Raw genomic sequence first — 46,300 nt, 5'->3', positions numbered from 1 at the left:
GGCACGGGATCCAAAAGCTCCATGACGGAAACGAATTGGCGCTGTTTTTCCGTCAATGGGTCCAACTCTTCTTCCAGCCATGGAAAAAGAGTGTTTTGTATGCTATGCCACATCCTGGAGAGAGTATGCATGTTCACCTCGTTTCTTAGACCGTGAATCTAATTGAGGGAATAGCATATTCTCTCCACTTATTCAATTATTTCAGTGGATTATTTTCAAGAAAACTCAAGTTCAAACCCCGATTAATTCACACCCACTATGGGGTTTTGCAATTGGCTCCAGGGAAAAATATTCTCCCCCGGCCACGCTTTTTACGTTGGAAAGCCCGGCAACCTGAACAGGCGCATTCGTGTTATCGCCGTCAAAGCCCAATTGGCCATGTTCGTTGCGCCCCATGGCCCAGACCTCGCCGCTTTGCGTCGCCGCCAGGGTATGGTAGCCGCCCCCGGCAATAGCCGCAACATCAGATAGCCCCGGGGTTTTTGAAGGAGTAAGGCGGTTATCATTGTCCCCCATACCCAATTGCCCGTAATAATTGCCCCCCCAGGCCCATAAGGATCCGTCCGAAGCCAGGGCCAGGGAAAAAAGCCTGCCCGCTGCTACGGAGACGATGTTTGAAACCACGGGCGCCTGTTCCGGCGCCGTACGGTTAATATCGTCGCCCAAACCAAGCTGGTTGTTGTCGTTACGGCCCCAGACCCACACCGTGCCGTCGGCTTTCAAGGCCAGGGAGTGATCCAACCTGGACGCAACCATGGGCTCGGCGTTGCCGCAGCCCGTAATGCCAGGTTCGGACTTGAAAAAATTCTGTGGGCATCCGTCCAGGAAATCTTCCACGCCGTCGCCATCGGAATCCGCGGCAAAGGCCAAGTTCGGGACGGATAGGAAAAAGGCTCCACAAACAAAGACAGTAAATATGATAAAAAAGGAGAAAAGACTGCGATCGACGCCGGGGGAACAAACAACTGCGTTCATTTACAACAACTCCATTGGCCCGCCTGAAACACGGAGAATGCATCTTGAGGGCAACAAATTTTAAAATACTGGGCTTGGCTAAGATTTCGGAACTTCAGCAAAAAACAATGGCAAGGCCCACTTTTTTTGCATAGACGCACTAACTCTGCCGGAAGTGAGTACTATTAAACCCGCAATAATTCAACCAGAATTTGGTATGCATACCCGTTTAACTTCGAAATTTCCCTGCGTTTTAATGTTTCCAAGCGCCGCTTAACAGAACCTTGAATGACATTCAGAATCATAACATACCGACATCAAGCCAAATAACAAACATTCGGCAAGCCGCATCCAAAGCCTTCTCCCTTTCAAGCGAAAACCGACAAAAAGCCGCCTGATTCGCTTCGAAAAATCCGGCCTGCCGGGTCTCAAACGTCAAGCGGGGATTTGACCCTATTGACTCACGTCGCCGCATATCCAAAATGTCGGGTCGCTACGCACGAACGTCATGCGTCTTGAATTCGAATGCAGCAAAACAGAGTCCTTAAAATTCCACTGCACTTTCAAAGCTCCGCATGACCCGACCTACAAAATCAGCTTAGAATATAGTTTGTTATGTAGGTCGGGTCACGCGGAGCCATCTGGGTTTAGTGAAATCCAAAGACCCTCGGCCCTCTGAGGATGATATGGATTCCCTAAATCCCCTTGCGGAGCGACCCGACATGATCCTTTTTGGCTACCGCAACCCCGCAACGCTCTGGAGGATGAACAAGGTCTCTTCCATGTCAAAGACGCCGTCGTAGCCCAGGGCGCATTCCCGGTTCAGGGCAATGGAAAAAGTCCTGCCCCCGGCAAGCGAGACAACATCCGAAAGACCCGTCGCCTGCTCCGGCTCGTTGCGGCCGGTTTTATCGCCCAACCCAAGCTGGCCGTGCTCGTTGAGGCCCCAGGTCCATACCGTTCCGTCGCTTTTCAGCCCAAGGGAATGGGCGTACCCCGCCGCAACCAAGGCCCGGGCGTTTCCGCAGCCGGAGAGGCCAGGCGCGGTTTTGAAAAAATCCAGGGGGCAGCCGTCCAGGGAGTCTTCCACGCCGTCGCCATCGGAATCCGCTGCAAAGACGCCGCAAGGCGCCGTGACCCAAAAAAGGGAGAGAATAGCGATAAAAAGAATAAGGGAAAAAGCAAGCCGGGAATAATTGAGAAAATCATTCTTGGCCGGGTGGGGCCTGATCATAACGCACTCCAAACATTTTCAACCGAAGAAGGCGGAGTCCTTCGGCGGCTATATCAAAGCCGGACAATTTCAATTTTTGATTTAACCACCGGAAAAATTGAACAACCCCTGGCGGGAGCCGAAATGATTCAGACTGCAGTTCATAATCCAAGCAGCGGCAAAAAATAATACCCTGATCGAGGGTATCAACTATAATTCATTTGATCAATTATTTTCACTATTCGCCGCTCAATACCATGTATTTTTGCCATCTATTCCTATCCTTGAAATCCCTGTTTTACAAGCTCTAATCACGGATTTTGAGAGCAGAATCAAGACCTTTCAATTTCTAGACGGGTGTGGAATTCACAGCATTTGCGCTCTCTTTTGACAGGGTAAAGATATTAACCCCTTGTGCCGATATCCCCTTCGATGCTATAAGCCTTTCAAATCAAGTTTTTTAATGACGTCCGAAGAAACGGAACAGTAGGACCATGAGTCGTGATTTGACAATTTTGGTTGCGGACGACGATAGGACGACGACCGCAATCCTGAAAAATACATTAGAAAAGCAATCCCTTACCCCGGTCGTGGCAAATGACGGGATTCAGGCCCTTAAAGTCCTGGAAGAGACCCCGGTGGATTTGGTGATTGCGGATTACCAGATGCCCGGGCTGGACGGTTTTGAATTGCTGCAGGCCATGAAAGACCGGGGCCTGGACATCCCGTTCGTCATGGTGACCGCTCACGGCAGCGTAGACATGACCATGAACGCCATGCGCCTGGGGGCCATTGAATATCTCGTCAAGCCTGTGGATCCATTGGATATCGTCGTTTTGGTGGAAAAAATCCTGAACATAAACAGGATGAAATCCCGCCTGTCCCGCCTGCAAAAGGAAGTGGAGAAAAAATACCACTTCAACAATATTGTCGGCCAAAGCCCCCAGATGCAGATCCTGTTCGAGAGCATCCACAAGGCGTCCAGAAGCACTGCCAACGTCCTCATTACCGGAGAAAGCGGGACCGGCAAAGAGCTTGCCGCCAAGGCCGTCCATTATAACGGCCCTTTGAAGGAAGGCCCTTTTGTGGCGGTCAACTGCTCGGCCTTTTCCTCCGGCACCCTGGAAAGCGAGCTGTTCGGACATGTCAAGGGCGCTTTCACAGACGCCCACAGGGATCACATGGGCCGCTTTGAGCTGGCGGACAAGGGCACCCTGTTCCTGGACGAAGTGGGCGACATCCCGGCCGACATCCAGGTGAAACTGCTTCGGGTTCTCCAGGACAAGACCTTTGAACGGGTCGGCGCCCAGGAACCCATCCACTCGGACTTCCGCCTGGTGGCCGCCACAAACCGCGACCTCAAAGACCTGGTCCGCAAGGGAAAATTCCGGGAAGACCTCTTTTACAGGTTGAACGTGATCGGCATGACCACCCCGGCTTTGCGGGAGCACCCGGAAGACATCCCCCTCTTGATCTCCCACTTCCTTAAAAGGTACGGTCAAGTGGGCGGCAGAAGCATTAAGACCCTTTCCATGCACGCCATGAAAATCATGCAGGAATACCGGTGGCCCGGAAACGTCCGGCAGCTTGAAAACGCCATTGAAAGCGCCGCCGCCATGTGCGACGGCAGCATGATCCGCACTGCAGACCTTCCCCTTGAGATCACCACGCCCCAGAGCGAAGATCCCCTGAGGGAGGACGCTTATCGGGGAACCTTGCCCGAAGTGGTGGAGCGCATTGAAAAACACATGATTTTAAGGGCTTTGGAGCAAAATCAATGGGTGAAAGCCCATGCAGCCCGCACCTTGGGCGTCAGCGAACGCGTCGTTTCGTATAAAATGGCCAATTACGGCCTGACCAAAGACAAAGCCAAGCCGACAAAATCGTAGGCCGCCTACAATTTTGTCGGCCCCAACCTCACTTTCCAGGAAACCACCTCTCCCTCCACAACATAAATATTTCCTTTAAATGCAGCCTATTAAAAAATTAACGACTATCAATTTTTTCTTGGCGCCGATCTTGCCATTTGTATAAGCCACACTGCTAAGGGACCCAGTGGTTCCGCTGTACGGGAACCGGCTCCTGGCAGGGTTTCACTGATTCTACTGGGTCCAATATTTACGTGAGGTTTGTCCTGATGAAGGCATTTGCTTGTGAAAAAGTTGTATGCCCCGATGGGATCTGGATTATTTCCGAAGGGAGATATCGCGACCTGGACCTTCGGTTGATCCTGGAAGGGGCGGAAGTGGTCACGGTTAAGGAATACAGAATTTCCGACCTGGCCTATTATATGCTGGGACCCAAACCCATAGAGGTGAAGAAAAGGCTTGTCGGCTGCGAAGTCCATGAAATTGAACCCTTTTCCAACCGGTTCAAGGCGAAGATCAAAAGAGTTCTGCCCCGGTTCATGCACGGCATGTTCAAGGAAAGGCCCATGGAGCCGCAGATCCTTATGAGCCCCAGGGAAAACACATGCTCCGCCTTGGACAGCAAGGAACTGGAAAAGCACCTGGAGCGGATTGAAAGCCAGTTGCGGCCCTACAATTCGGTCATCAAGCAGGTTAACGGATTGGATCTCGCGCGGGTGAAGGACATTGTGGGCATTTGCGAGGATTTCGGCAAAAATCGCTCCCAACTGCTCATCAAGGGCTGCCTGGAGGACAAAGTGGCCTATATCGCCGAGGGCATCACCCTGGACGTGGGAGTGACCCTGGACAGGGCTTATGTGGCCAACGGCCTGTTCGAAATGGGCGCCTACGACTTTGACGGCTACGATAATCAGAAGTCCTACCGGCTGGTGACCTTCATGCACAGGGGCGAAACCAAGGCCTTTGTCCTGGACGACGACAACCGGGTGAAGTTTGAAGTTCAGGAACTGGACACCATACAGTACATTCAGCTTTTGGAAAATTGCCTGCGCATCAACCCGAAAATGAAAGAAGCCATGGATCAGTGCATGGAAGGCAAAGCCATGGCGGCGAAAATCCTGTTCAACCATCACATGGAGATCGGGTACTCCACGTCCCGGATTCCCGAGATTTACAGGCAGGCTTTTGAGACCTACGACATTGGGCTCAGCGAGATGGACGCGGTCATGCATTCGTTGAACACCAAGCAGTTTGGCATAGCATTTTCGTACATCCCCAAGACCGGGGATGAGCAGGACAAGGTATTCACCACCATATCGGTGATGCACGATTTTAAAGCCCTGGACAGCATCAAGGCGGAACTGCCTGAGTTATACTCGGAAATCAGCAAGATGACTTCGGTATCCGATGCCGGGACTTACTATCTTTTGGACGCCATCCGGGGCGTACAGTAACAAGAGGCCGAGGGAACGGCGAGTTGGGGATCGTTTTAGGAGACTATTATAAGAATGGATAGCGCCTACAAGCCCGAAGATTACGTCCGTATTGAGCAACTGCTTCACTATCCTGAAAAGCTGCAGGAACGGCTTTCGGGCATAGAGGACACTTCGGAGATTTCCATACCCAAAGACCCGATTGAAAAGGTCATCTTTCAGAACAGGGCCAAGTCCTCGATTCGGAAGATCGCCCAGAACAGGGGCCACATCCTTATGGTGGGCCGGCCGGGCACGGGCAAATCCCTTTTGGCCAACATGTTTCAGGAAGTCCTGGACCGTTCCATGGGCGAGTACCTAAGGCCTAAATGCGCCATCGCCGCTTATCCGGGCAAGGACCGCAACCATGTGCGTTTCGCCTACGAAAACCCGGAAAAGCTGGAACAGCGCATCATGAGCGTCCACCACGCCATTGAAGACGCCGGGAACAGCATGGACGAGTTCTCCCTGGCCGAAGAAATCAAGTCCGTCAAAAAGATTCGCAACGGCCTGCTTTTGGCGACCCTGGCCACGGCCATTGGCGGCGTGTTTTATCCTCCGGCCTTTATTGCAACCGGCCTGACAGGCATGGGCGCCATCTTCATGATCATGCAGGAGAACAACCACAAGGCCCAGGAAAAGATCCAGCGGGAAAACAGCGACTCCCGCCGGGTGGCGGTCAAGCATCTCCAGGATCAGGTGCCTGAAGTGTTGTACGATCCCAGGAAGGACAAGGATCTCATGGCCCGCATTTCCGAGCCCAACGCCCGGAACATGAAAGGCGGGTTCCGGCACGATCCGTATCAGTCCAGCAATCTCCAGACGCCCGCGCACAAAAGGGCCTACCTGGGCGCCCACGCCAAAGCTCCCATCATCTATATTGACGAGCTGAAAACCATGGTCAAAGTGGGCTACATGTCCGACCTCCTGGAGATCATGCAAAACAAGGAATACGTCCTGGAAGGCGGACGCGACACGGGCAGCGGCGCCGCCGACCGCTCCGAGACATCCCTCCATGCCGACAATATCATCATCGCCTGCTGCAACCACGACACCTTGCAGTACCTTCAAGACGAAGGAGACGGCGCGTTCCTGAGCCGCGTGGAGGATAAGGGCGAAATCGTCCAGATGGAAAGCGCGGTGCCCGAAAGCCTGGAAACCACCCTGGAAGCAGCCCAATACATAAAACAGGAAGTGGACAACCTGGGTAAAGCCTTTATGGGCGCGTGGAAAGACGTCATAGACAGCGAAGGCTACGACGGCGTACGCAAAAGAAGCGGCGTGATTTTCGGCCGGGCCCTGCCAAGCGATTATACGCTGAAGGAACGGGATTTCTCCCGGAACGCCATCATGGAGATCGTCAAGGAGCTCCGCTGCTGCGCCTCCGAAGGAAAGCTGACAGCCTTGCTCAGGCCTTTCAACGGCATCATCAAAACCGCCGAACTGGAAGCCATCCTGGAAAACTCGCCCCTGGTGGAAGCCAGGCACGTGCGTTACGCCATGGACGAGCATCTGAGCCTGGAAGGCGCCATCGCCAAGGAAGTGATGGAGCATAAAAAGGCCCTGAAAAAATACATCAGCGCCATCACCGACTCCATCGGCTACGTGGTGGGCCTCGCCGTCATCTCCTCCCGCTCCAGCGGCAGGATGTTCGGCCATCCCCTGCCCATCCACTGCCAGGTGAACGCAGGAGGAGCGGACGTTGTGTCTGCCCCCGGCAAACTGGGCGACATCGCCAAAGCCGCGGCCCAGAACGTGCGCGCATCCATCAAAAAGGTTTTGAAAACCATCGGCGCCCCTTACGTGGGCTACGAAATGCATGTGGAATACATACAAGTCCACGGCGGCGTGGAGGGCGACAGCGCCTCTGTCGCCATGGACATTGCTCTCATATCCGATTTTATTAAAGAGCCGGTGAACCAGAAGTACGGAGTCACCGGATCGCTCACCGGCGACATTATTCTCGCCGTGGGCGGGGTCACGGAAAAGGTCCGTTCCATCATGGACATCGATCTCGGGATGGAAGGCGCCTGCGTGCCCTGGCAGAATATGCAGGATATCGAACCCCTTTTGGTGAACGCCCATTGCCGGTACATCCAAAAGGACGATATTCCCGGCGTGCGCATTTACCGCACCGAAGGGGAGAACGATCCCTTTGACGTATATTTCTGCAAAACCAAATACAATGCCTACAAGATCCTCATGGGCCTGGATAAGGCCGAAGTTGAGGATCGTATAACCCAAAGAAGCCGCAAAGACCTCCTTTTCATCCAACGGATGAAAAATCCCTCTCTTGACGACTCGCAAAAAGCCAATGCCGCATAACTTTGGGGTGCTGGTACGGCTTATGGGGGCCCCGCAAGGGGCTCCCTCACATCCCTTTTAACGACTCGCAAAAACCAATCACCCTGAAAGTGCAGACTTTTTTCCTCCTTTATGCAATATGACCCCATCTTCTTTATCATAACAAGGGTGGGGCCCTTATGCAGCCCGCGTTTTAGGCCAACTGCCCATAGCGGCGCCAACTACTTTTCCTGGCGAAAAAACCAGGCTCATGAAGGCGACGCTGAACAAGAACGCTTGCTCAGGCGATGCGCCCTTTGTCAGCGATTTTGCAAAGCGAAACGTCCGTATTACGGCCTGGATGTTTCGGACGGCTCTGGCTTTGACGACCGGCGCGTTGCCGTATTTGTCGTTTAACGCCCTGATCAACGGAACCTGGGCCAAGCCGTTTATCAACGGGGAAGGCTCGTCCCGTTGGACGCGCCGGGACATCCGCCTGAGTCTTTCGTCCCGCCGGGATATCCGGACATCATCGGAGCCATTGTGAAAGCCGCCGGGCATTTCCGGCCGATCCTGTTCATAAAAGGCTTCAACACCCTGTGCTATTGGGCTTCCGTTCTTATAGCAGGCTGGATTTTCGGGAGATTTATTCGGCCTGGACCCACGCCGACATTTTTGTCGGTCGCGTATCCAAGCGTCAACGTGCCCACAACCGCCTTTGCTTCGGGTATTTTCACCCACTCTCCGTATACTCTTTTGTCAACCATCACCCTCCTGGCGCTCTTTTACTACCAGGAATCCCCAAAAGCGGGCTGGATCGCCGCGGCCGGCCTGCGCACCGTCGCGCCCCTGTGCATGCGTTTTCCGGGTTTGCCCCTGGCGGCGGCCGTGGTGCTGCGCGTGCAAAAGGCGTTGCTGCAGGAAGCCCTTCTTGAAAGGGGCGTCGAAAACCTTCCCTGAGCATTACTTTCATTCATGGCCGATGCTTACCGGGCGCCCGGCCGTTATTTGTTTTTCATGCTTTCCTTCCCGGGTATGAAGTGGTATGACGCCTTGTCTTTCGGGCGTTTGGCTCTGAGGATGCACATGAAAAAATCGGTTAAAGGGACGCCGCCCCTTCAAGGCAGCCTCTTAAATTGGAGCCTTAAAGCAAGTTGCTGTCGTTCAAGTAAATTTGAGGCATTATCCAAGTAGTCCGAATACGGTTTATAAAAGGGACGCTGGGTCCCCGTTTCCGAGAATGCGTCACGATGATTGCATACAGCCGCAATCATCCCGCCACTTCTCTCCACGGGGATGACGAAGACCTGAGGCAGCCGCGCCAAATTGGTTTTGGAGACGTTTCCTAATTTGCAGCGTGCTCATCACCCGCTCCGGTCTATTTGGGCGCCCAGCAGTCCGTCATCCCGGCAAGGGCGATCCGCTATACGGGATGGTCCGCAAGCCGGGATCCAGTGTCTTTGCGGACTTGCCTTGGATTTTAATTCATAGTTTGAACGCAACTTAATCAGGCTTCGGACGGGTATAAGGTTTTATCCAGGAATGAATGTAAAAGTTTTAAAAGCCAATCTTATCTTGCTTACCGCAGCCCTGGTCTGGGGCTCCACCTTTGTGTTTCAACGTTCGGCCATGCAAAACATGGATCCGGTTTCGTTTTCAGGCCTGCGGTTCGCCTTGGGCGCTCTTTGCCTGGCGCCCATCGCCTATTTCAGATCAAAGCGCCCTTCCCTTCCCCTGCCCGGCGTCCCCAAATGGCTGCCCTTATTGGGGATGATCGTGGCCGGCACGGTCATGTGTTTTGGAATCAACTTTCAGCAGGTCGGCTTGGTTGAGACTACAGCGGGCAAGGCGGGCTTTATCACCGGCCTTTATGTGATTATGGTTCCCATTTTGGGTTTGGCTTTCAAGCAAAAGCCTGACCTGGGCCTGTGGCTGGCCCTTCCCCTGGCCGTAACGGGCATGTATCTTCTGAGCGTAACGGATTCGTTCAATCTGGCGCCCGGCGACGGCCTGGTGTTGATTTGCGCGTTTATGTGGGCGGTTCATGTTCTGGTTGTGGGTTATTTTTCCCCCCGGATGGATTCCTTTATGCTGGGGTTCGGCCAGGCTTTTGTCTGCGCCGTTCTCAGCCTGATTTACGCCCTATGCTGCGAGACGATCACCTGGGAGGGCTTGTGGGCTTCGCGCTATGCGTTGTTATATGGAGGAATCGGATCCGTGGCCGTCGGCTTTACGCTGCAGATAATCGGCCAGAAGGATTCCCCCGCCGCTCATGCCGCGATTATATTGCAGTTGGAGGCAGTAACTGCGGCTGTATCGGGATGGCTGTTTTTGGGGGAGAGCATGACCGCTCGCTCCTTTATCGGCGCAGGCTTAATGCTGGCCGGAATGCTGGTGGCTCAATTATGGGTGTTTGTTCCCAAGAGAAAACCCCAAGGCAATAACGGAACTCCCTGAATTTTTTGTTTACATACCAATCTTTGTTGAGTTAACATGCGTCAAAATCGTAACGAAAACCTAACAAGGTTCAACCCCCAATCCCAAACACCATCGAAGGAGGAATTAACATGTTGAAGAAACTGATGCTGATTGCCCTGGCAGTCTCCTTGTTTGCCTGCCCCGCGCTTGCAAGCGAAAAAACCATTGTATTCGCCACCGACTCCACCTGGCCGCCCATGGAATTTGTGGACGCCAACAAGGACATCGTAGGATACGCCATTGACTACATGAAAGCAGCCGCCAAAGAAGCCGGTTTCAAAGCCGAATTCAAGGCTGTGGCCTGGGACGGCATTTTCGCCGGTCTGGACGCCGGCAAGTACGACGCTATCTGCTCCTCCGTTTCCATTACGGAAGACCGGAAGGAAACCATGGATTTCAGCACCCCGTACTTCCGGGTTAAGCAAGCTGTGATCGTGCCTAAAGACTCCACCGTCACCAGCCTGAAAGACCTGGTGGGCCAGAAAGTCGGCTCTCAGATCAGCACCACCGGCACCTTTGCCGTTAAGGCCGAAGAAGGCGTCATCTCCAAGACCTACGACGAAGTGGGTCTGGCTGTGGAAGACCTTTTTAACGGCCGCATCGCCGCCGTGGTCTGCGACGATCCCGTCGCCGCCAACTACGCCCTGCAGAATGAGCGCTACAAGGGCGCCCTGAAAATCGCCGCGGTCATCGAAGCCGGCGACGTGGAATACTACGGCATCGCCGTGAAAAAGGGCAACAAGGAAGTCCTGGACCTGGTGAACAAAGGCATCGCCGCCGTCAAGGAAAAGGGCATCGAAAAAGAACTTAAGGCCAAATGGATTGGCCAATAAGGTCTGAATCCAACGCAGGGGCCAAAAGCCCCTGCGTTTTTTTTGGGTTGAAACGCTAACCCGAAATGATGACGGGCCCCGCTGGAACCAAGGCAGGACGCCTCCACCTTTCTGCCGTCTCAAAGAGAACAATTTGTTCTTGCGCGAACTTCCTTCTTTTTGTAAAAGCGCCATCATGTTAGCCGTTTCGCAGGATAAATCCTTTTTGGCCCATATCCCAAAAAATACAATAACCGGAGAAATCACGGAAAGCGTCAGGGCAGGTTATGGCTGATCAAAAAAAGCAGGTTAAAATCGACGTAGGGGATGGGGCGGCGATCCCATCAAAGAGCGACAAGGGATTATTTTCCGCGTGGCTGATTTCATTTTTTCTGGCCATCGCCGTGCTGTTGGGGCTGCTCTTTTACCCCAACGCGGAAACGGCGGGCAAATACAGGGACATTCTGGTTTTCCTGAAGGACGGCATCTACGTCACCTTCCAGGTGACCTTCTCATCCATTCTGCTCGCCATTGTCATCGGCTTTTTTACGGGACTGGGCCGTTTGTCCAAAATCTGGATCGTTAACATCCTGGCCAGCACCTACGTGGAAATCGTCCGCGGCATTCCTCTGCTGGTTCAACTTTTCTATTTGTACTACGCCCTGGGCAAATTCATCCAGGTGCCGGATAAAATGGCGGCTATCATCGCCATGAGCATTTGCTACGGCGCCTATATGGGCGAGGTTTTCCGCGCCGGCATCGACTCCATCGACAAAGGCCAGACAGAAGCCGCCCGCTCGTTGGGATTCAACAGCGCCCAAACCATGATGTACGTCATCCTGCCCCAGGCCTGGCGCACCATTCTGCCGCCCGTGGGCAACGAATTCATCGCCTTGTTAAAGGATACGTCCCTGGTCTCCATCCTGGGCGTGGCCGACCTGTTAAGGCGAGGCAGGGAGTACGCCTCCACGTCTTTCGACTATTTTGAAACCTACACCATGGTCGCCGTGGTCTATTTAATCATCACCCTGATTTTATCCAAGCTGGTTAGCATCATGGAGGAAAGGCTGGGCCAACATGATCAACGATAAACCCATCATACGAATAGCCAATGCATGCAAGTATTTCGGGACGCTCAAGGCCCTGGACAACGTCTCCCTGGAGGTCAGTCAAGGAGAAAAAGTCGTGATCATCGGTCCTTCCGGATCGGGAAAAAGCACCCTGCTCCGGGCCATCAACCAGTTGGAAACCATCGACTCCGGCGAACTTGTGGTGGATGGAGATAACATCTGCGACCCGGACGTGAACATCAACGCGGTCCGCATGGAACTGGGCATGGTCTTTCAAAGCTTCAACCTCTTTCCCCACAAGAGCGTGCTCGACAATCTGACCCTGGCGCCCCGGAAGCTCCGCAAAACGCCCAAAGCCGAGGCCGAGGCCTACGCCATGAAATTGCTGGCCAAAGTGGGCATCGAAGACAAAGCCGGGCAATATCCGGCCCAGCTTTCCGGCGGACAGCAGCAGCGCGTGGCCATTGCCAGGGCCCTTGCCATGAATCCCAAAATCATGCTTTTTGACGAGCCCACCAGCGCCCTGGACCCGGAAATGATCGGCGAGGTCCTGGACGTCATGGTCAAGCTGGCCAAGGAAGGCATGACCATGGTGGTGGTGACCCACGAAATGGGCTTTGCCAAGGAAGTGGCGGACCGGGTGGTTTTTATGGATCACGGCCAGATTCTGGAAGTGGGAACGCCCCAGCATTTCTTTGAAAACCCGGAACACCCCAGGCTTCAGAAATTCATGGACCAGATTCTCTAAAAACAGGACACTTTCCTGTTTTGCACCACTCGTTTAAAAACCAAAAAGGCCGGCCTGATTCGCCAAAATCAGGCCGGCCTTTAATTTTTTTCAGGATTACTAATGCGGAAAGGGCGGCCCAAGAGGGGGGAAGGCCGCCCTTTCACATCAACCCTTAACCTATTAACCCAAACCACTAAAAAGAAGGAGTAGTCCGCCAGTTGGCCTGGCGTTGCCCTATTAGAAAGCAAGGTGCATGCCAAAGCGAACGAATCGCATACAATAAATATTAAATACTTAAAAATACAAATAATTTAATAAAATGCCTCAAAGGCGAACGGGATAAGCCCCCTGCCGCCAAAGGGATCGGCGTCAAATCTTTGACCCAACCGTCAAAAAATTTAATACTGGACGCGGGACTGAAATCCCATCCCGCGCGTCTCGGATCACCGCCGACTTATTGCCAAGTCCCGCCTTCTTTTCCCCTTCCTGCAAATCAAAAAGAAAGGTCGCCAATACCGGCGCGGACATGAACCGTTCCGTTTGTGTTTCAAGAGTATTTGCAAGGAAATTGCATAGACTAAGGGGGACAAGTGTTTATGCAAAAAGGCATCATGCAAATCCTGCATGTATGAAAATGAAACAGTCGCAGAGACGCAAAGGGCGTTCAGGACATAATGCAACCCTCCTGAAAAATGGGAGCCAATTATGTTGAGATTGAAAATGCGTGAACCTTATCAGAAAAAAAATCATTGAGTGGTATTACAAGGCAGAATTTTAAAGTTACGCAATCAGCGGGACAGCTCCCTTGGAATGGAGGCGTAACATGCGGCGCTAAGGCATTGCTGGAGCAAGTAACCCAGTGACAGGTCATTATAGAGGAGGCGGGCATGGAAGTTAACAAGAACGCCGCAAAGGAATCACCGGAGCATCTTGATTCACCGGCCCTGGACCTGAAAAAAATCACTTTGGCGTATTCCCGTTTTGTGCCGGCCCAATTGGTGGAGATTCTGGAAAAGCAGAGCATCCTGGATCTGGAGCCGGGCACGCAAGTAGAGCGGGAAATCACCATTCTTTTCTCCGATGTGCGGGGCTTCACCACCATATCCGAGGAATTAACGCCCCAAAGGACATTCGAGCTGATCAACGCCTATTTTCGGCGCATGGAGCCGATCATATTCAGGAACAATGGATTCATTGACAAGTATATCGGCGACGCCATCATGGCCATCTTTCCCGGAAGCGCCAGCGACGCCTTGCACGCCTCCATTGACATGCTGATTGAGTTGAGAGGCTTCAACAAGGATATTGAAAAAAGGGGGTTCAAGCCTCTTCAAATAGGAATTGGTTTGAACACGGGGATCTCCATGATCGGCACGGTGGGCGGCAGGCAAAAGATGGAAGGAACCGTTATCAGCGACGCCGTGAATCTGGCGTCCAGATTGGAAAGCCTGACAAAAGCATACGGGGTTCCCCTCCTTATCAGCGAACACACCTTATACAGCCTGGACGACGCCCCGGACCACTGCATCCGGTTTATCGACCGGGTGCGGGTTAAGGGCAAGTCGCGGCCCCAATGCATCTTCGAGATTTACGACGGCGACCTCAAGAAAGTGCGAAACGGAAAAACGGAAACGCTCAAAGTATTTGAGGAGGCCGTGGCCTACTACCACTATCGCGACATTGACAGGGCCGAAGCCTTGTTTCAAAGCTGCCTGCATTTAAATCCAAACGACTTCGCCGCCCGGCTTTACTTGAGCCGCTGCGACAACTACAGGAACACCGGGGTGCATGAAAGCACGGGGGAACTTGATAAAGTCACTTTCTGGAAGGACGAATACAATATCGGCATTCCCCATATTGACGCCCAGCACATGGAGCTGCTGGAGCAGATAAACCGTTTATCGGAGACCATCGGCGGAGGAGCAGGAGGGGAGGAAATAACCAACGCTCTGAACTTCGTGGACAAATACGTCAATGGTCACTTTAAGACGGAAGAGCAGCTCATGGAAAAAAAAAGCTATCCGTTCATCAGGGAGCACCAAAATCAGCATCGCATTTTTTATCAATGCTTCTTGAATCTCAAATCCGAAATGGACGACTCCAGCCTGGACAAGGTGTTTTTGTTGTTCAGGACCCAGATTTTCCTGGTGGACTGGCTGATCAACCACACCACCAAAACCGACAAGCACCTTGGCAAGTTTCTCAGGGAGCAGGAGGCTTCCGCCTGAGATTGCTTTAAAACAACAATTCCAAATGCCTGGACATTTCAATGCGCGTTTTGCTCTGCTCCCGCAGGCGTTTAAAGCGTTTCGGCGTGATTTCCCTGGCCTTACTTTCCAACATATTAAAAAAAGCCCGGGTTCTATCCTCGGCGAATTCCTTGTCGCATACGAAAAGAAGGTTTTCGGACTCGATGTGGCTGCTGCGCATGGACAGGTTGAATGAGCCCACGGCCGCCAGACGCTGATCGAAGATAAACTCCTTGCTGTGCAAATAGGGCTGGAGCGCTTTTTCATCGTCGTCGCCCAAGGCCTCGTAAATGCGCACGCCCGCCTCTATCAACTCGTCCAAATAATTCAAGGTGACGTAATAGGCGGTGGAAAAGCCCACCTCCTTGCAGGTGCGATCCGAATTGGTCAAAATTCTGACGTCCACGCCCCGGCCTGCTGCGTCCAAAATAGCGTCCCGAAGCATGGAGCCGGGCAGCACCAGGTATTGGGAAACCGCATAAAAGGACGATTGGCAGGCCTGCAAAGCATTGCACATGGCAAGGAGCACGTTGTTCAAACCGGACCAGGGGGTGCTTTGCACAAATTGGGCTACGGCCCCGGCTTTCTGGGGCTTGCTATTGTAAATCTCCGTGGGGCGGATGTGGGTTTCCGGGTCGGCGATTTCGTCGAAATTTTTCAAAAACCCGGCCTGAATCTGCTCCACCACCGGCCCTTCCACGTATAAGTCCAAGTCCTGCCAATGCTCGAAATAAGCGCTCTCCAGGTTGCGGCCGCCGACAATGGCTTTCTCGCCGTCCACGACCATAATCTTTTCGTGAACCGCATAATCCAGCAAAGGCAGGGCGGGCAAGCCTCCAGGGCCGGAATAGGTGGACAGCCGATCCTCCTGGGGGGCGTCCGGCTTGGTTTTTTTCTCGTCCATCATGCGGGACAGCCAGTGGTCCACCACGTGAGCCTTGGACGCCGGATTGGCCGGAACGCCCACGGAACGCCCGGAAAAAAGCGCCAGATTAAGCCCGCCGGACTTTTTCCTGGGCAAAAGCCGGTCCCAAAAGGATTCGGAGTCTTTTTTCTTCTCCGGCTCCGCCACCCCCGTGCGGGTCCACTCATAAAACCACTGGTTGGCTTTCAGCCGCATGAGCGACAACGGAGACGAGGGAAACTGGCTGTCCACGTTCAGGATGACGTTCACCTCCAAGCCCTGGTCCACCTTTTTCAACAAGGCGTCCATCAACCTGCCCCCCACGCCCCCCCCTTCAAGGGTGTAGGTTTGGATGTTTATCTGGCGCTCCGCCTCTTCTATGATTTTCAGGCGTTTTTCCAAAGCCTCCTGACCGGACTCCAAAACTTCCACCTGGTTGTTTTCCGTATAAGGCTTGTCCCCGTAAACCTCCTGGATTTCCACAAACTCAGGCGTTCCGATTTGGGGGGAGACTCCCGGGTTCCAGTCAAGCTGAAACCGGGACATGCCGGCGCCCGTCCCTTCCTTGGAATCCGAGGCCAGAATCGGCATGCGATACATCCCGGAGTCCATGAACCGGGGGGCCTCAAGGAGGCATGTGTAAACCCCTTCAGCCGAGGGCGTCAAAAGGTTGTTCGGGTCCGGCCTTAAGGGAAACACGTCGTTCAGCATGGTATGGCGCAGGTCCAGCCCCACCTCGGTGATAAAACAGTTTTCGTTTTGCGAAAACACGGTGCACCGCACCTGGACGGTTTCCAGGCCGGAGTTGGTTATCTGCTCGGGAGTAATGGAGATGTCTTTAATAGTGATCATGGCAATCCGGATTGCGGGTTCAAGGCCCCTGAGAAATCATTGCTCAAAGTAAAGGCTCTCAGAGCTAATAGGCGTCTAACCGCATCTGCGGCATATTTTACAAAGACACTGGGTCCCGGCTTGCGGTCGATCCTAAAAAGCGGATCGCCCTTGCCGGGATGACGGTCTCTGCAGGTTAAAGCCAATGCAATGGACGCTTGCGATTTCCAGGCAGCCGCCGCCCCCCGTCATCCCCGTGGAGCCATGGAGGTATGATGATTGCCGGCAGTTTGGCAGTCATCATGATGCAATGGCGGAAACGGGGACCCAGCGTCATTTTTGCTTAAGTTCCAACATAGAGCAAACTGCCTTAGAAGAAACGCTTTGATATAAAAATCTGACTTTGTGCTTATTAGCAACTTTTTCCGGGAATGGCAAAGGGCATGCGGCGAGGATGCATTTATTCGCCGCCCTGGCCCAGGCAGGCCGAGCAACGAGCATCCGCGCAAAAGGCGCAGACCGCGCAATCCGGGCAGGAGTGCTTGCGATTGTTGGGATTGTATTCCGGGTAAAAAACCAAGCCGGCCCGGGTGCGCAAAAACCGCATGCCGTCCCGCCACACGTATTCCTTTTCCTTGCAGGAGCATCCCGTAGTGTTTGCTGATTGACCGTCCATAGCGCCCTCCCTTGCTGGGTTGCGGGTTATCTTTAAGATAAGCCCCAGGCCGGATTGTTCAAGGAGAAAAATTTAATCCATTACCGTCCGATGCAGCGGGAGATTCTACTCCTTGGGTTGCTTGGATTTGGCGAGCTGCTTAACGTCAAGTTTCTGCGTTTGCAGGCTTATTCTGTCGGATAAAACCCCAAAAGCCGCGCCAATGCCTTCTAAGGGAAGAAATTGGCGCGGCTTTCGATTAATCTACTACTATTCTTCTTTTTCCTGCTCTATGAGGCTGTCCGGGCTGGTGACCAGGGTGCCGCAGCGCCAGTCCGAAAGTTTAAAGGCCCAGGGAGCCAGTTTCTTGTTCAGGTCTTCCACTTCCCTGGCCTTGGCGTCGTCCTCGTCCTTGCCGTCGGCCGTGACGGGCGCCATGTGGCTGACTTCAATGCGCACCTCGCAGCCTTCTCCCACGGGCGCCTTGTAAACGCGATACTTCGTCCCGTCAAACAGCCAAAAATCCAGGAACGGGCCTTGAGGCGCTTCGTTTTCGCCCACGGGCCGCACGTCCTCCAGGGTCAGGGAGGACAAGGCGTCGGCCAGCTTGTCGGCATCGGATTTTTTCACCGGGGCCTGGCTGGACAGGGAGAAATCCTGGCCGGGATTTTTCCGGGACAGTTCATAAATCACCTTTTGCCTGCCTTCGCTGACTTCCATGCACGAAACCGAAGCCACCTGATCGGAAGGCGCCTTGAGGACGGCCTTTTTCAGCCAGTCGGAGGGCTTTTGGTCCACGGCTTCAAAGTAGCGGTCCACCAGGTACACGTCTTTCATGTTTCCCATGCGCACAAACTGGCCTGCGGGCATGGGGTATCCTTCGGGAGTCTCCTTGGTGCGGTCCTTGCCCACCAGGATCTTGGCGACCTCGTTGTCGTTTTTATCCGTCAGGGTGAACAAGGCGCCCTTTTCCTCTGCAGGTGACCCTAAGGTGCTGGGCAGCTTAAGGGACAGCCTGGCCAGGACGTCGGCGTCGTAACGAAAGGCGCGGCCCACGGTCAGGGCGGTCAGTTTTCTGCCGAACCGGGCCACCTTGTCGAAATCCGCCGGATAGTTTCCCCGTTCCGCCAGGGCCCAGCCGTCTTCGTTTTTCACCAGAGTAAAGGTCTGCTCCGGGGTTTCCACCTTAATGGAAGTCACGGCGTTGATATCCAAATCCTGGAACAGGGGTTGGCCCATGACCGTCTCATCCCCACCGGGCGCATTGAAATACATGGTGACAGCGGTTATGACGGCCAGTCCCGCCAGGGTTGCAATGAGCTTGATAATGGTCTTCTTATTCATGCTTTTTTCATCCTTTTATGCCTGTATATGGCAAAACCGATTCCCAATAATGCAACCAGAATGGGCATGAGCAGCACGTTGATGAACTTGAGGAGCCAACCCAGGGAAACAATGTCCGAGCGCAGGTTCTTGCGAACCTCCTTCAACTCCTGCTCCACTTCCCGCTTTTCCTCCTTGAACTTGTCGATTTCGTCGCGCTGTTCAGGGCTCATGATGAAACGCTGGTCCGCATCCTTTTGATTTTCCAGGTCGGTCAGCTTTTTCTGGGTGGCGTCGACGCGGTCCATGAGCTCTTTTTCCTTGGCCAGCCATTTGCTTTGAGCCTGGCTCTTAAGATCCAGCACCTTGGTGAAGGGCCTTTCCGTCTTGCCCCTGGACCGGATGCTGATCAGGGCGTTGCTGCCTGTCAGCATTTCCGCGGCGTTTATGAACATGTTCATGTTGTCGTTGCGGGGCATGGACATGGCGAAGCCGAACGGCGTGCGCATGGCCACCATGCAGATGTCGTCGTACAAAAAGTCCACGTCTGCAATGATCAAAACCGTGGACTCCTTATTCAAAGGATTGTTGTTCGCGGCGATGTCCTGCTCTCCGATCAGTTTTTTAGCCGCTTCGGGCGGACCGTCCGGGAAGGCGGTGGGAAAAACGCCGTGAATTCTTGCGGCCAGGGCCAGGGACTTGTCTCCGGACTCAAAATCCTGCTTGATGGTCCGGGCGCCCAGGGTGGCGTCAAAGGAGTTGATCAGGCCGGAGTCCGGCGAGGTGGAAACCAGGGTCGTGAACTCCATGGTAAACCCGTCCAGGGTGCGGACCACGCCGGCCATGGGGAAGAGCATTTCCTCCAGATTGGAAGTGGCCGGGTCTTTCCGGTCCAGATATTCCTCACGCACCGTGATCCAGGAGGGGTCCGCCTCCACCACATTAAAGCGGTTGCGCACCTGAGTGGCCTGCCCGATGTCCACGGCGACCTTCTGGGGATCCATGGCAATTCCCCAGGCTTTGAACAAAGGCTCCAGGGAGGAAAAATTGATCCCTCCCCTTCCCCGGGAGGCGGTTTGGTCCACCGTGCAAATGGGATCGACCATGATGATGGCGTTATGGCCCGAAGAAATATACTGATCGATGGCGTACTGGGTTTCGGGCCTGAGCATTTTGGGATGCTGGACGATCAACAGATCGATGTCTTCGTCAATGTTGGCCGCCAGGGGCGTTACTTCCACCACGTTGTAATTTTTCTTAAGCTCCTGGACAAAATACCATGCCTTATCCTGGGCTCCCGGCGCCTGGGGCATTCCCGGAACCTGGGTCTGGCCCATGACCGGCAGGGTGGAAAGGACGCCGATGGTCTTCTTTTTTTCGTTGGTAAGCTGTGCAATGGTCCGGGTCAGGTCGTATTCCAAAACCTGATCGCGGGAGTAATCCAGAAAAGGAATGATTTCCTCCCTGTCGCGGCAATAGGCGATAAGGCCGAAATACACTTTCTCGCCGGTTTGAAGCTGCTTGGCTTCCATGCCGTAAATGTCCGCCCATTCCTCCTCCACCGAATCCGGCAGGGGGTCGCACATCTCAAACGCCACCATGCCCTTGGATTTCAATTCGTATTCCTGCAGCAATTCCTGAACCCGCTTGGCGTACGCCTTTAAATAAACAGGCAGCTTGGTCTGGCTGGACGAGTAAAAAAGCTGCACGGTCACGCGGTGCTTCAAGCCGGAAATCACCTCGATGGTTCCGTCCGACAAGGAGTAGGCCTTTTCCTCGGTGGCGTCCCAACGCCAGCTTGCCGAAGCGAACAGGACGTTCACCAGGATGACGATAACGGCCAGGATGATAAGGCCGGCGCCCGAAAACAGATTCTTGCCTAAATTCCGTTCTTTTGCCTGAGTCATGAGTTCTCCCCTCCTCCCTTATGAAGACCTGCGGGCCTGAAGGATGACCCCGTTGGCAAAAAGCATGAAAAACATCAGCGAGCCGTAATACAACAAATCCCTGAAGTCGATGACCCCTTTTTGCATGGACTGATAATGGGTCATGACCGAAAAGCCCGCGACAATATCCACAATCCACTTGGGAACCCAGTCCGCCAAAGGATCGGTGACCGGCGGATAGCCCGCCAGGACCAGAAACAGGCAGATCATGGCCGCGGCCACAAAGCTGATCACCTGATTCCGGGTGATGGCCGAGGTCATGCTGCCCACGGAAAGGTAGGCCCCGCCCAAAAGGATGCTGCCCACGTAGCCGCAAAAGATGGCGCCCATGTCAGGGTCTCCCAAATAGGCTGTGGTGAGCACCAGGGGAAAGGTCAAAGCCATGGAAACGGCGATGAAAAACCAGGCCGCCAAAAACTTGCCCAGGATGGCCTCGCCCAGAGTGATGGGCAGGGTGAGGATCAGTTCCATGGTGCCCTGGCGCCGCTCCTCGGCCCATAATCGCATGGCCACGGCTGGCACAAGCACTAAAAACAGCCATGGATGCCACCTGAAAAAAGCGTCCCGCAGGTCCGCCTGCTCCATTTCGTAAAATCCGCTGATGAAAAAGGTAAAAAAACCGTTCAGGAGCAGAAAGATCACAATCAGGACATAAGCCAGGGGAGATCCGAAATAGCCCCGCAGCTCCCTGGCCATGATTGCTCTGGTATTTGCAAATAGACGATTGTTCATGCTTTCACCTTAACTATCCAAGTCTAAAGGGCCTGCAGGCCCCGGACATGTTTGATTTAGCTCTCCTGCTTCATGGTGATGGCCCGGAATACCTCGTCCAGACGCCCGATCTCCTCGGTCAGGGACTCCAGGGCCAGGCCCTGCCCGGCCGCATACTCCGCGATCCTGGCCGCCAGCCCGTCGCCTTTTTTAACCGGATAAATCCGAACCAGCATCTTGAGGCCGTCCTGTTCCATGACCTCGGTCTTCACCACGCCATCCACGGCTTCCAGGCCGGGGATGGGGTCCACGCCTTCCGGAACCGTAAAGCGCGCCGCCAGGGAGCCGTCCTTTTCCGAACGCGCCCTCAGGCCTTTGGGCGTGTCGTCCGCCTGAATCACTCCGTTGGCGATGATGATGGCCCGGGTGCAAACGGCGTCCACTTCCTCCAGGATGTGGGTGGACAGGATGATGGCTTTGTCCCGGCCCATCTCCCGGATCATGGTGCGCACCTCGTGCTTTTGATTGGGGTCCAGGCCGTCCGTGGGTTCGTCCAGGATGAGGTATTCGGGATCGTGCAGGATGCTTTGGGCGAAGCACACCCTTTGGTTGAACCCCTTGCTCAGGGTTCCCACCATCTGATGCCTGACGCCTTCCAGAAAGCACTTGCCGATGGTTCTTTCCACCGCGTCGTCCGCCTCCCTGCCTGACAAGCCCCGTATCCGGGCGATAAACTGCAAAAAGCCGGTGACGGTCATGTCTTCATAGACCGGCGCGTTTTCCGGCAGGTAGCCCATTTTTCGGCGTGCGTTCAGCGAGTCTGCAACAATGTCGCAACCGCCTATAGCCGCCGCGCCCGCACTGGGGGGAAGGTAGCCGGTGAGCATTCGCATGGTGGTGGACTTTCCTGCGGCGTTGGGGCCCAGAAATCCCAGGATCTCCCCTTTCTCCACAGTAAAGCTCACCTCATCCACAGCCTTGTGATCTCCAAAGAACTTGGTGAGTTGCTTGGCTTCAATCATTGATTTTTACCCCGTGGAACTTCCAAAAAGAAACTACCAAAAAGAAACTGCGTGATAAGGCCTTATAAGGTGTATGAAACGGACTCATCACAAAACAAAAAATAGCCCATTTGTCAAGTGCCGTAAAACTGTTTGCATTTAGATTCCTCCCAGTTATATGTTTCTTATAGGGAATCGTCGTAAAAAGGAGCTAAAGCCTTGACACCCTTAAAATAATGCATAAATTACAATGCTCTGGCCCAAAACCTCAAGGCTTGCGCCGCGGAGAGGTTTGTGCTATTTCAGTGCAAGAGGTAATGATTATTATGAACAATAAGCAGCCCCCGCCCCCCCCCCTGACCGCCGTTCTGGATTTTTTCGCCTCGGTCAAGCTCTCCATTTTCCTGCTTCTGACCGTGGCCGCCGCCTCGGTGATCGGTACGCTGATCCCCCAGGAGGGAATGGCGGAGATACATCACCCCATGTACAGCCCGTTCCTGGACGCTGTTTTCATTAAACTGGGTTTCTTCAACGTCTACAAGGCATGGTGGTTCCAGCTTTTGTTGGGGCTGTTGGCCCTAAACCTTGTGGTGTGTACGCTCAAACGGCTTCCCATAACGTGGAAGCTGGTCACCGGGGTGACGCCGGGCTTCAGCCGGGGCAAGTTCAAAAGCATCAAGGAAAAGCATGAGATAAAGTTAAACATGCCGGCCCAAAAAGCCCGGGACGCCGTCCTGGACGTCGTCTCCAGCCGCTTTAAAACGGTCAAGGCGGCGGAAGACGAAGACGGGTATACCGTATACGCCGAAAAGGGCCGATGGACGCGCATGGGTTTTTATGTAATCCACCTCTCTTTTCTGCTCATTCTAGCGGGCGCTTTGCTGGGCTCTTTGTTTGGTTACTCCGGATCCTTGAATCTGGAGGAAGGCCAGACGAGTCAGACCGTGGAAGTGGGAGTTGACAGGCAGAGGCGCGATCTACCCTTCGCCGTCAAATGCGAACGTTTTGAGGTAAAGTATTATGAAGGCAGGGATTCGGTCAGCGAGTTTACTTCGGACGTCACCATCACCGAACCAGGCAAGGCCCCTTGGCGGACTTTTATCCGGGTGAACCATCCCCTCAGGCTGCACGGAGTAAGCCTGTATCAGGCCAGCTACGGCGTGTCCCACTACTCGGGATTGGTCAATGTGAGCTTCAAGAACCTGGAGACCGGGGAGAAGCATATCGTCCCCGTACCCATTTCCGCCCAGCCGACCGCCCTGCCCTGGGATAAAGGCATGATCATGATCCCCAGCTTCACGGCCAGTCTCCGCTCCCGGGACGGCCATAACATGGGGCCTGCGGTCCGCATGCATATCTTTCCCCAGGAGGGCAAACCGGAGGTAATGTTCATGCCGGTGGGCAGGCCGGAATTCGCCCGGGACGTCATGGGCCTGGAAATGGCCGTGCTGGAGGGCGAGGAAATCGTTCCCGTATACTACACCGGCCTCAAAGTGACCAAAGACCCGGGCGTGTGGGTGGTCTACTCTGGCTTTATCCTTATATTGCTGGGCTGCATGGTCACCTTTTTCATGGCCCACCAACAATTGTATATTAAAATTGTCCCATCGGGATCCGGCGCATCCGTAGAACTTGGAGGCGCAGCCAATAAAAACTCCCAGGGGTTTGAAGAACGCGTCAGGCGCATTGCCGGCCGCTTGGAGAAGAAGGAGTAACAATGGCGCTTCTTGAGATTTTAGAAAGTACCGCAATCGTCTCTTTTATCACCTTTGTGTACGGCGCCGCCGCAGTGCTTTATTGGGCGGACTGGGTGTTTGAAAAGCCGGTGCTCAGCAGGTCGGCCACCTGGCTGATGCTCATTGGTTTTTTGGGCAACACGGCGGGCATCGTCCTGCGCTGGATCGAGTCCCATCAAATGGGCATAGGCCGGGCGCCTTTCACCAATTTGTACGAATCCCTGGTTTTTTTCGCCTGGACCATCGCCATTTTGTATCTGGTTATTGAAAAACAATATAAAGTCCGGTCCCTGGGGGCCTTTGCCGCGCCGCTGGCCTTTCTGGCCCTGGCGTATGCGGCCTTGCAGAACAAAGCCATTATGCCTCTCATGCCCGCCCTGAAAAGCAACTGGCTCATCGCCCACGTGATCACCTGCTTTTTGGGTTACGCGGCTTTCGCCGTGGCTTTCGGGCTGGCCGTCATCTACCTGATTAAATCCAGAGACGTGGGCCTGTCTTGGCTGGCAGGAGCCTTGGCGGGAATCGCCGCGGCCATCCTGACGGTCATCTTTACGGGCTATCAAACGGACGCCTTCTGGACGTTGGCCGGGGCGGGCTTTTTCATAGGCGCCGGGGTGGCGTTAGGCGCCGGCTTTGCAACCTCCGCCGTCGTCAATCTGGTCAAAAAAAGCGATCCGGGAGGCAAAGGCCGGGTGAACAAAATGCTGCCCGACTTGGGAGTCCTGGACGAGCTCACTTATCAGACCATCCTGTTCGGCTTCATGTTCCTCACTGCCGGCATCATCACAGGCTCGGTCTGGGCCAACTCGGCCTGGGGGAGGTACTGGTCCTGGGACCCCAAGGAAACATGGTCCCTGATCACATGGCTCATCTATGGCGCCATGATTCACTCCCGCCTGGTGCGGGGATGGCGGGGCAGGCGCACGGTCTATCTTTCCCTTTTCGGATTCGGCGCCGTGCTGTTCACCTATTTTGGGGTTAACACCTTGCTTAAAGGCCTGCACAGCTACGCCACTTAAAATCATTTCATCGAGTTTCGCAAGCTCCGCCCAACCTGCAAATCATCAATAAGAGTCGCAGGTTGGGTTAAGAACCCTGACACGTGCTCCTGTTAAGGCTATGGCCTTTAACGAACTTCAAACATAACGCGTTAAAAGGGTAAAATGATCCTTTGGGCCGCGCCGCGTTCGGACGTCTTCACTTCACCTTTTGGCGTCCTCCCAAAAGAGGGCTTTCAGCCTCATTTTTTCTTTGCTTGTTCCATATTTCGCAAGCGCCCAATTATCGGGCCTTTTCAAGGCCTGGCAAGGCATTGGCGTCCTTCTTGAATTGCAATTTACCTTGACAAGTTTGCTTCCTACGAGTACTAAACCTTTCCTTGAAAGTATTGGATGCAAGGGGCGTCCTTCCTGCTTTCCCGCAAGGCATTGATTTTAATAATAAAGCGTTATTGTCAGGCATCCGGCGGATACCCGTTGCCGTCAACGTGCGACCGGATGTTGTGAAATTTTGAACAACCCTTAGCAGGCGACAGTTGGAGTGAACATGAGCGGACCGGAAAAAACCCAACAAAACGGGGCGGCTCACAAAAAGGATGACAGCGCGGGCGTGTTTGCAATGTCCCTTTTCGCAGCTGGCATCAGTGTGTATGTGAGTCTCTTTGTGGGATGGCTTGTGCTTCCCGAGCTGCTATATTCCAGGCAGCATCAGCCCATTGATTTTAACCACGCCATCCATATGGAAATTGTGGATGGCTGTACATCCTGCCACGTTTTTCGCGAGGACGGCACCTTTGCGGGAACCCCCACCCTGGCTCAGTGCATAGACTGCCATGAGGAGGTTCAAAGCATAGAGCCGGAGCCGGGCGACGAGGATTACGAAGTCCGTTTGGCGCAATACCTCGATGAAGTCAAATTTGTGGAGGAATACGTCCAGCAGGGTAAGGAAGTGCCTTGGCTGATCTACTCCAAGCAGCCCGACTGCGTCTTCTTCTCCCATGCCGCACATATGACCAGCCATAAATTCAAGGTGTTGGAAGGCGGCAAGATCGGCGCGCCCCCCGTGGAATTCGAACACGGCGAGGAACCCGAGGACGCCCGCTGCAACATGTGCCACATGGCTTTCATTGACGGCGAGGCCGTGCCCTTCGGCGAAGCCGAGACCCTGCCTTTGTACCGGAGAAACTGGATCACCACATATCCGATCGACATTTGGGGCAGGAACATCTCCGGCTTCAACGACCATTATTACGACAGCGCGAAAATGGACGACTGCGCCCAGTGCCACTATGATCAACGCAATGATCATCAGGGCCAGGATGCTTGCTTTGTCTGCCATAAATAAGGTGCAAGGCGAAAGCGGCATGGTATGATTGCCGAATTGAAACCAAATTCTTCTGGCAAGAAGTGAGGGATAAAACATATGAAACTCAACAGAAGAAACTTCCTGTTGGTCAGTACCGCGGGGGCGGCTGGCGGCGCTGTAGGATCCATGTTCAGCCCGTTGTCCTGGAAACTCATGGACGACTCCTCCATCTGGACCCAAAACTGGCCTTGGACCCCGGTTCCCGCGGACGGTGAAGTCAGCTTTGAAGAGACCACCTGCACATTGTGCCCCGGCGGCTGCCGGGTCAAAGTCCGCAAGGTGGACGAGCGGCCCATCAAACTGGAAGGCGTGGAAGGCGGCCCCGTCAATGACGGCGGCATCTGCATCCTGGGCCTGACCGCACTCCAGCTTCTTTTCGGCCCCGCCAGAGTGCACACCCCCATGAAAAGGGCGGGAAAACGGGGCGAAGGCAAATGGGTGGAAATCACCTGGGAGGAAGCCATCAGCGAAGTCAGCGGCAAGCTGGCCGAAGTCCGGGAGACCGGACGCGCCCAGGATCTGGGCTGCATCGCCGGCGGCGGAAAAGGCGTCATCAACTCCCTCTTCTCCCGGTTTATGGAAGCCTATGGGTCGCCTAACTTCTACTGGCAGGCAACCGCCTGGGACTGTTACGAGGAAAACATCCTCCGCACCCTGGGGCTGAACGGAACCGCCGGATTCGACCTGGAAAACGCCGACTACATCCTTTCCTTCGGCGCAGGCCTCCTGGACGGATGGGGATCTCCGGTGCATGTGTTCCAGGCTCACAGCAAGTGGCGCGAAAACCATGACGGCCACGCCACCCTGGTGCAGATCGACGCCCAGCTTTCCAACACGGCGGCCAAGGCGGACAAATGGCTGCCCATCGTTCCCGGAACCGAAGGCGCGGTGGCCATGGCCATGGCCCACGTCATCATCTCCAAGAATCTTTACGACCGGGGATACGTCAACTGGAACACCACGGGATTCAGGGATTTTTACCGCACGGTGGAAAGCGAATACGCTCCCGCCAAGGTGGTTAAGATTGCCTGCCCGGTTGACAATAAAGAATACCGGAAAAAATGGCTGGAAGAGCTGGAATCCAGGGCCATCGCTTTTGCAACGGCCGAAAAGCCCCTGGCCGTCGCCGGCAAGGGCAACGGCGACCGTCCGGTCTCCCAGGCCGAGTTGAACGCCGTCCAGGCCTTGAACGCTCTGGTTGGCGCCATCAACCGCAAGGAAGGCGGCATGGTGGTGGTGCCCGACGAACCCAAATACCCCTGGAAGCCGATTGTCATGGACGCCGAAGCCAGGAGCTACAAGCCTTCCCTGGTATCCGTCAGGGGACGCTCCAAATACGGCCACTCCAATCTGGCGAGCGTTCTGCCTCAGGCCCTGAATTCTTCCCACGAAGGCCTCAAGGTTCTGTTGCTAGCGGGCTCCAATCCGCTGTACACCCTGGCTGACACGGAAAAAACGGCGGAAGCCCTCCAAAAGGTCGAGTACATCGTCAGCTTTTCTTCTCAGTTCAACGATACCACGGCTTACGCGGACATCATTCTTCCGGATCACATCTTTCTGGAAAGCACGGTGGACGCGCCCACGCCTCCGGGTTTTGCAAAACCCGTGTACGGCCTGGCGGAGCCGGTCATCAAGCCGGTGTACAAAACCAAGGCCATGGGCGACTCCATCATTGAAATCGCCAAAGCCATGGGCGGAACCATCGCCCAGTCGTTCCCCTGGGCCGACAGCGCCGAAGCCATGCAGCAGGCTCTTGGCGGCAAATGGCCTCTTCTGAAAAGGGGCGGCGTCTATGTAGATGAAGATTTTACCCCTGAGACGGAAGGCGTACGGTTCCGTTTCTTCGCCCGCTCCGGCATGGAAAGCAGGATCTCCATCCAGGGCAAGGCGGAACAATACCCCCTGATCGCGACCCCAGTGGACTGCATCAGGCTGGCCACCGGCGCCATTGCGGATACGCCCTTCATGGTCAAAACCGTCTCGGATAAAAAACTGAAGCATAAAGAGCTTGTGGTGCAGGTCAACGCCATGACCGCCCAGCAGTACGGCTTTAAGGAAGGCTCGGAAGCCGTCCTGGAAACCCCGGTGGCGAAGGCCAAGGTAAGAGTCCATTGCTCCGAAGAAATCGCCCCCGGCCTGGTGGGCGTTCCAAGGGGGCTGGGCCATATAGCTCATGATGAATTTGTGGGTGGCAAGGGAACCAATTACAACACCCTCATCAGCCCCGTTCAGGATCCTGCCACAGGCTTTGACGTGGCTTGGGGAATCAGGGCGAAACTGACTTAATCCATAAGGTGAGGTTCTAATGGGAGAAACACAAGGACACGGACACCAGGAAGGAAACGGCCACGCCCAAGGCTCCAAATACGGGATGGTCATCGACCTGGACAAGTGCACCGGTTGCGGCGCCTGCATGGTGGCCTGCATGGCGGAGAATAACGTCCCCACCAAACCGGACGAGACAAACAAACTGGACACCATCACCTGGATGCGGGTTTTTAAACTGAGCAACGGCAAAGCCTTTCCCGAAGCCGAAACCTGTTACCTGCCCAGGCCCTGCATGCATTGCGGGGGCAAGCACGACGCGGGACACAGCCCCTGCGTTTCCGTGTGTCCGGCTACTGCAACGGATTACAGCTATAAGACGGGCATCGTCAGCCAGATTTACACCCGCTGCTTCGGATGCCGTTACTGCATGGGCGCCTGCCCATACAAAGCGCGTTACTTTAACTGGTGGGATCCCAAATTCCCCGCAGACATGAAGGAATACCTGAGCCCGGACGTCTCCGTGCGCATGCGCGGCATCGTGGAAAAATGCAGCTTTTGCTTCCACAGATATCAACGGGCCATGGACAGGGCTTTTTACGAAGGCCGCGAACTGGAAGAACACGAATACCAGACCGCGTGCACCCAGGCCTGCCCGGCCGGCGCCATCACCTTCGGCGACCTGAACAACGAGCGCCACATGGTGCACAAGGTCGTAAACGACAAGCACGAAGGCCACGCCGTACTGCAGGGCCGCAAGCCCTTCCGCCTGCTGGAGGAGTTGGACACCAATCCCAAGGTTTACTACCTTTCCGCCAGAGATTGGGTGGTTAAGGCCGGCAACGCATCCCTTAGGGAAACCAGCCCGGCGGATAAAAAGCCTTCGGGAGGTCATCACTAAGGCCAAAAGGCGGCGATTCACAATCGCCGCTTAAGCTGAAAACTTGAATGAACAGCTTGAATACATTGATTGGCAAGGAGCAGCACTAATGGAAGCAGCCTATCAAAAACTAGTTCGACTGGAGTCGCAACTGCACCCCGAGGGGGTTCAAAGAGCCCCGTTGTGGCAGTTTGTCCTGTGGCTGGGCTTTTTCGGAACCGTCCTCCTGTGGGGCGTATACGCCATGTTCCTGTGTTGGTTCAAGGGCCTCAACCAGACCAACATGAACGACTACTACGGCTTCGCACTCTGGATCTGGGCCGACTTGGCCGTTATCGCCGTGGGCGGCGGCGCCTTTTTCACCGGCCTCCTCCGGTACGTCATCGGCAAAGACCCCCTGAAGTATATCATCAACTACGCCGTGCTCATTGGGTTTATCTGCTACAGTTCCGCCCTTTTGATCCTGGCGATCGATATTGGTCAGCCTCTCCGCGGGTGGTTCATCTTCTGGCATGCGAACGTGCACTCCATGCTGACGGAGGTGGCCTTCTGCCTGAGCTGCTACTTTGGGGTCCTGTGCATCGAATACATTCCCCTGGTTTTGGAAAACCGCAAATTGGACGAAATCCCCTTCTTCCATCACACCGCCCATAACTTCCACGAAGTCATGGCCATCTTTGCGGCCACAGGCGCGTTCCTGTCCTTCTTCCACCAGGGCTCCCTGGGCGGCGTGGCCGGCGTTTTGTTCGGCAGGCCTTTCGCCTACCGCCCCGAGTTTTACATCTGGCCCACCACCTTCTTCCTGTTCACCTGGTCTGCGGCGGCCTGCGGCCCCTGCTTCACCATCCTGGTGACCAAAATCACGGAAGCCATCACCCGCAAAAAGCTGGTGAAGGACAATGTGGTGGAACTGCTGGCCAAGATTGCAGGGTGGATGCTCCTGACCTACTCCATCGCCAAAATCGCCGACACCCTGTACTGGGGATTCGTCATGCTGCCCAAGCACGGCCTGCAGATCACGGATTTTTACACCAACGCCTCCCTGATCTACACCAAGCTGGGAGGGGTTCCCTGGATTCTGTTGATTGAAATCCTGTGCTCCGTAATTCCGGCCCTGATCCTGGTGAGCAAAAAGGGCAGGCAGAGCAAGCCCGCTTTGGTTGTGGCAGTCCTGCTGGGCTCCATGTGCGCCATGATCAACCGCTGGGTCATGGTCCTCCAGGTCATGGCGGCGCCCATCATGACCTTCGACCAGTTCGCCCTGTACTTCCCGAGTTGGCAGGAACTGGCCACCACGGTCCTGCCCGTGGCCTACGGCGTGATTCTCATCAGCCTCAGCCACAGGTATTTGCCGGTGTTCCCCCAGGAACGCGAACTCAACCCGGTCTAAGGGCCAAGCTCCCGGTAAGGCGGGAAAAGGAGAAAGCAAATGTTTCCGTTTTCATTTGAATGGCACTGGGACATGTCGCACATCGTCTTTATGGGCGGGCTCTGGTACGCCATCTGCATCATGGCTCTGGGCGTGAACTACGTGCTCGGCAAATCCTTTATGCAGACCATCAAAGGCGACTCCGGCCACGGCCATGACGATCATGGACACGACGGCCACGGCGAGCATCACTAAGCGCCTAAGCCTGTAATATGCAATTCCCAAAGGGGAGTTTCCTTTCAAGGAGGCTCCCCTTTTTCTTCCAATGCACATTTGGAATAACGAAACGCCTAAAGCCTTTAACGACGGGAAAAGTCTCCGTCTATTCTGTTTTTTCGATCTTCCCAGAGAGCTATTCAGGCTGCAAATCTCCTACCGCAAACCAAGTCTTATTAACACTCACTTAAATAACATTCCAAATTTGTTAACAAAAAGCAAAGATTTCTTCCTTGACCTCGAGAATTAAGCCTGCTATGAAATTCCTAATCACCGCCTTGACCGGAACTACTCAGACCAAAAAGGCGTGCCAAGCATCTTTATTGTACTTTCCATTCACCTTTTTGTTCTTGTTCCGGCCGCATAACGTTTGGGGATGATTTTTGGGACCCCAGGCCCCGTTTTTGTCGTAATTCAAAAAGAACTGCTATTTAAAAAATTCGTAACCAATTTGAAACCGTCGATAGGCGAAGAGGGTGCTGTCATGGCTGGTCTGAGTCTGGAAATTATCATGGTTATGGCCATGATCTGTTTGGCTGTTTTTCTGTTTATTGTAGAATGGGTGCGCGTGGATGTTGTGGCCATTCTCATGATGGTGACATTGCCCTTATTGGGGCTGGTCACCCCTAAGGAGGCATTTGTAGGATTCTCATCAAATGCAGTTATTTCCATCATAGCCGTCATCATTATCGGGGCCGGCCTGGACCGGACCGGGCTCATCAACCGATTGGTTAAGCCCGTGCTGGCTTTGGCGGGGAGCAGCACTAACCGCATCATTATTTTCATCTCGGCAACCGTGGCGTTCATCTCCAGCTTTATGCAAAATATCGGAGCGGCAGCCCTGTTTTTGCCGGCCATTCAGCGAATCAGCAAGGATCGGAGCATTCCCACCAGCAAACTTTTAATGCCCATCGGCTTTTCCGCCATCCTGGGCGGAACCGTCACCCTTGTCGGGTCCAGCCCCTTGATTCTTTTGAATGAATTGCTGGAGCCCTTTGGGCTGAAGCCATTTGGACTGTTTGACGTAACCCCGGTGGGCGCGGCCCTGGTGGCGGCCGGCATTCTCACCTTTGTGGTGGCCGGGCGATTTATCCTGCCTCAACCCAAAGAGGATGCCGCACTGCAGGACGCAAGCGCCATGGAGCGGAAAGCGTCCAACGGAGACGGCCATTTTGAACTTCACATCCCCTCCGACTTCACACATTACCGGGATCCAGTGACCGTCAGAAACCTGCGCCAGCGCTATCTTTTAAACATTGTCGCTGCAAAAGAGCCTCCGGACCACATTCTGGCGCCGCCTCCGGCGGACCTGGAGTTGCGCGGCAAGATGGATATTGCGGTGTTCGGGGCTGAGGAAAACGCCAAGAGAATGGCCGTTGAATTGGGCATGGATATGAAGCCCCAATTGGATGTATTCAAGACCCTTCTGACGGACGATCTTTCCGGCAGCGTGGAAGCCGTTGTAGCGCCCCGCTCCCATGTGGAAGGCAAGACCCTGCGGGAGATCAACCTCCGGGACCGCTACCAGGTAACGCCCATCGCCATGTACAGCCAGGGCGAGGTGTATCGCGCCGACCTGGGCGATATTCCTCTTACCGCAGGCGACTCCGTGCTATTGTTCGGCGACTGGAAAAGGCTCCAACTCCTGGCGGAAGAGCGCAACTTCCTGTTTATCACGCCTATCGAAAAAGAACCTATGCGGCCCCAAAAGGCCATGTTCGCCGGATTTTGGCTGGCCGTGGCCCTGATCATGGTCATTGTTTTCCATCTGCAACTGTCCATGTGCCTCATGACCGGCGCCCTGGGCATGATATTGACCAGAGTCATCACTATTGACGAGGCTTACGAGGCCGTGGACTGGCGAACCATCTTCCTGCTGGCCGGGCTTATTCCGCTTGGCATCGCCACGGAAAAGACGGGTACGGCTGCATGGATCGCCAACGCGGTGCTCAGCGCCATCGGAGACGTAAGCCCTATTGTTCTATTGACCGTAATCGGAATCCTGTCCACCGTGTTCACACTGGTCATATCCAACGTGGGCGCCACCGTGCTCCTGGTGCCTTTGGTGGTGAACATGGCCATCGCCGCCAAGGCGGATCCCAGGATGGCGGCTCTGGTCGTGGGCTTGGCCACCAGCAACTCATTCATCCTACCCACCCACCAGGTCAATGCCCTGTACATGGGCCCCGGGCATTATCGCAGCAAGGATTATATGAAGGCGGGATCCGTGGTGTCCGTCGTTTTCATTGTTGTGATGATTGCTATGATTTATTTCTTTTACGGCGTTTAATTCAAATTAGGAGACAGCCATGGCAAGCATTATCATTTCTTCGGACTCTTCTTTAACGGCTGCACGCATTGCGGAAAAGATTGCAGAGAAAGGCGGTTTTTCGGTTGTAAACAGGGATATTCTACCGGAAACGGCCCAAAAGTACGATGTGGACGTAGCGCAGCTTAAAAAGGCCCTGGACAAACCAGCAGGCATATTCGGCATGCCGGCCAAGCTCAAAAAACAATGCATGACGTATATTCAGGCCGTTGCTTTAGAAAAACTCCTGCCGGACAACATCGTCTGCTATGGCCTTGGCGCCCACCTTTACGCCAAGGGAGTGTCCCACTTTTTCAAGGTGCGCGTACTCACACGGCCTGAGCAATTGATCAAAGAGCTGCACCCCGCAGGAACCGCGCCGGAAAACAAGGCTGAAAAAATTATCGCCAAGCATGAAAAAGCGAGAAACCGCTGGTCCCGGGACGTCTTCAAGCAGGACGAGTCCAACGCCGGCCTGTATGACCTGGTCATCAGCCTGAACCAGATCGAAGAGGAAGAAGCCGTAAAAATGATTCTGGAAACGGCCGCCTTAAGGCAATTTGAGCCCATGACCTATTCCATCAACTGCGTCAAGGAATTCCTCATGGCCGCCCAGGTCAAGGCCAAATTGGTGGAGCGCTTCCCCGACTGCCGCGTGAGGGTGGACGGAGAAAACACGGTCATCCACATCCAGGCGCTTAAAAGGAACGCAAAAAAATACTCGGCCGTGGCCAAGGAAGCGGCCCGTACAGTCCCGGGCGTCAAGCATGTGGAAGTGCACATCCTCACGGATTTTATCGGGCAAGCTGTAGAAAGCAACCGTTAGATTATATTATGCGAATAGGAGTATGCCATGTCTAATTTGGATGTTTTATTGCTGGACGATGAGCCCATAGTGGGTAAAAGGCTTAAGCCCGCTTTGGCCAAAGTCGGCTGCGAAGTGGAAGTGTTTCAAAACCCCGTGGAAGCCCTGAAACGCATCGATGAAAAGTTTTTTGACGTCGTAGTGACAGACATCAGCATGGCGGAAGTGGACGGCATGCAGGTCCTGGAGCACGTGGTGGCCAAGAATAACGCCACCAAAGTGATTATGATCACGGGCTTCGCCATGATGTCCCTGGCCAGGGAAGCCATGGAAAAGGGGGCTTTTGACTTTATCGCCAAACCCTTCAAACCCGACGATCTGAGAGCCATCATCGCCAGGGCTGCAGAAGCCCTTGGCAAGCCCATTGCATTTGAAGCAGGCGAAAGCGCCTAACGCCATGATCGAGGCCGCCCAGGAAAAAACCGAAGACGCCGCCGGCCAGGGAGCCGTCAACACTCGGCACGAGCGGGCCCGAGACTTCGAAGAAGCCAGAAAGGCTCTGCTCGCCCGGCCTGGTTTCTCCGTACGCGCCCAAATATACCTTGGCTTCGCCCTGGTGTTCCTTTTCACCCTCATCACGGTGATAGGCCTTTTAATGTCCATCTACGAGGTGGACCACAAAGTGCGCTTCCTGGAGACGGTCAATCAATATTTGATAGAAATCGAGCAGGCCAGGCGCTTTGAAAAAAACTATTTCCTGTACGGAACCAATCTCAAGGACGGCCTGGAGAACGTTTCCTCCGCCAATCGCATCCTGGACTCAAACAAGGAGCAAATCCTTTCCATCACAGGAGAAAACGTTTACAACCAGATGCTTTCCAACCTCAAGGAGTATGAGGTCCTAATAAACAGGCTGCTGGCTTTGGGCGACGCCTGGGACGGGTCCGAGGCGCACGCCAAGGAAGCTCTGACGGACGAAGTCAGGGAGCAGGGGCAAAACATGATTTCCCTGGCCGCGGAGCTGGCGCTCAAGGAAAGGCAGGCCCTCACCAAGACCATCAGCCGGGCCAGGCGCATGCACATTTACTTCCTTCTGGCGCTCCTGGCCATCATGACCGTGAACTCCTTTATCCTGGCCCGCAGGGTTCTTGATCGGATCGAACAGTACAAAACCTTCGCCCAACGCATCGCCTCGGGGGATTACACCCTGATCACGCCCAAACGGTCCTACCGGGATGAATTCACGGAACTGGCCCTGGCCGTCAACCAGATGGTCCTGGACGTGGAAGCGCGGGAGGAACTGCTCATCCAGTCCCACAAGCTGCGCGCCGTGGGCACCCTCACCGCAGGGGTGGCCCACGAATTGAACAACCCCATCAACAACATCATGATCACCGGCCACATGTTCCTGGAGGATTACGAATCCACGGACGATGAAGAGCGCATGGACATGATGAACGACGTGGTCAACGAAGCCAACCGGGCCAAGGCCATCATCGCCAACCTTCTGGATTTCGCCCGGGAAAGCGGCTCCCAACTGGCCCCCCTGGACGTGGCTGAAATGCTCAAGGACACCATCGCCCTGGCTTCCAACCGGCTCAAGCGATCCAAGATCAACATTGAATTTTCTTCCACGGATAAGCTGCCCCGGGTGCACGGGGACAGCCAGCAGCTCAGGCAGGTGTTTCTGAATCTGATTTTAAACGCCATTGACGCTTCCCAGTCGGGGGGAAACATCACGGTCACCGTCCTGCCTGCGGACGAACCCCATTACATCGCCGTCAAGGTCATCGACTACGGAACCGGCATTCCCAAACACATCCTGGGCTCGATTTTCGATCCGTTTTTCACCACCAAATCCCAGGGCAAAGGCACGGGCCTGGGCCTTTCCATGTCCCAGGGCATCATCACCAAGCACGGCGGGCAAATCCGCGTATTCAGCCAGGAAGGTCACGGAACCACCTTTACGGTCACCCTGCCCGTCACCACCTTCCCCGCCAAAATCACCGAGGAAACCCATATGTCGCCTTTGTATTAAAAATGCATGGGGAAGGGACGCCCAAGCCGCATCATCCGAGGTTTTCCTAAGGTCTTTTTCTGAACCGCCTGTCGTAGAGGCCCTGATCATAGTCCGCCCTGCGCTTGGGGCATCTCTTCCTATTGCAAAGCATGCAGGATTGAAAATTTGTTTCCGCGGGAAACATAATGCCGGAAATGGACTGGCGCGGAGTCATCATAAAGGAATCCAGCAGACGGACGCCTACTTCCCCCTCCACATCCCCCAAGAGGGAAAACAATGGCGCCTGTTCCTCCAGGGGCCAGTCGTCCAGACTGCCCGGGGTCATGACAACCGTTTTTTTCAATCCAAAAGTATGTGCCAGATCCTCCCTTGTGCGGGTAATGGCTGCTTGAAGAATTTTGTCCAGGATGCTTTCCATCCAAAAACGTTCAAGCATATTTGTGCAATCATGAGCAAGGGCTGCCGCTTCTTTGCCGCACGTTGCGATAAAAGGGAATATCCGGTGGACGTCCTCCAGCTGAACCGCCAACACCCGGCTTTTTAACAGGACGCCTTCCACAGTTGCCTGGTCATCTTCGACGCGTTCGACTTCCACCGGCCGGTATAGTCCCTTAGGCCTGCAATTTTTTTGCATATTTTCGAGAAGCTGCGTAAATTTTGCAACCATGGAGCTTCCCGCCTTGGAAATGCGCAGTTCTTCGATTATTTCCGGCGGGTTCAGGTCCAAATTAAAATCTTGGACAACTATCCGGTCCATGGGCATCATTTACCATTATAAGGAAAAAGGGTCTGGGATACAAACCGCTGCGTAAATTCAGCGTCATCAGCTAAATGGATATAATTTGCGCTCTCCTGAATTTTCTGAATAGCCGCTTGTTGGGTTTTATCAAGCAGAATCATAACCGCTCCCTGGCCTGCCAGATTCGGCCGAGTCTCCACCCTGCCTAACGCGGACAGTTCGGGGAACATTCCGATCTCCGCCGCCTTGCGCCAGTTAAATGCGTGGCCGAAAGCTCCAGTGAGGATGGTTCGATCCACTTGTTTGACGCCCGCTTTTTCCATGAGGCAGATAATCCCCGTGGCGACGGCCGCCTTGGCCAACTGGACCTGCCGGACGTCTTTCTGGGTAATATACACATCCACATCTCCGGATCTTCTCCGGCCATTAAGCAGGCTGACCCTGTCCGGCCAATCGCCGCCCTGGGGGATTAATCGGCCCGATGCCTCCACGAATCCGGCCTCCCGCAGGGCATGGACGGCTTCGATAACCCCCGAACCGCATATTCCCAGGGGAGGCGAATCGTTTCCCATGGTTTTAAAAGCAAATCTATTGCGCGCAGCGTCAAAAGAACAGGCGGAAACCGCGCCCTCGACCGCCCGCATACCGCATGAAATCAAGGCGCCTTCAAAAGCGGGGCCTGTCGCGCAACTGGCGGCATAGACATTTTCTCCACTTTTCAGGATCAATTCCCCGTTGGTGCCCACATCTACAATAAGGGTGGTTTCCCGCCGCTCCATCAGGCCGTCGGCCAGGGCGCAGGCCAGGATGTCCCCTCCGGCGAAACCGGATATAACAGGCGCGATATAGGCCCTGCACGTCTCGGATAAAGCCAGGCCAAAAAATCTTGCAGACCGGTCCATTGCCGCATGATTTTCCGGCTCATAGGGGCTCAGTGCCAGGGGAGTTGGGTCAATGCCAGCGAAAATGTGCTGCATGGCTGTGTTTCCCACCACGGCTAATGAGCCAATATTCCGCCTGCTTAATTGTTTTTGAGACTGGCCTGCGTTTACAATGCACTCATCGGCAAGACAATGGATTGCGTCAATTATGATGAATTTTAGTTCTTCCAGTCCGGCAGGGTCTGACGCGGCCTGGATGCGGCTCACAACGTCCTGTCCAAACCTGCGCTGGGGGTTGACGGAGGAAGCTGAAGCCAGGATGACGCCTTTTTGCAGGTCGCACAGATAGGCCGCCACATTGGTTGTTCCGATATCCACTGCCAGCCCCAGAGGCCCTGCATGCAGGTCCTGGTTGACTGTATACGGCCCCCGTGGAATGGATTTTCCCTGCGCCTGGCCCTGATCCAGGGAGTTTTCCGGCAGCCGGATCTTCATGTCCGTGTGGACCTGGATTTGACAGGCCAGTCGCCATCCCGCGTCTATCCGGTTTTCGGCAAGGAAGTCTTTTTCCAGGCCGACAGGCGATGACCGCTCCGGGTCATCCAAGATGATCTTGCATTTTCCGCAAATGCCCTTTCCTCCGCAGTCAGCCCGGATTGGGCAGCCATCTTTTAGAGCGTCCAGGAGGACGCTGCCGGGCTTGACCCTGATTTTTTCGCCGGAAGGAAGTAATGTAACGGTTTTGTAATTCACCATGCCCGCGCCTGTTCCTATGGTAATTTTCCGTCTCGAAACGCCTTGATATAATTCATTGAAAAGTTGTCTTTGCCTGCCAGAGCTTCCGCCGTAATGATATTGGCCATCATCCTTTTATCCAGGGGGTCCATGATGGCGCCGTCCAGCCCCCTGGCAACGGCCATGGTCATCAGGGTCTGGTTCATGAATTTCCTGGCCGGCATTCCGTATGAAATATTGGACAGGCCGCAAATGGTATGGATGCCGGGATATTCAGTCATGATCCGGTCCACGGCGTTCAGAAACTCCATGCCGAAAGCGGAGTTTGCCGCCAGGGCCTGGACCAGAGGGTCCACGTAAATGTTTTCAATGGGGATATCGTTTTTGACCAATTCGTTGATCAATACGTCAGCAATGGCCAAGCGCTGGTCCGCGGTTTCCGGCATGCTCTCGTCATTCATGCATAGGGCCACGACCTTTAGGTTGCTTCCTTTGATAAGGGGCATGACCTGATTAAACCGGGTTTTTTCCATAGAGATGGAATTGACCATGGGGGTCGAGCCTTGTTTTGTTTCCAAATAGGCTAATGCTGCCTCTATGGTTTCCGCGGTGGAACTGTCTATGCAAAAGGGCGTTTCCGAGACCCCAGACACGGCGTCAATCACCCATTTGAGGCTTTCCGCCTCGTTATCCATAAAAACGCCCGCATTGATATCAAGAAAGTCGGCGCCCGCATCAGCTTGATCCTTGGCAAGGGCTTGAATAGCTTGGGCGTCTCTCGCCTCCATGGCTTCTCGGACCGCTTTTCGCGTGGCGTTAATCAGCTCTCCGACTATAATCATTTTTTACACTCCTTTAATGAAGGCCAAGCCGAAAAGCTCCTCCAGCCCGGATGAATTTAACTCTTTTCCGATGAACACCAGTTTTCCCGTATCCATGGCTTCCGCGTTTTGAAAAAGGGTTTCGCCAGGTACGTAATCGTAATGCAGCCAACCGCCTTCCGGGGTTTGGAAAACCCCTTTGCCGCGAGCGATTTCCCCGTACCTGGCTTCCGTTGACAGCCTATGGACCGCTTTCCGGAACTGCTCCCGGGAGTAACGGACGGATGTAACGGCGCTCCACACCTTAAAGACTTCATCGGCATGGTGATGATGACAGAACGCCTCTTTCGCCAAAATGCTTTCCGTCGGCGAAATACATGCGGCTCCGGGTTTTTCTCCCAGGGAGACCATTTCTTCGCCGGTCAAATCCTCCCAGGAGCTTGTTACAACGGCCGCGTCGGGGTTGATCTCCTTAAGATGCTTGACGGTCTGATCAATGGCGTCCCCGGGAGCAAGCTGGGTCCGGCTCAGAAAGATTGTGCGCGCTTTTTGAATCTGATCCGTAAAAAATTCGCCGAACATTTTCGAATAAAGATTGTACCTTAGAGGATCGATAACCGCGACGATCATATTGATTTCTATCGGCTCCACTTTCCCCACGGCCTCAAGAGCTCTCAGCACGTCGGTCAGCTTTCCAACCCCGGTGGGCTCGACTATAATGCGGTCCGGCCGGACCTGGGAAATCAGCTGGCGAGCGGCGGAAACAAAGTCCCCGAACAAGGTACAGCAGATGCACCCACCGCTGATTTCCCTTAACGCCACACCCGATTCTGCGAACCTGCAGCCATCAATGCCGATTTCGCCGAACTCGTTTTCAATGATGGCCGTCTTGTCCGTCTTCAAGACGCTATCAAGGATTCGGTTGATCAGCGTTGTTTTTCCGGCACCCAGGACCCCGGATATGATGTCGATCTTCGTTGGCATCAGCCAGCCTGCTTCTTTAAGTTTTTCTTGAGGATTTTTCCGGTGGCGTTCATGGGAAGCGCCTCGGTGATCTCAACGATCCTTGGATATTTGTAGGACGCCATCTGCTCCTTGGACCATGCCGTGATTTCCTCCGGCGTGGCTGTTTGCCCTTTTTTCAGCACGATGTAAGCCTTGATTTCCTCTCCGTGTCTTTCATGAGGCTCGCCGACCACCGCAACCAGGGATACCGCTGGATGGGTCATGAGGACCTCTTCAATCTCCCGGGGATAAACGTTGAAGCCGCCGCGGATAATCATGTCCTTGACCCTGTCCACGATGTAGATGTAGCCGTCCTCGTCCATTCTCCCCAGGTCGCCGGTATGCAGCCAGTTCGTGCCGTTGAAGGCCCTTGCCGTTTCGTCGGGCTTCTTGTAATAGCCTTTCATGACGTTGTGCCCCTGGACGACAATTTCTCCCACCTCGCCGACGGGAACCTCCTGGTGCTTGTCATCGAAGATTTTTGCCTGCACACCCCAGACCGGAGTTCCCACGGAGCCGACTTTTCTTTCCTTACCTATATGGTTGAAAGAAACTGTCGGGGAGGTTTCCGTCAGGCCGTATCCTTCCAGAATGGCAATATTGTATTTTTCTTCGAATCCCCTGATGATTTCCACCGGCAGAGACGCCGCGCCAGCCACTCCGATCCGCAAAGCATTGGATATTTTTTCGAGGTCAAACCGGTTGTCCTTGTCCTCATAATTGAGAAGCTCCCAATACATGGTCGGCACCCCGATAAAGACGCTGACCTTTTCTTTTTGCATGGCCTCCAGGGCGGCCTCTGCCGAAAAACGGGGAACCAGGACAAGGGTGTTGCCCGTTGAGAATCCCGCGTTCATGTGTTCCGCCTGCCCGGCGGAGTGAAAAAGCGGTAAAAGAACCAGATGCACATCAGGCGCCTTAAGCTGAAGTCCCGAAACGAGCGTGAGGGTCTGCATGAGCAGGTTGCAGTGAGTCAGTTCAGCGCCCTTTGGGTGGCCGGTTGTTCCGGACGTATAAAGAATCACTGCCGTGTCGTCGGCATTCATCATGGCCGTTTCAAACACGGGGGACTGGCCGGCCATGAATTGCCCCAGAGTTTTAAGGCCTTCAATAGGCGAAGCAGCGGCCGGGTCGGCTGTGATGATAAACATCTCCTTACAATCGGGACTGTCCTGAAATCCTTTATACCCCTCTTCCGCCATGGGTAGTTCCGGGGATCCCTGGAAGCAGAAATAGGCCTTGGCGTCGCTGTCCGTCAGATGGTAGGCAATTTCCCGGCCTTTAAGCAGCACGCTCAAGGGGACGACAACCGCTCCCGCTTTGAGAACGCCGTAGTAAACAATGGGAAAGTAAGGCAGGTTGGGGCAGCTTAAGGCAACTTTGTCTCCCTTTTGAATTCCCGCCTCAACCAGGCCGTTGGCAATCTGATTTGCCATGGCATTGACAGCCTGGTAGCTCAGTCTCATGTCGCCTAAAACAACCGCCGCCTTATCCGGATATTCTTTTACGGTGCACTCTAAAACCGATGCTAAGTTCATGTTTGTCTCCTCCTGAAGGGTTTTCGTTTAATAAAAGCTGGTTTTCGCCGCGTTCAGCATGGCCAGAAAGTTTTCCCTTTTCGTGTCAATGGGGGTTTCACAGCCGGAAGCCAAAATATACGCCCCATCCCGGCCAACTTCCCGGATCATCTTCCTGCAGTACTCATCCACGTCTTCGGCCGTGCCCAGACTCAGAAGGCTGGCGGGAACGTCGCCCTTGATGCAGCAATGATCGCCCATGATTTCCCTGGCGTTGATCAAGTCTGTGGTGCTGTCCAATTCCAGGATAAAAGAGTGTTTAGGAAGATTCTTTTTGAAGGACGGCAGGTTCTTGGTCCAGTCCGTATCCAGATGAAAGTTGGTTATGATGCCTTCCGCAAACCAGGCTTCGATGATTTCCTTTACATAATTCATCCAGAATTTTTCGAAGATATCCAGGGGGTAGTGATAGGCCGAGCCCCTTTCGCAGACCAGAAAATTGATCTTTCTGTCCGAATGTTTGGCAGCCTTCAGCCCTTGCTCTATGATGTCGTCGGTCATCCGGCGCAGGGCGTTATGGATTTTTTCCGGCTTGTAATAGAGGTCTTCGGTAAAGCGGATCAGGGAGCGCCCCAGGCTCAGGGTGAAGAAGGGCACAATGTCGCCGAAGGTGTAATAAAGGTTCACATCCCTCTGCTCCCAAAGCGTCTTTGCTTTCATGATGGTTTTGACGACCTGCTTTTTCGCCTCGTGCAGGCTTTCAGGGGTGTAATTGGAAATCCTAAAAATCACTTCGTCGTCAAAAAACTTCCGGTAGCCCAACTCCGCGATGCGGTCGTAGTCATCGTAGAAAAGGACTTCCCTTTCATGCAGCTGAATGACATAGTCATCGGGCGTGTCCGTCCCCGGCTCCTTGACCTCCATGGGATAGCGTGCGGCCAGGTTCCAGTACTTTCTGTCAAAGCCGACTCCGCTGCCCCAGATCGCGTCCCATCCGCCCACGTCATCAAAAGTTTTGAGCATGGCCTCCAAGCCGGCGTTGTCAATGTCCCGGTAATAGTCGCCCTGGGACATCCCTTGAAAGGTGGCGCCATAGGGCCCGTAAACAGGAATCACCGGGACCCTGTCGGATTTCTCGCCATTGGCAGCCGCCCAGACTCTTTCCCATCTTGTCATTGTCTCCTTCGGCATATCAATTTCCCTCCATCACGGAAACACAGTAGTTCACCCCTTCGTTGGCGTCCAAAGTCTGAAAATCCGCGCCGACGAACTCCCTGGCCTTGTCCGTGGTAATGCCGCCGCCGATCATTACTTTCAGCTTGTCCCTCAGGTTATTTTCAACCAGCAGGTCCACGGTTTGCTTCATCACCTGGATGTTGGGCGTCAACAAGGACGAAAACCCCACGAAGTCCGGCTTTACTTCCTTCACTTTTTCCACCAGGGCGCCGACGGGCACATCCACGCCCAGATTGTGAACTTCAAAGCCCCGAGCTTCCAGCAGGGTCACCACGATATCCTTCCCCAGATCGTGGATGTCTCCCTGCAAGGTAGCCATGATGACCGTTCCCTTTTTTTCCTGGGATGCCTCCTGTGTCATATGGGGTTTGATGATTTTCATCACTTCCTTGAAAATTTCCCCGGAAAGCATCAGCTCCGCGAGAAAGGCTTCACCAGCCTGGAATTTGTCGCCTACCACGGTCATCCCGTTGCGGCATTCCTCCAGGATCCGCAGGACGTCCTCCCCGTTATCCAGTCTTTTTTGCACTTCCTGCATTACAGAGTCTTTCTCCAGTTTTTCAACGGCTTCAGCCAGGTTCACCGACATGTTGTTCCTCCTTTAGTGCGGATGGTATTTTCGCAGAGAACTCATTCCTGACCGGGATATATTGGAAGAACTGTGCCGGAAGGGATTTTTTTGCAAGAAACTTTTATATAGTCTTGATATTATTTATTATTTTTGTTTCAAAAGGGCTGTAAAGCTGGAGCGTTGGCTGCTTGTATTCCTGAAATAAAAGGGATTTCCTGATTATTGAGGGGCTTTGTTCGGGCGGTGGACGCCCAGCTTTTTCATGCGGGATTCCAGGGTCTTGGGGTTGATGTCCAGGAGTTTGGCTGCCCCGTCGCTGCCGCTGAGCCGCCATCCCGTGTTTTCCAGAACATCGATAATGTGCCTGCGCTGGACGTCGTCCAAAGTGAGAACCTCCTTGGAATCTCCCGGGGAAGAGACTAACCGGGGCACGGACAAGGTGGATGTGCTGCTGATAATAATGGCTCGTTCAATCACGTTCTGCAATTCCCTGACGTTGCCCGGCCAGGGCTGTCTTTTCAGCATTTCCATGCTTTTTTGGGGAATGGTGTCTATTTTCCTCCCCATTTGCCTGGAAATTGTCTTAACAAATTCCCGAACAAGCAAGGGTATGTCTTCCGGCCGTTTGCGCAAGGGCGGGACGGTAATGGGGAAGACGTTAAGGCGATAAAACAGGTCCTCGCGGAAAGATCCTTTGGAAATTTCTTCGGCTAAATTTTTATTGGTGGCGGCAATCACTCGAACATCAACCTTCATGCTGGAGGCGCCGCCCAGTCTTTCAAAAGTTCCCTGCTGGAGAACCCGCAGCAGTTTAGCCTGCATTTCCAAAGAAAGCGAATCGATTTCATCCAGAAAAATTGTGGAGCCATGGGCGGTTTCAAATCGTCCGATTCGTCTGGACAATGCGCCTGTAAAGGCGCCTTTTTCGTGCCCGAAGAGTTCGCTCTCTACAAGATTCGGGGGCAGTGCAGCGCAATTCAGGATAACCATGGCCCTGTTTTTCCGCTTGCTTAATCTATGGACGGCGTGGGCGACCAACTCTTTCCCTGTGCCTGTTTCCCCGGTTATCAGGACCGTGGAGTCTGTTTCGGCCACTTGCTCGACCAGTTTCAGGACCCGAATAATGGCCCTGCTTTTTCCTACTATATCAGGATGGCTTTGTTTCAAGCCGATTTCCTCCTTTAAATAGAGGTTTTCCGCCTGAAGCTGCTTGTTAAGCTCCTGAAGTTTGACTTCCGCCCGATGCCGGTTGATGCTGTTGGCGACCATTTCCCCAAAAAGACGCAGTCTTTGGACAAGCCCTTCGCTCCAGGTGCGCGGCTGGGAAAAGGAGTAGCAAATCACGGAGCCCATGACGGCGTCCCCGACTTTCAGGGGAACGCCAAGAACGGCTTTGAACCCGTACTTAATGCAGCTTGCCCGGTCAATTTCAGCCTCCGGGGGGATATCATGGGGCAGGTTTGTAAAAACGATGACTTCGCCTGCGTCCATCATTTTTTTTGCATAAGGAAAGGTGTTGCTGAGTTTTTGCGGGAAAAGGAATGGATGATTATCCCTTCTATACCCATAACGTGATTTTGTTTCGGAAGCGCTGGACTTTTCCAGAATCACAACCTGATCCACATCCAAAAAATCGGCCATGAGCTTCAAACCGAGCTCAATGGGCTTTTGAATATCCGTTTGCGTGCACCCAATCAATTGCGTGGATATTTCAGAAAGCAGGCGTTCAAACCGCAGAAGCTCTTCGTCTTGACTCTGATGAGACCGAAGCCTTTCCAGCTCATTTTTAAGTTCTCGGTTCTGTTTTTCTAGTTCGGAAGGATTCATGACCGTTCTCTGGACGTTTTTTAAAGGAATGACGATTGCATGGGGATCATACAATAAAGCCATCGTCTTGTCCAACAGGACTTTCAGAGCTAAATGGAATATGAACTGCTATTTTTACTAAACAACCACCGACTAAAGTCGGAGGGTTTTCTTTAAGTGCTGAAAGCACGGATACGGGTCAAAGACCCGTCGCTAACTTTCTGTTTTGAAATTATCATCGGGATTGGGTTCAAAATGATGCTCCAGGTAATTCTTGATCATTTCATCGGTAACTTGGCCTGCGGTTACGCAAAAATATCCCCGCGCCCAAAAATGCCGACCCCAATACCGCTTTTTCAAATGGGGAAACTCTTCAAACAACTTTGTCGCGCTTCGCCCTTTTATCCTTCGCATTATCTCACTGGGGGCCATTGTGGGTGGCGCAGACACAAAAATGTGGACATGA

The 46,300-nt window shown here is 54.0% G+C and carries 37 protein-coding genes; 20 read left to right on the top strand and 17 right to left on the bottom strand.

All coding sequences use genetic code 11. From position 1 onward, the window contains the following. Positions 1-231 precede the first annotated feature (231 nt). Positions 232-837, bottom strand: a complete 606-nt coding sequence (locus tag BUE18_RS23450; protein WP_170868447.1) for an RCC1 domain-containing protein — start codon at positions 835-837, stop codon at positions 232-234. Between the two features lie 853 nt (positions 838-1,690). Next, entirely contained in the window at positions 1,691-2,188 is a 498-nt protein-coding gene (locus BUE18_RS23445; protein ID WP_073478591.1) for an RCC1 domain-containing protein, read from the bottom strand. A gap of 473 nt (positions 2,189-2,661) precedes the next feature. Between BUE18_RS23445 and BUE18_RS23440 the strand changes: the two genes are divergently transcribed. The 9 genes from BUE18_RS23440 to BUE18_RS23390 all read left to right on the top strand — a co-directional run bounded on the left by BUE18_RS23440 (position 2,662) and on the right by BUE18_RS23390 (position 15,108). After that, the gene (locus BUE18_RS23440) at positions 2,662-4,056 is read left to right on the top strand and encodes a sigma-54-dependent transcriptional regulator (protein ID WP_073478590.1); all 1,395 of its coding nucleotides are present in this window, start codon (positions 2,662-2,664) and stop codon (positions 4,054-4,056) included. Positions 4,057-4,304: 248 nt separating this feature from the next. Then, the gene (locus tag BUE18_RS23435; protein WP_073478589.1) at positions 4,305-5,489 is read left to right on the top strand and encodes a hypothetical protein; all 1,185 of its coding nucleotides are present in this window, start codon (positions 4,305-4,307) and stop codon (positions 5,487-5,489) included. A 54-nt stretch (positions 5,490-5,543) separates the two neighbouring features. Beyond that, positions 5,544-7,832: a S16 family serine protease gene (locus tag BUE18_RS23430; protein ID WP_073478588.1), complete on the top strand. Its 2,289-nt coding sequence runs from the start codon at positions 5,544-5,546 to the stop codon at positions 7,830-7,832. A 432-nt stretch (positions 7,833-8,264) separates the two neighbouring features. Next, the gene (locus tag BUE18_RS23415) at positions 8,265-8,750 is read left to right on the top strand and encodes a hypothetical protein (protein WP_170868446.1); all 486 of its coding nucleotides are present in this window, start codon (positions 8,265-8,267) and stop codon (positions 8,748-8,750) included. Positions 8,751-9,332: 582 nt separating this feature from the next. After that, on the top strand, positions 9,333-10,247 hold the full coding sequence (locus tag BUE18_RS23410) for a DMT family transporter (protein WP_073478584.1): 915 nt from the start codon (positions 9,333-9,335) through the stop codon (positions 10,245-10,247). Positions 10,248-10,357: 110 nt separating this feature from the next. Continuing rightward, positions 10,358-11,101 carry a basic amino acid ABC transporter substrate-binding protein gene (locus BUE18_RS23405; RefSeq protein ID WP_073478583.1) on the top strand — a complete coding sequence of 248 codons (744 nt, stop codon included), beginning with the start codon at positions 10,358-10,360 and terminating at the stop codon, positions 11,099-11,101. Positions 11,102-11,367: 266 nt separating this feature from the next. Next, a complete protein-coding gene (locus BUE18_RS23400) occupies positions 11,368-12,171 on the top strand; it encodes an amino acid ABC transporter permease (protein WP_073478582.1) in 804 nt (267 codons plus the stop codon). Continuing rightward, complete coding sequence (locus tag BUE18_RS23395; RefSeq protein WP_073478581.1) at positions 12,158-12,898, top strand: amino acid ABC transporter ATP-binding protein; 741 nt, start codon at positions 12,158-12,160, stop codon at positions 12,896-12,898. Before BUE18_RS23400 ends, BUE18_RS23395 begins: the two co-directional genes overlap by 14 nt. An 869-nt stretch (positions 12,899-13,767) precedes the next feature. Beyond that, positions 13,768-15,108, top strand: a complete 1,341-nt coding sequence (locus tag BUE18_RS23390) for a bacteriohemerythrin (protein WP_073478580.1) — start codon at positions 13,768-13,770, stop codon at positions 15,106-15,108. A 7-nt stretch (positions 15,109-15,115) separates the two neighbouring features. On the opposite strand, the gene BUE18_RS23385 is transcribed toward BUE18_RS23390, so the two are convergent. The 6 genes from BUE18_RS23385 to BUE18_RS23360 form a co-directional block, all read right to left on the bottom strand. Next, positions 15,116-16,885, bottom strand: a complete 1,770-nt coding sequence (locus BUE18_RS23385) for a phospholipase D-like domain-containing protein (RefSeq protein ID WP_073478579.1) — start codon at positions 16,883-16,885, stop codon at positions 15,116-15,118. A gap of 439 nt (positions 16,886-17,324) precedes the next feature. Continuing rightward, positions 17,325-17,540 (bottom strand): hypothetical protein, encoded by a 216-nt coding sequence (locus BUE18_RS23380; RefSeq protein WP_073478578.1) that lies wholly within the window; start codon positions 17,538-17,540, stop codon positions 17,325-17,327. Between the two features lie 249 nt (positions 17,541-17,789). After that, complete coding sequence (locus BUE18_RS23375) at positions 17,790-18,863, bottom strand: DUF4340 domain-containing protein (RefSeq protein ID WP_073478577.1); 1,074 nt, start codon at positions 18,861-18,863, stop codon at positions 17,790-17,792. Continuing rightward, positions 18,860-20,749 (bottom strand): Gldg family protein, encoded by a 1,890-nt coding sequence (locus BUE18_RS23370; protein WP_073478576.1) that lies wholly within the window; start codon positions 20,747-20,749, stop codon positions 18,860-18,862. Before BUE18_RS23370 ends, BUE18_RS23375 begins: the two co-directional genes overlap by 4 nt. Positions 20,750-20,767: 18 nt before the next feature. Continuing rightward, on the bottom strand, positions 20,768-21,520 hold the full coding sequence (locus BUE18_RS23365; RefSeq protein ID WP_244549371.1) for an ABC transporter permease: 753 nt from the start codon (positions 21,518-21,520) through the stop codon (positions 20,768-20,770). A 56-nt stretch (positions 21,521-21,576) separates the two neighbouring features. Continuing rightward, entirely contained in the window at positions 21,577-22,521 is a 945-nt protein-coding gene (locus tag BUE18_RS23360; RefSeq protein WP_073478574.1) for an ABC transporter ATP-binding protein, read from the bottom strand. A 305-nt stretch (positions 22,522-22,826) separates the two neighbouring features. Here BUE18_RS23360 and resB point away from each other — a divergent pair, with 305 nt between their 5' ends. The 11 genes from resB to BUE18_RS23300 all read left to right on the top strand — a co-directional run bounded on the left by resB (position 22,827) and on the right by BUE18_RS23300 (position 36,541). Continuing rightward, the gene (gene resB / locus BUE18_RS23355; protein ID WP_170868445.1) at positions 22,827-24,215 is read left to right on the top strand and encodes a cytochrome c biogenesis protein ResB; all 1,389 of its coding nucleotides are present in this window, start codon (positions 22,827-22,829) and stop codon (positions 24,213-24,215) included. A 2-nt stretch (positions 24,216-24,217) separates the two neighbouring features. Beyond that, on the top strand, positions 24,218-25,255 hold the full coding sequence (ccsB, locus tag BUE18_RS23350; RefSeq protein ID WP_073478572.1) for a c-type cytochrome biogenesis protein CcsB: 1,038 nt from the start codon (positions 24,218-24,220) through the stop codon (positions 25,253-25,255). Between the two features lie 526 nt (positions 25,256-25,781). Then, on the top strand, positions 25,782-26,579 hold the full coding sequence (locus BUE18_RS23345; RefSeq protein ID WP_073478571.1) for a cytochrome c3 family protein: 798 nt from the start codon (positions 25,782-25,784) through the stop codon (positions 26,577-26,579). A gap of 78 nt (positions 26,580-26,657) precedes the next feature. Next, on the top strand, positions 26,658-28,886 hold the full coding sequence (qrcB, locus tag BUE18_RS23340; RefSeq protein WP_073478570.1) for a menaquinone reductase molybdopterin-binding-like subunit QrcB: 2,229 nt from the start codon (positions 26,658-26,660) through the stop codon (positions 28,884-28,886). 19 nt (positions 28,887-28,905) lie between these two features. Next, positions 28,906-29,766: a menaquinone reductase iron-sulfur cluster-binding subunit QrcC gene (gene qrcC, locus BUE18_RS23335; RefSeq protein ID WP_073478569.1), complete on the top strand. Its 861-nt coding sequence runs from the start codon at positions 28,906-28,908 to the stop codon at positions 29,764-29,766. An 88-nt stretch (positions 29,767-29,854) separates the two neighbouring features. Continuing rightward, the gene (qrcD, locus tag BUE18_RS23330) at positions 29,855-31,135 is read left to right on the top strand and encodes a menaquinone reductase integral membrane subunit QrcD (RefSeq protein ID WP_083611247.1); all 1,281 of its coding nucleotides are present in this window, start codon (positions 29,855-29,857) and stop codon (positions 31,133-31,135) included. Between the two features lie 39 nt (positions 31,136-31,174). Beyond that, a complete protein-coding gene (locus BUE18_RS23325) occupies positions 31,175-31,369 on the top strand; it encodes a hypothetical protein (RefSeq protein WP_012610410.1) in 195 nt (64 codons plus the stop codon). Between the two features lie 505 nt (positions 31,370-31,874). Continuing rightward, a complete protein-coding gene (locus BUE18_RS23315; protein WP_073478567.1) occupies positions 31,875-33,680 on the top strand; it encodes an SLC13 family permease in 1,806 nt (601 codons plus the stop codon). Between the two features lie 19 nt (positions 33,681-33,699). After that, on the top strand, positions 33,700-34,524 hold the full coding sequence (locus BUE18_RS23310) for a cytidylate kinase-like family protein (RefSeq protein WP_073478566.1): 825 nt from the start codon (positions 33,700-33,702) through the stop codon (positions 34,522-34,524). Between the two features lie 27 nt (positions 34,525-34,551). After that, positions 34,552-34,956 carry a response regulator gene (locus BUE18_RS23305; RefSeq protein ID WP_073478565.1) on the top strand — a complete coding sequence of 135 codons (405 nt, stop codon included), beginning with the start codon at positions 34,552-34,554 and terminating at the stop codon, positions 34,954-34,956. After that, positions 34,916-36,541, top strand: coding sequence for a sensor histidine kinase (locus BUE18_RS23300; RefSeq protein WP_244549370.1), 1,626 nt, complete (start codon positions 34,916-34,918; stop codon positions 36,539-36,541). Before BUE18_RS23305 ends, BUE18_RS23300 begins: the two co-directional genes overlap by 41 nt. A gap of 46 nt (positions 36,542-36,587) precedes the next feature. Here the strand turns inward: BUE18_RS23300 and BUE18_RS23295 are convergent, their stop codons facing one another. From BUE18_RS23295 to tnpA, 9 genes are all read right to left on the bottom strand, one after another. Further along, entirely contained in the window at positions 36,588-37,280 is a 693-nt protein-coding gene (locus BUE18_RS23295; RefSeq protein WP_170868444.1) for a vitamin B12 dependent-methionine synthase activation domain-containing protein, read from the bottom strand. Positions 37,281-37,285: 5 nt separating this feature from the next. After that, positions 37,286-38,899 (bottom strand): ASKHA domain-containing protein, encoded by a 1,614-nt coding sequence (locus tag BUE18_RS23290; protein ID WP_073478562.1) that lies wholly within the window; start codon positions 38,897-38,899, stop codon positions 37,286-37,288. Between the two features lie 14 nt (positions 38,900-38,913). Then, the gene (locus tag BUE18_RS23285) at positions 38,914-39,720 is read right to left on the bottom strand and encodes a dihydropteroate synthase (protein ID WP_073478561.1); all 807 of its coding nucleotides are present in this window, start codon (positions 39,718-39,720) and stop codon (positions 38,914-38,916) included. Positions 39,721-39,723: 3 nt separating this feature from the next. After that, entirely contained in the window at positions 39,724-40,683 is a 960-nt protein-coding gene (locus tag BUE18_RS23280) for a CobW family GTP-binding protein (protein ID WP_073478560.1), read from the bottom strand. Next, on the bottom strand, positions 40,683-42,242 hold the full coding sequence (locus BUE18_RS23275) for a long-chain-fatty-acid--CoA ligase (protein WP_073478559.1): 1,560 nt from the start codon (positions 42,240-42,242) through the stop codon (positions 40,683-40,685). Before BUE18_RS23275 ends, BUE18_RS23280 begins: the two co-directional genes overlap by 1 nt. A gap of 27 nt (positions 42,243-42,269) precedes the next feature. Continuing rightward, positions 42,270-43,412, bottom strand: coding sequence for a uroporphyrinogen decarboxylase family protein (locus tag BUE18_RS23270; protein WP_073478558.1), 1,143 nt, complete (start codon positions 43,410-43,412; stop codon positions 42,270-42,272). Between the two features lies 1 nt (position 43,413). Continuing rightward, positions 43,414-44,046 carry a cobalamin B12-binding domain-containing protein gene (locus tag BUE18_RS23265; RefSeq protein WP_073478557.1) on the bottom strand — a complete coding sequence of 211 codons (633 nt, stop codon included), beginning with the start codon at positions 44,044-44,046 and terminating at the stop codon, positions 43,414-43,416. Positions 44,047-44,247: 201 nt separating this feature from the next. Then, positions 44,248-45,918, bottom strand: coding sequence for a sigma-54-dependent Fis family transcriptional regulator (locus BUE18_RS23260; protein ID WP_073478556.1), 1,671 nt, complete (start codon positions 45,916-45,918; stop codon positions 44,248-44,250). Positions 45,919-46,047: 129 nt separating this feature from the next. Continuing rightward, positions 46,048-46,300: IS200/IS605 family transposase (gene tnpA, locus BUE18_RS23255; RefSeq protein ID WP_139264878.1), on the bottom strand; the 253-nt coding region annotated here is incomplete at its 5' end.

Source organism: Desulfatibacillum alkenivorans DSM 16219, from assembly GCF_900142135.1.
In the GTDB taxonomy this organism is placed as follows: domain Bacteria; phylum Desulfobacterota; class Desulfobacteria; order Desulfobacterales; family Desulfatibacillaceae; genus Desulfatibacillum; species Desulfatibacillum alkenivorans.
This window is presented reverse-complemented; position numbering and strand designations above follow the sequence as displayed.

What these genes read in the sequence shown, in the direction of transcription:
- BUE18_RS23445 (WP_073478591.1), bottom strand. Translation starts at nt 2,188, where the DNA reads ATGATCAGGCCCCACCCGGCCAAGAATGATTTTCTCAATTATTCCCGG.
- BUE18_RS23440 (WP_073478590.1), top strand. Translation starts at nt 2,662, where the DNA reads ATGAGTCGTGATTTGACAATTTTGGTTGCGGACGACGATAGGACGACG.
- BUE18_RS23435 (WP_073478589.1), top strand. Translation starts at nt 4,305, where the DNA reads ATGAAGGCATTTGCTTGTGAAAAAGTTGTATGCCCCGATGGGATCTGG.
- BUE18_RS23430 (WP_073478588.1), top strand. Translation starts at nt 5,544, where the DNA reads ATGGATAGCGCCTACAAGCCCGAAGATTACGTCCGTATTGAGCAACTG.
- BUE18_RS23410 (WP_073478584.1), top strand. Translation starts at nt 9,333, where the DNA reads ATGAATGTAAAAGTTTTAAAAGCCAATCTTATCTTGCTTACCGCAGCC.
- BUE18_RS23405 (WP_073478583.1), top strand. Translation starts at nt 10,358, where the DNA reads ATGTTGAAGAAACTGATGCTGATTGCCCTGGCAGTCTCCTTGTTTGCC.
- BUE18_RS23400 (WP_073478582.1), top strand. Translation starts at nt 11,368, where the DNA reads ATGGCTGATCAAAAAAAGCAGGTTAAAATCGACGTAGGGGATGGGGCG.
- BUE18_RS23395 (WP_073478581.1), top strand. Translation starts at nt 12,158, where the DNA reads ATGATCAACGATAAACCCATCATACGAATAGCCAATGCATGCAAGTAT.
- BUE18_RS23390 (WP_073478580.1), top strand. Translation starts at nt 13,768, where the DNA reads ATGGAAGTTAACAAGAACGCCGCAAAGGAATCACCGGAGCATCTTGAT.
- BUE18_RS23385 (WP_073478579.1), bottom strand. Translation starts at nt 16,885, where the DNA reads ATGATCACTATTAAAGACATCTCCATTACTCCCGAGCAGATAACCAAC.
- BUE18_RS23380 (WP_073478578.1), bottom strand. Translation starts at nt 17,540, where the DNA reads ATGGACGGTCAATCAGCAAACACTACGGGATGCTCCTGCAAGGAAAAG.
- BUE18_RS23375 (WP_073478577.1), bottom strand. Translation starts at nt 18,863, where the DNA reads ATGAATAAGAAGACCATTATCAAGCTCATTGCAACCCTGGCGGGACTG.
- BUE18_RS23370 (WP_073478576.1), bottom strand. Translation starts at nt 20,749, where the DNA reads ATGACTCAGGCAAAAGAACGGAATTTAGGCAAGAATCTGTTTTCGGGC.
- BUE18_RS23365 (WP_244549371.1), bottom strand. Translation starts at nt 21,520, where the DNA reads ATGAACAATCGTCTATTTGCAAATACCAGAGCAATCATGGCCAGGGAG.
- BUE18_RS23360 (WP_073478574.1), bottom strand. Translation starts at nt 22,521, where the DNA reads ATGATTGAAGCCAAGCAACTCACCAAGTTCTTTGGAGATCACAAGGCT.
- resB (WP_170868445.1), top strand. Translation starts at nt 22,827, where the DNA reads ATGAACAATAAGCAGCCCCCGCCCCCCCCCCTGACCGCCGTTCTGGAT.
- ccsB (WP_073478572.1), top strand. Translation starts at nt 24,218, where the DNA reads ATGGCGCTTCTTGAGATTTTAGAAAGTACCGCAATCGTCTCTTTTATC.
- BUE18_RS23345 (WP_073478571.1), top strand. Translation starts at nt 25,782, where the DNA reads ATGAGCGGACCGGAAAAAACCCAACAAAACGGGGCGGCTCACAAAAAG.
- qrcB (WP_073478570.1), top strand. Translation starts at nt 26,658, where the DNA reads ATGAAACTCAACAGAAGAAACTTCCTGTTGGTCAGTACCGCGGGGGCG.
- qrcC (WP_073478569.1), top strand. Translation starts at nt 28,906, where the DNA reads ATGGGAGAAACACAAGGACACGGACACCAGGAAGGAAACGGCCACGCC.
- qrcD (WP_083611247.1), top strand. Translation starts at nt 29,855, where the DNA reads ATGGAAGCAGCCTATCAAAAACTAGTTCGACTGGAGTCGCAACTGCAC.
- BUE18_RS23325 (WP_012610410.1), top strand. Translation starts at nt 31,175, where the DNA reads ATGTTTCCGTTTTCATTTGAATGGCACTGGGACATGTCGCACATCGTC.
- BUE18_RS23315 (WP_073478567.1), top strand. Translation starts at nt 31,875, where the DNA reads ATGGCTGGTCTGAGTCTGGAAATTATCATGGTTATGGCCATGATCTGT.
- BUE18_RS23310 (WP_073478566.1), top strand. Translation starts at nt 33,700, where the DNA reads ATGGCAAGCATTATCATTTCTTCGGACTCTTCTTTAACGGCTGCACGC.
- BUE18_RS23305 (WP_073478565.1), top strand. Translation starts at nt 34,552, where the DNA reads ATGTCTAATTTGGATGTTTTATTGCTGGACGATGAGCCCATAGTGGGT.
- BUE18_RS23295 (WP_170868444.1), bottom strand. Translation starts at nt 37,280, where the DNA reads ATGGACCGGATAGTTGTCCAAGATTTTAATTTGGACCTGAACCCGCCG.
- BUE18_RS23290 (WP_073478562.1), bottom strand. Translation starts at nt 38,899, where the DNA reads ATGGTGAATTACAAAACCGTTACATTACTTCCTTCCGGCGAAAAAATC.
- BUE18_RS23285 (WP_073478561.1), bottom strand. Translation starts at nt 39,720, where the DNA reads ATGATTATAGTCGGAGAGCTGATTAACGCCACGCGAAAAGCGGTCCGA.
- BUE18_RS23280 (WP_073478560.1), bottom strand. Translation starts at nt 40,683, where the DNA reads ATGCCAACGAAGATCGACATCATATCCGGGGTCCTGGGTGCCGGAAAA.
- BUE18_RS23275 (WP_073478559.1), bottom strand. Translation starts at nt 42,242, where the DNA reads ATGAACTTAGCATCGGTTTTAGAGTGCACCGTAAAAGAATATCCGGAT.
- BUE18_RS23270 (WP_073478558.1), bottom strand. Translation starts at nt 43,412, where the DNA reads ATGCCGAAGGAGACAATGACAAGATGGGAAAGAGTCTGGGCGGCTGCC.
- BUE18_RS23265 (WP_073478557.1), bottom strand. Translation starts at nt 44,046, where the DNA reads ATGTCGGTGAACCTGGCTGAAGCCGTTGAAAAACTGGAGAAAGACTCT.
- BUE18_RS23260 (WP_073478556.1), bottom strand. Translation starts at nt 45,918, where the DNA reads ATGGCTTTATTGTATGATCCCCATGCAATCGTCATTCCTTTAAAAAAC.